Genomic DNA, 57,671 nt, shown 5'->3' with positions numbered 1-57,671 from the left:
AGTTTGCCATGAAACATGCATCCCAACACAAACGGTGTAAGCGAAGAATGCGTTAATACCAAGAGCAGGAGCTTCACCAATTGGGTAGTTAGCAACAATACCCATGATTGCAGTACCAAGCGCACTGGCTAAAGCAGTAGCAGTAAAGACAGCACCTGTGTTCATGCCACTGGCACCTAAAACGCTAGGGTTAACAAACAAAATGTATGACATACTAATGAAAGTAGTCAAACCAGCAATAAATTCGACTTTAATGCTGGTATTGTATTTATCTAGTTGAAAATATTTCCTAATAAAATTCATAAAACTCTCTCCAAATAATTGTTCGTGTTTTTACTTTTTTAAAGCAACTATTATACTTTAGCATTCATGATTAAATTTGTAAACACGAATTATTATCAATAGATTATACTGATTTATTATAATTTGCTGTACAGAGATAGACTTTAAGCACCAAATTACTTTCATTATCAGTTTTTTAGCATTATTCTTAATTACATAGATTAAAGAGATTAAGGGTGAGCAAATGTCCGCAAAACTTATTTTTTCAGATATTGATGGCACGTTAATTAATGATGAATTGAAGGTAACGCCAAAAACGCGTGATGCAATCCGCCAACAGATTATTAAAGGAAATGTTTTTATTCCAGCTTCTGCGCGCCTTCCTAAGGGAATTACCACTGCAGTAGGGCAGATTCTGAAGGTTTTCCCGATGATTGCCTATAACGGTGCCTTAGCCTTGGATGAAACGGGGAGAGCCTTAATTACGCGCTTCTTTGATGCAAAAAAAGCTGCCGCAATCTGTCGTTATGTAGATGAGCAAAATAATGGCTCGGCTTGGAATATCTATAGCGGCTATGTGTGGTATTGCGCTAAAGAAAAGAGTCCGCTGGTTGAACATGAAGAGAAAATTGTCGATGTTAAGGCCACTCCGGTTACTGTTGATCAAATTGAGCAATTGCAGGGCGTACACAAGGCTTTGATCATGGGCAAACCAGAAGAACTTGATCGTATGCAAAAAGAATTGATTAAAAAATTCCCAGATTTGAGCTTTGTCAGATCCTCAAAAACACTACTAGAAGTCGTACTAAAAGGCGTAAGCAAGGCCAGTGCAGTAGCAATTTTAGCGAAAGAATACAGGATACCACTAAAAGATTGCATTGCTTTAGGTGATAACTATAATGATGAAGAAATGCTGGAAGAAGTAGGTCATCCAATTTTAATGGGTAATGCACCCGCAGAATTAAAAGAGAAGATTGGCTTAGATCATGTGACGCTCGATAATAATCATGATGGAATTGCTGAAGCGTTGGCAAAATTTGAATAAAGAAAAACCGCATAGAATTTCTATGCGGTTTATTATTTCCTAGGAAATTATGCTTCGATTTGGATATCTGTTGGCTTTTTCCAATCTTCAGGAAGCTTTCCCATTTCTTTTAATTTGTCTGTGATTTGATCCAAGACTACTTGCTTGTCGGCTGGATTAGCCATGAAATCTAGTTTATCGCCATCGATTTCCATCTTTGGTGAGTAATCGTAATTCTCATACCAAGGCTTGTAATAGCGAAGCAGACGCTTATAGTAGTCTTCTAGAGTTGAGTCATAACTCAATTGTTCATATGGACGACCACGCTTTTTAATCCGTTTAATCATGGTGTCATATGAAACATTAATATGAACAAGCAAATCTGGATTCTTCTTAGGCATTCTTTCAAGCTCGTTCATCATATTGTGCAGAAGTTCATAGTAAGTATCCACTTCTTCTGAGGTTGCACGACCAATGTCAGCGTTCATTTGGAAGAAGAGCGCATCTTCGTAGATAGAACGATCGAGTACATTATTATCTTCAGTAAGAGCATCTTTAATGCTGTGAAAACGCGTGTTTAAGAAGTATACCTGCAATAAGAAAGCATATTTCTTAGGATCAGCATAAAAGAGTGGCAGAACTGGATTGTCGTCAACACTTTCATAAAATGGCTTAGTACCTAAATATTTGGATAAAATACCTGTTAAACTGGATTTCCCGGCTCCAATTGGCCCGCTTAAAACAATAACTGTCATCACGTTCCTTCTTTTTATTCAGTCTTATAAGTTACCGATTTCGTGCAACTTCTCATCAATTTCCTTCAATACTTCTCTTTGGGCATCCATGCTAGAAACAAAATCAAGTTTGTCACCATTAATAGCCATCTTAGGAGAAGCATCATATTGTTCATACCAAGGCTCATAGTATCTGAGCAATCTAGCGTAGTAATCCTTCAAGCCTGGATCTGTGCTGATTTGTTCAAATGAACGACCACGCTTTTTAATGCGCTTAAGCATGGTATCAAGTGAAACATGGATGTAGATAAGCAAATCGGGCTTCTTGCTTGGGTTGCCTGGCGTATCTTCCATCATGTTTTCAAGCAAGTCATCATAGATCTTAAATTCTGTAGGATCTGCGACCTTGCTGTCAGCGTTCATCTTGAAGAAAAGCGCATCTTCATAGATAGAACGATCGGATACGCTGTTCTTATCTTTAATAGCTTGATTGATTTGAGCTAAACGGTGGTTAAGCAAATAAGTGTTAAGTAAAAAAGTGTAACGCTTCATATCCTTATAATAAAGCGGCAAAACAGGGTTACTATCAACGCCTTCGTAAAATGCTTGTGTACCTAGGTGCTCTGCTAAAATACTGGTTAAACTGGATTTCCCGGCTCCAATTGGCCCGCTTAAAACAATAACTTGAATCACATTCTTTCTTAAATACCAGATATTGTACAATTAATAAGTTTAATACGAGATATTGTGGCACACAAGCTCTTTTTTAATTCTGTTTCACACGAAAAAGTCAAGGGTAGAAATGAAAAATCGGATAGGAATGAAACATAATTCAATTAGAGCAGAGAAATTATAAAAAATGAATTATACTTCAATATTTAGAGCAAAAATGCGATTTAGTGAAGTATAATTCACAAAAATAGCTAGGTCTTCTACGATTGTAGAAAGCCTAGCTTTTCATTTTTAGGGATAAATTGTTATTTAGTTCTTGTATTTGTCGTCTAGTTCTTGAGCTGCAGCCTTATCAACGATGATAGTTACATCAGGATGTTTTTGTAAAATTGATGCAGGCACTTGTTCAGTAACTGGTCCTTCAATCATTTCTTTGATTGCTTGTGCTTTCTTTTCACCGAAGGCCATTAATACTACTTTTTTGGCTTGCATAATGTTGGCATTACCCATACAAATTGCACTCTTAGGTACTTCATCTTCGTTGTCGAAGAAACGTGAGTTAGCTTTGATTGTATTTTCAGTCAACTTAACTTCGTGAGTACCAATGTCAAATGGAGTGCCAGGTTCATTAAAGGCAATGTGACCGTTACGGCCGATACCTAATAGTTGCACGTCAATTGGATTATCTTTGATAATTTGATCGTATTCTTTGCAAGTAGCAGCAACATCTTTAGTCATGCCGTCTGGAACGTAAGATTTCTTGAAAGGCTTTTTGTCGAATAAGTGCTTGCGCATGAAGTAGTGGTAACTTTGAGGATTATCAGGTGTTAAGCCAACATATTCATCAAGGTTAATGCTAATTAAGTTTGAACAGTTAAGATCACTGTTAGTAAAGTTTTGATAAAGAGTTTCAGGGGTAGAACCGGTAGCTAAACCTAAAACTTTAGCACCATTTTTGATTTCATTTTCAAAAATCTCGAATGCTTTTGCTCCACCTTGAATTTTGTTTTCAGTAACAATAATTTTCATTTTAAAGCCCTCCTTTACTGGTCTAGTCCATTATAAAATGGAATAGACCATTTTGTCAATTGGTAAAATGAAAATCGCAGAACTATGTTAAAATTTGAGTAAAGGAAGTGAATACGGATGGATTTTGAAAAGTTAACAGGCTTAGGTATAGGTACTTGGGGGATTGGTGAAGATCCCAAAAATAAAAAAGATGAAATTGCGGCCATTCGCTATGGTTTAGATAATGGCTTGAACATTATCGATACAGCAGAAATGTATGGTGATGGCAAAAGTGAAGAGCTGATAGGCGAGGCAATTAAAGATTACGATCGTGATAAATTGTTTTTAATTTCAAAATTCTATCCCTATCATGCGACTCCTGAGCTAGAGAGAAAGAGTCTGGAAGCTAGCTTAGAGAGATTAGGTACTGATTATTTAGATTTATATTTATTGCATTGGCGCGGTAATCATCGTTTATCAGACACGATTCGCGGTTTGCAAGCTTTGCAAAAAGAAGGATTAATTCGTCACTGGGGCGTTTCTAACTTTGATACGTCTGATATGAAAGAATTATTTAGTGTGCCTGGTGGAACAAAATGTTTTGCTAACGAAGATCTCTATAATATTAAGGAACGAGGCACAGAGTTTGATTTGCAAGACTGGCAAACAGAGCATGGCGTCAGCTTTATTGGTTATTCTCCGTTTAATTCTGGAGCAGGAGACACGATTAGAATTACGCAGAATTTGAAGATCGTGGCTCGTGATCATGGTGTAACACCGCATCAAATTATGCTTGCTTGGACTTTGCGCAATGGCAATGTGTTGGCCATTCCAAAAAGCAGCAGTATTAAACACATGAAGGAAAATATTGCTGCTCAAGAAATAAAGTTAACTGATGACGAGTTAAGGTTAATTAATAGTGATTTTCCAATTCCAACGGAGAAAACTCCTTTAGCGGTAATTTAAGTAAAAAATAAAAGACTTGTTTCATGTGAAACAGGCCTTTTTTGCTGAGAAAAAATTCTGACTATGGTTTAATTAGTAGTATCTTTTTAATGAATTGGGGATAAAAATGAGACGAGAAGAAACGAGACGCATGACCATTACTGCAGTTTTTGCAGCTATTTTGATCATGCAAACTTTCGTACCGAATATTGGTTATGTGCGAATCATTCCGGCCTTGCCTGCAATTACCACGATTCCGATGACAATTGCGATTTATGGTACTTTGATGGGCCCTAAGGCAGGTTTAGGATTTGGATTATTTTGGGGAATTACCAGATTAATCGTTGCATATACGCAACCTGGAGATATGGTCAGCTTGATGCTGTTCCAAAATCCAGTAATTTCTGTTGTGCCTAGTGTTTTAGCAGGCTTTTTTCCAGGCGTAATTTCCAGAGCAATGGGCAAAACCAATTATGCCAAGTTAGGCTACATTTTGAGTGGAGCAGTAACTTCATTGACCAACACGATCATGGTAATTTTACTGACAAGTATTTTCTTTATGCATGATCCAGCTAGTCTGCTCCATTATTTAGGCAACTATAATTCTAGCACGCCGCTGATTCTGATTTTGATTACAGCGCTAGGTGCAAATGGTGTGATTGAAGCAATCTTCACTGCATTAGTAGTGCCGGTGATTGTTACACCACTTAATTTAGTGTTGAAAAGAGCGTAAAAAACAGCGTTAGTAATTCTAACGCTGTTTTTCTTATTCGCTTCTAAGCGCGATAGCCGCGTCCTTTTTAGCTGCCATTCTAGCAGGGATGTGACCACCAATTAAAGTTAATACGGTTGAAATAGTAATTAAAATCAACGCAGCTTTTGGATCAAGCTGAGCAACATTAGCTAAATCGGTAATCTTATAAATCACGCTGTTGATTGGAAATGTTAATAGGTAAGCGATGAAGACACCGAGCACACCAGAGAAGACACCTAAGATGAAGGTTTCGGCGTCAAAGACGCGAGTGATATCTTTCTTGCGAGCACCTAAAGCCTTCAAGACACCAATTTCCTTGGTTCTTTCGAGAACTGAAGTGTAGGTTAAGATACCGATCATGATCATTGAAGTGATCAATGAAATTGCGGCAAAGGCAACTAGGATAGTCGTAATACCGCCAAGCAAACCACCAGTCATAGTCGTTACGGCACTAGACATATCGGTGTAGATGATCTTGTCGGCCTTCTTTTTGCCCTTGTTCCACTTATCAAGGTAATCAAGAACCTTGTCCTTGTCATCAAAGTTGTTAGGGTAGATCATGATGCCAGTAGGGATGCTTGAACCGCCTAAGGTTTGCATGATCATCTTCTTTTCATTAGCCTTCATGCTTTGTCCAGTTAAAACACTGCGGTTAGACTTCTTTTGAGCCTTCACGATGGCAGAATTCTTGTTGTCGTTGATGACATCTTGAGAAAGCTTGTCGCTATATGCGATTCCCGTTGATAAAAGAGCCATCGAATCTTCATTCTTAGGTCTAATTACCCCAGTTAGCTTCAGCTTGGTACCGCCGTTGTACATTGCTGAATTAGCTTTCTTAGGAACAAACATCCCCGTAGGTAATTCTTGGTAGTAGTCATTATTATCAACGATACTGAATTCTTTACCGATTAGCTTACTAAATTTAACACGTTCTTTGTTGTCGACATCAAAGCCAAGGTTCTTCAAAGAATTAATGTTAATGGTATTTTTATTGTCGGTTACTAAAACGAGGTCAGTAGTTTTGCTTGGCCAATGACCAGAGAGCAACTGATAATTTTGCTTCAAGAATGAGCTCTTATTTTTATTTAAAGCGGTAGGAAAAACAGAGGAACCAATTCCCATCGAACTCATTGCCTGTGAGCGCAGTGCTGATATCGACGCACTTTGATCAGGATCTGCATTTGAGAATTGAACGCGCTCTACCTTGCCATTGACTTTAGAAAGCAGGTTTAAATTAACTGCTCTTTGATAGGAAACATTGTTGGCATAGTTAGGATTGATCTTTTTAATGTAATCAACGTACTTTTCAGTGATCTTGTTAGTATGCTGCGCTTCCTCACTAGGATCCTTTTTCGCCGTGACATAGCCCCGATTTTTAACATTTTTATCTGAATCTTCGTGGTTATTCATCGAAGTCATATCAGTAGCCGTCTGCGAGATTGCAATCGGGTACTTGGCTAAAGCCTTACTCATGGTTGTATTAATTTGCTTTTGAAAACCGTTAGAGATCGAAAGCACGACAGCAATAGAAATAATGCCGATACTGGAGGCAAAAGCAGTTAAAATAGTTCGACCTTTCTTGGTCATAATGTTGGTAAAACTAAGCTTAATTGCGTTCCAGTAAGACATCTTGGTCCGCTTTAGATTGAAAGTATCTTTTTCATCCTCTGGCTTAAAGGGTTCGGAATCATGTTGAATCTTGCCATCTTGGAAATTGACGATTCGAGTAGCGTATTTTTCAGCTAATTCCGGGTTGTGCGTAACCATGATGATTAAACGATCCTTAGAAAGCTTCTTGATCAATTCCATGATTTGTACAGAAGTTTCCGTATCAAGCGCACCAGTTGGTTCGTCACAAAGCAAGATATCGGGATCATTGGCAATCGCACGGGCAATGGCAACACGCTGCATCTGACCACCAGATAGTTGGTTAGGGCGCTTGTTGATATGCTCTTTTAATCCAACTTCAGTCAATGCGGCAATGGCTTTTTCATGCCGTTCCTTTTTACCAACACCGGATAAATTCATCCCCAATTCAACGTTAGCAATGATTGATAGGTGGGGAATCAAATTATAATTTTGAAAAATAAAGCCGACGCTGTTGTTGCGGTAGGCATCCCAATCGGTTTCCTTAAAATTCTTGGTTGATTTGCCGTTAATGATCAAATCACCTTTGTCATAACGGTCAAGTCCGCCAATCACGTTCAACATTGTCGTCTTACCAGAACCACTTGGTCCTAAGATGGCGACAAATTCCTGATCTCTAAACGAGATCGTTACATCATCTAGGGCATGAGTGATATTGTCTCCAACCTTGTATGATTTAAAAATGTGTTTTAGTTGTAGCATTCAGTCCCTCTCTTCTAAATAGTTTTAGATCACACTAAACTTAATATTACCTGTCGCAACTAAGATAGCTTGTAAGATAAAGAATAAAACTATTACTCCCATGATAACGAAATGACGGCGTTTATGCATGACAAACACTCCGGCAAATTCGCGAATGATAGCGTTAGGCAGATAGTAAAAACGAGTAAAAGCACCGACACCGTTGGCTTTTAGGCCCACTTCTTTAGCTAAAAGCGCCGCTCTAAAAATATGGTAGTTGTTACTAAAAAATTTGGCTTTAAAATTACTACCGCCAAAGTCTTTAGTAGCTAATCTCTTAGAAAAAAGCATATTTTGGTAGGTGTTTTTGGATTTATCTTCAATTAGTAAGTGGTTAGTCTTAATACCCCGTTTTCGGGCAAATTTTGCCATTGCTACGGCTTCGGGTATCTTTTCATCAGGTCCTTGACCGCCTGACATGATGATAATAGGGCGCTTCCTGCCTTTTTGATATTGGCGGTTAGAGTATTGGATAGCCCGGTTGATGCGAGCTGCAAGGAGCTTAGAAACGCGATCACCGTTAATTAATCCAGCACCTAGTACTATTAAATAATCTTGCTTGTAACGGCGTGGGTAGATTTGATATAAGAGCAGATTGACCAAGAAATTGTATAAAACTAAGCCTAGGTAAATAGCGATAGCTGGAATTGAGGCAAGTAAGACGCTGAGCCAGCGCGGTAAGTATTGTCCTGGGCCGAATAAAAATATCAGACTCAGAATTAAAGCAACGAATCCGAAAATTAATGTTAAAAGGTTAGGCAACGTATGACTCTCATATTTCCAAACAAAGTAGGCGTTCCAAAATAGAAAAAGCCAAGCGAAGATTAATAGAGCAGTAATTAAGAAAAATGCCGCTAAGACTAATAAATCATAGGCTCGTTGCAAACCGTGACTCGTGCTTTTATGCACCATAACGGTGATCCAAATTACTACTGAAGCAAGAAAAATGGTAAAGAACACGCCATTAATTAAACGACGTGGTTCAACTAGCCATGAGATTAAAAAGACAAAGAACATGACTAGCATGAAAACTGAGATGTAGAAAAATTCGCCTCGTCTCCCAAAAAAGGCGATGATTTCATTCAACATGATGCCCCCTCCTTAGTCATTTTGAGTTATTTCTATTATAATGGAAACAATAGTTAAAAGATGAAAGAATCAAGGTGTTGATAAGAAAATGGCGAAATTTTGGCATTACCTGGGAAATATTGCGGGAGCTATTTTGTCGCTCGCTTTATATATCGAATTGCAAGTATTTTATTTTTACCCACAAAGAATTAGATTAGATCATATGCGTGCGTTAGTGACCGCGCTGGTAACGGTGATCGTACTCTTCGTAATTTTCAATCTGTATAAGCGGCAATTGAAGGAGCACAATGATTGGGGTTTTAATCAGGCGCCACACTGGGATATGCGAAGAATCGCCATTGCAATAATTGGTTTTGTTCTGATTCTTATTGTCTCAATGGTGATGTTAAGCTTGGTTGGCCGAGGCGTTTCGAATAATCAACAAGCATTGAATAAGATTGAGCTGCATAGTAAGGGCTTGTTTGAAATTATGGTAGTCTTTATTGCGCCGTTTTGTGAGGAAGTCGTCTTTAGAGGGATGTTTTTCAATATTTTCTTCACGAAGAAAAAGATTACGAATAAGTGGCTCGGCATCATTTTTAGTGGCTACTTGTTCGCTTATATGCATGATCCGATGCTTAGCAAGTTTATCTTTGTATATTGGGGCTTAGGTATGGTGCTAGCTTGGGTCTACATGCAGACGAAGGACTTACGTTACTCGATGCTGGTGCATATGTGTTATAACGCTCTGGGCTTTATTTGATAGAGTGAAAATTAGAGTATATAAAAATCCCGTTACATCAAACGTAACGGGATTTTTGATTGCTAGTAAAATTTACTTCTTCATTGCAGCGGCTTGTGCTTCTTCTGGAGTGTTAGATGGGGTTAACTTAATACTATTTTCAACCAATTGAACATCACTTGTTTTGACGTATGCTCCCTTATCATAAATGGTTGTATTGGCACCTATTTCATATGATGCATATTGTATATAGTCTATTTCGTAGCCTTTAGTAAACGGTGAGAGGTGGTAAAATTCTTCTATTTTATTTTCACTTGGAATCCAAATGTAAACTAGCTTATCTACTTTCCACCACTCATAGTTCTTCTTCATTTTTGCATTCAATGATACACCATTACCATTGTACAGGTCGGCAGCTTTAGGGAATTTAACAAGTGAGTAGTTTTCTAAATCATAGTTATGAGCGGTTATCTTAGATGCCGGCGTAACTCCCATTGAATATAACCAATTATTGGTTCCCTTAATCCGATAAATTGCCTGATCTCCACCAAATTGTCCAATATAACTAGCTACTTTATCAGCACGACTGCCTTTTTCTAGATAATCAACAGTAAACTTCTCTCCTGGAGTCGCTGTTCTAACTTCAATTACTTTACCAGAATTATCAAAAGTAATAATTGGAGTACTGTAATTTGCATCTACAGTTACGGTAGTTTCTTCATTACTTGTTTTAGTATTATTAAAGTTAAAATCGGATATCCTACTAAGCTGCCAGAGGTCTACGATCAAATTACTCTCGGTAATAATTTGTACGATAGCATTCGTAAGATTAGACAAACTAAGCAAGCATTTAACATTACAAAATTGAACCAAAAATTTGATCGTCAACTTTGGGCTGAAGATATGCCTGCGATGATCATTAACGCTGGGTATGCACTTACTAATAATGACATTACTTTCCCTGCTGCCATTTTTCAAGCACCATTTTACAGTTCTGAGAATACCAGTAGTGAAAACTATGGTGGTATCGGTGCTGTAATTGCTCATGAAATTAGTCATGCTTTTGATCCGAATGGTTCTAAATTTGATGAAAAAGGTAATTTACGTGATTGGTGGTCAAAAGAAGATTTCGAAAAATTTGCTGAATTAGCACAAGCTGAAGTAAAGCTATTTGATGGAATCCAGATTGGAAGAACCAAAGTCAATGGTCATCAAACCGTGGGAGAAAATGTCGCAGATCTCGGTGGATTGACTGCTGCCGTTAAGGCATGTGCCGAAGAAAAAGGTAATTTGACCGAATTGTTTGAAAATTGGGCACGTATCTGGCGTAGAAAGATGAGACCTGAGGTTAGACAGACCTTGGCAGAACTTGATCCACATGCTCCTGGAGAGATGAGAGCTAACGTTGCGGCTCAATGTTTGGATGAATTTTATGAAGCATTCAATGTCAGTGAAAACGATGGTATGTGGCTAGATCCAGAGCAACGAGTAAGAATCTGGTAAAATTATTGAAATAATGTTTGACTCCATAGTAAAAGGCTCCAATTGGAGCCTTTTTAGTTATTCAATTTTGTCATTGATTAATTCAGATTTAGATATTTTCTTGAACTTATAAAGCTTCCATAACAGACAAACAATATCAATTACAATGTAGAATAATCCAATCTTAATGCCAGTTTGTAGCCATGACCAGGGAATTAAATTGATAAACTTAAGACCGATTAATAGAATTACACCACCGATGATACTGCCTAATAGATCTTCTTTAATTTTCTTCATCCTATCCCTCAATCATAAAGTATTTTTTAGAAGTATATAATGAGCCAAAATCTAACATTAGTTGCAACGCGTCTGATACAGACACGAGGCGTCTCCTTTCTATTAGGATGTTGGCATGAGTCAAAAATCACTCATAAGCACCATCTCCTTCAAGGATAGCCACCGCTTCAGCTTTTCTACAGATAAAATTATACTAAATCCAAATATACGTTCACAAGCGAACACGAAAAATCGTTCTCACGTTAGTGGGAACGATTTTCTTTTCCATAGCTCCAAATGCCAGGATGAAAACCACTAACTAATGGAATAAAGCCAATAATAGCAACAAATTGATCATGGATAGCAGGTAGGTGTGGATCTTGCATCCAGCCGTAAATTTTGACTGCCATGAAAATAATAGTTATGACCCAGGCAATAATTGAAATGATTGCGGAAATCTTTTTAGCTAAGCGTATTTTCTCTGTAGAATTCATTCATCGTCCTCCCAAATTTGTTTAACATCCTTGAAGGCTTCTAATAATTGTTGTGCATGTTGTGAGCAGTTTAATTGTATCAAATTATTGAATATTGCTAGAACGGGCTGTTCATCTCCAGTATGACAATAGTCGATGACCCGTTGTAAAAAGGTTAAGGAGAGATCAAAGAACATGAAATGAGGCGGAAGTTCAACCTTACGCAATTCATCTAATAGCTGTTGTGCATAGTCTAGTTTCTTTTTAAAGATAAAAGCAATAACAGTGTCCGAGAGACCGCCCATAAAGGTTGTGAGATTATCCCTCAAATCGTTCACTTGGTCAAAGTTATGAACGATTCGCATAGCGATCTTGAAACCAATTTCGGAATTCAACAAGAAAGGTGAATTGGCAAACAAGATAATATTATATTTTGACCAAACTGTTGTGTGCAGTAAGTAAGAACGAATTCTTTGAATATCAGCAGTGGTCAAGTAATTCTTCCCCTCAATTAAAAGCAGTTGGTTACAGACTAGCATAATATTCTTTAATTCAAGGATGTTTTTGCTAGCGTGATATTTAGCTAAATGAGCCTGCACGTATTTACGTAATACGGGAACGTCTTCATCCTTGATTGCCGCAATTATTTCATCAGGCAGTTCAAATTCCGCTTCGATATTTGCACGTTCGGTGAATTCATCTAGCGTAATGTTAATGCGCTTAAGTAACGCAATTGCCGTACTGAATTCTACTTCTACCTGGTTGTTTTCCCAGCGAGAAAGTTTAGAAATTGAACAAATTCCGTGGCACGCCTCAGTTTGCGTGATTTCTTGTTCTTTGCGTAAATCTTTATAAACTGAACCATATTTAAACATGTCATACCTCGATTTGCAGATCTGCAAATTCCTTACATTTTCATTCATTATCCTGCGATACTAAGAACAATTCAAGTAGCGAGGGATAGAAATGAAAATGTTAATTTTGGCTATTGTAATTATGTTAGTTATCTTAGGAATTTTAAAGGTGCAGGATATGAATAAAGCTAGTTCAGAACAAGTAGTACAAAAAGTTTTAACCAACCGCAAATTTAATCAAGTAAAAGTTGATACCAGTAATGCCAATATTAAAGTCAAACAAGGCAATCATTACCGTGTTCTTTTTGAGGGAAGACATAAGTTGCTTCCAAAATTTGAAGTCAAGAATAAGCAATTAATTGTTGAAGATAAAGATGGTATTAAGGTAGTTAATAGAAATCTCTTTGACTTATTCAAAAAACATTCTGTAGTAACGCAAATTACGATTGAACTGCCAGATGAAAAGTTGAAAAATATTGAAATCGATGATTCTAACGGTAGCGTTACGGTTCAAGGCATTGCTGTTAGTCAAGGTGAAATTGATCTTTCAAATGGTAATATTATGGTCGGTCATAGTACAGCCGACGGTTATGATCTGGATACGTCGAATGGACACGTTGAGATAAATGGTTCAAATAAAGGCGACTCTTACAGCAAAAATGACAAGGCGCGAAGAGTATTAAGTATTGATAATTCAAATGGTGACATAACGGTAAGTTACGGGGGATAGAAATATGATTTACAAATACTCTTCACATTCTAAATTCATCAGCATGATTATCTTCGGCTTAATTGCCAGTATGCAACAGATTATCGTGGCTTATATGGTGCAGGCATTGACTAATATTGCTACGCAAAGAAGCTTTAATGACTTACCGCAAATTTTGCTAATTGCTGTTAGCGGCTTATTGATTACCTTTTTAGCTTCACTTATTTTCAATCGCTTAAAAACAGGTGCGATTCAGGAAGCAAATACTACTTTACGGCTTGGCATCTTAAAAGGGATGCTTAAACAATCTAGTGATGAAAATACTACTAGCTTAGCTTATCTAACTACAGATTTTAAGCTCTTAGAAACTAATCGCTTTGATGCAGAAATTGAAATTATGATGCAAGCGTACATGATTATTTTTGCATTAGGCTATGCATTGTCGGTTAACTGGTTAGTAACCTTGCTTTTTCTAATAGGTTCATGCTTACCGATGATTGTATCCAGCCTTTTTCAAAAGAAAATTCAAACTGCTTCCGAAAATTGGACCAACGCCAATGATAAGTATGTTAGTCATATCAAGAATTTTTTAGCTGGTAGTTCAACATTCAAGTTGTATGGCAAGCAAGATAATGCTGTTAAGAAGAGTAGGGTATTTGTTAACCAATTAGAAGCAGCACTGTGCAAGATGAATTTACTGAACTTGGACACAGTTTCATGGGTCAGCTTGATTGCTAACTTGTTTACCTTTACAGTGCCATTCTTAGTAGGGATTTACATGGTAGTTAATGGACAAACTACATTGGGTGCATTATTTGCAATTGTGCAGTTGTCGAATTCTTTTGTTAATCCAATTTTGACAATTTTAGAAGGTCGCAATAAGTTATCAACTACTAAAAAGATTGTTGCTAAAGCTGAAAAGTATATTGCCGAAGGCAAGAAAACTGAAGACGTTTCTGAAAATGATTTTAGTGAATTGGAAGTGGATGATTTAACTTTAATTAGAAAAGATCAGGAGTTGGCTAGACGTCTTAATTTAAAGATTAAGGCTGAACAAAAAGTAGCAGTTATTGGGCCATCGGGTACCGGGAAATCAACGCTTTTGCAATATTTAATAACAGGAGAATTCGGTCAGGCTAAAGATATTATTTTGAATAATAGCCAAGCTAAGGCTGGAGAATTTGCTAATATCTTTTCATACGCTAGTCAAAGTCCAGTGATTTTTGCAGATACCTTGTGGTTTAATTTGACACTAGGCGCAGATATTTCCCGGGAAATGGTAATGGAAGTCTGCACCAAGTTGGGACTAGACACCATCGTGAAAGAGAAGGGATGGGATTATTCTTTAGGGGATAATGCGGATCAATTATCAGGCGGGCAGCTGGCAAGAATTGAATTAGCTCGGGCCATTTTAATGAAGCGGCCAGTGTTGCTACTTGATGAAATTAATGCATCCCTTGATAAAAAGACCTCAGATCAGATTCATGATTACTTGTTAGAGTCTGATTTGACCTTTGTGGAAGTAATTCACCATTATGAACCAGAAGAGTTACAGAGATATGATCAAGTAATCGATTTAGAACAGTTTGTTTAAGAATATGAAAAAATCCCCGACGTTTTTGTCGAGGATTTTCTATTTAGAATAGTGATATTTTAGTTGCCATATTTGAAGTTCTGTTGCCGTAACTGAATAAACCATACGATCTTTGTGATTAATTTGTCGAGACCATGCACCGCTTAAATTTGCCTTTAAAGTTTCGGGTTTTCCTTTTCCAGTGAATGGATGGCGTTGACAATCTTTAATGAGGCTATCAATTTTCTTGGAAGTTTTTTTATCTTCTTTCTTCCACTCTAGATATTCATCCCAGGCATTATAGTTAAAATTTACGTTAAGCTTCATCATCTTTAGTTAGAGCCTCGAATTCTTCTGGAGTTAAGATTTTGTTTCGGGTGTCTTTATTTTCAAACGATTCTTTAGCTTCCGCTAATGCATCACGATTTGCCTTAGTCCCTAGAAGATATGAGGTCTCTTGCCATGAATCATATTCTTTTTGTGAAATAATTACGACGTTTTTGTCTTTAGGACGAGCAACGATAACTGTAGTATCATAGTCATTAATGTCATCAGCAATTTTTTTAAAGTTATTACGTAAGTCACGAGCAGTAACTGCTTTAATATTATTTGGTGTTTGTAACATGTTCCATCATCTCCTAACAGTATTATATTATGTAGGCTAAATTGTGTCTACGTTTTATAATTAAAAAATCTAGTATTCGTTCATAAGCGAACATGAAAAAATCCCCGACGTTTTTGTCGAGGATTTTCTTTTACATAAATTCTTTACTATCTTTTTGTTTCTTAATGAAATAATTCAAAATAAATGGTGAAAGTACCGTTGTAACGATGATTACCAAAATCAAGCTTGAGTAAATATCTTCAGGGAAGAGGTGATGGGTAATCCCGATCTGTGCCACGATTAAGGCAACTTCACCACGAGAAATCATACCGGCACCTACAATGTTACCCTCATTCTTAGTAAAGCCGAAGACTTCACTTGAGTATTTACCAGCCCAGAATTTAGATAAGAGAGCTAAGATTGTCATTACGATAATGAACCAAATATCCTTGAAGAAGCTCTCAAAGGTCATTGAAAGACCTATGTCGGCAAAGAATACCGGAATAAAGATCGCATAACCGATTGCGGAAACTGAAGAGTGAACTTCTTTATATTGTGGCGTCTGTCTAATAGCCAAGCCACCAAAGAATGCACCTACAACGGCAGATAATCCAACAAAGTCGGCAGCCCAAGCCATAGTTAAAGCTAAGACAAGCGAACCGATAACTACAGAGTAGTCAACATCGATTTTTTCGGAAGCCTTCATAAAGTATGGGGCAACGAACTTAAAGATGACCCAAACAACTACAAAGTAGACAATTTCAATCAAAATATTGATAAAGAAGTTGTTAGTTAAACCGCTCTTACCGCCTTCGTGACTGAAAGTAGTGAACAAACTTAAAACAACAACGGCTAAGATATCATCAACTACAGCCGCACCTAAAATTGCCGTACCAGCACGGGTATGGAGTTGTCGTGCTTCTTGCAATACTACAACCGAAATTGAAACACTGGTTGCCGCAAAGACAATTCCGATAAAGAGTGCCTCAAGTGGCTTCATACCGAAGAAGTAGCTGGCAATTCCCATGAAGACAACTGGTAAGATAACCCCGACACTAGCGACGGTGAAACTTAATTTGAAGTATTTCTTTAGTAAATCGAGGTCACTTTCCAGGCCTGCTAAGAACATTAACAGGATAACCCCGAATTCTGAGAATAGACTGACAATATCGTTTGGCGTTACCCAATTTAGGATAGCTGGTCCAAGTAAGATTCCTGACAATAATTGTCCGATAACTGCAGGCATATTAAAGCGAGCAAAGAGCTGACCTAATAAGACTGTAGTTAATAGGATTAAGATTAATTCCCCTAAAAAATGCATGTATTCCCTTTCTATAAAAAAGCAAAAAGCCTTCAAGGTGCCTCTTGACCCAAAGAAGCAAATCTTGAAAGCTTTTATTCTGATAAAAACCCAACCACTAAATGAAATATTCAGTTGAGTTTAATTTTAATATTTTCCTAAACTAGATGCAAATTAGGTTGCAATTAAATCAATCTTCGCGATAACTTTTTTCTTTGCCAAACGGTTCTTCTTTAATATAAACTGTCCATTTTTCGTTTGATTTTAGGGCACTGATTGAATATTTATAAGGCGTTTCTAGATCATCATGTTTGCCTATCTTATATCCAACTTTGTTGAAGAGTTGTCTATTCTTATTCAATGTTTTTTGATTAGAAAATGAACTTTTATATTCATAAATGTGAAAGAATTTTATTCGAGCTTTTACGGGCTCAAGACTAATTGCATTATAGCCATGTTTGTCTACAGCTTGTTGCATTTTACTGTATGCAATATTTTCTTGATGATTAACGTATAACTCGTAACTAGAATTAAGTACACAGAAAAGAATAGGTGGGACGATGAGTATTAAAAGTATTATTGATATTATTTTAGTTTTCATCTTCAGATATGGTACTCCTTGGTGATGTTTAGAAATTATGCTAAGAGAATTACTTATAATGATGTGGTCTCTTTCTTTAAGATTATAATATGATACCTTTAGAGTTAAACAATTTAACAAAATAAAAAGCTCTAGAATCATCTCGATTCTAGAGCTTTTTATTTTGTTAATATCTAATTTTTACTTACTCTTCCAAACCAAATTGCTTATTGCTTGGCTTAGTCTTAGCAAGAAGTCCCGAACTGATAGTGATCATGTCGACAACTTCCTGTAAGATAGCACCCCAAAAGGCAGGAATGACACCGGTGAAGGCGATCAATTCGATGATGATAACCACACCAATAGCAGTTAAAACATCGATGTTGGCAACCTTCATTGTATGTTTAGAAATAGCAACCGCATCATTAACCTTAGATAAATCGTTAACCATGATAACGGCATCGGCACTTTCACTGGCAGCTGTTGCGCCTTTAGCACCCATAGCGATACCGACATCAGCGGCAGTTAAACTTGGAGCATCGTTAACACCGTCACCAGTCATAACGACAGGACGCAAGTCTTTTGGTACTTCCTTGATAGCCTTAATCTTTTCAGCTGGTAAAAGATCGGCACGAATATCAGTAATGCCAGCTTTTTTACCAACCTTTTCAGCAACTTGCTTGTGGTCACCAGTAAGCATCATGATGTCTTCTGCACCTTGGCGCTTCAACTTCGCAATTGTATCAGCCGTTTCTGGACGAATTTCATCCATCATAGTAATGTAACCGGCAAACTTGCCATCGACTGAAACGAAGACAGCAGTTGAAGTTATGTCAATCTTTTCATGATTAGGATCTACGAAGCTTAATTTACCCACCTTAACATGCTTGCCATTGACGTCACCTTCAACACCTTGAGCGGTAGTTTCCTTTAAGTTGGTAACTGGCTTGATTAACTTGCTGTCAGTAGCCTTAACCAAAGAACTGGCAATAACGTGGCTAGATTGTTGTTCAACACTAGCAGCTAAGCTTTGTAATTCTTCTTTTGAAAGAGCATCGCCTTCAGGGATGATATGGTCAACCACCAATTGATTTTCAGTTAAAGTACCAGTCTTATCAAAGGCAAAAGTCTTAGCACGAGCTAACTTTTCAAGAGTTGGACCTGACTTAACAATAATGTGGTGAGCTGACATTGAACTCATACCACTGACTAAAGCAACAGGAGCTGCGATCAAAAGTGGACATGGAGAAGCAACAACCATAACTTCTGCAAATCTTGTAGCATCCCCAGACACTGCCCATGCAACACCACCAATAATCAATGAGATGATGGTAAATGGAACGGCGTAACGGTCGGCCATCTTAACGAACTTAGCTGGTTGAGCTTGTGATGACTTAACCAAAGCGACAATTGACTGATATTCTGAGTCCTTAGCAGCCTTAGTAACCTTCATCTGGACGGCAGCATCACCGTTAACGGAACCAGACATCAAGTCATCGCCTGGCTTTTTAGCAACAGGAACAGATTCACCGGTCAATGATGATTGGTCAAAGTTTGATTCACCTTTAACAATTTCACCATCAACTGGAACTTGTTGACCTGGTTTAATTAAAACAATGTTACCGATTTTCAAATCATCAACATTGACTTCGGTAATCTTGCCGTTGATTAACTTGTTGGCGATTCTAGGAGTATTGTTCAAAAGGGAACGCAATTCCTTGCTGGCTTGACCTGTAGCGTAGTCCTCCAGAGTTTCACCACCAGTAGACATTACCAAGATCATCCATTCAGCCCAATAATTGTTGATTAAAATAGTAGAAACAATCGCAATTACGGCTAAAATATCGACACCGTAACGGCCGGATTTCCAGTCATTGAATATTTCCATTAACAAAAGAACGGAAATCCAAATACCCAAAATGTCGATGATAATTGCTTGGGGATTCATTTGCAATTTAAGAATTGGCGTTACAAATAGAGTAGAAGCATGTAAACCAAATTCAAAAATTAAACTTATTACCCCGGCAATTAAAACGACAATAAATTTCCATTGACGTTTCATATGTATAGCCTCCAAAAAAGTAAATATATCACTCTACTCAAAACATTCTAACATTCTTTTACCATAATAATACGTAAATAGAATTCTATTTTTCTTCATTAAAAAAGGCAGCCCATAATAGACTGCCCGTGGGTTATTTTATTTTGATTGATTTGTAGTGCTTATCATATGTATGGGTAACATAGTTAAAGGCTTTGATCCACTCACGTCTAGTAAGTAATCCTTGGAAAACGCCGCGGTCATCGACGACCGGTAAAAAGGCGTTGTTAATCAATAAATGAAGCTGCGCCTCTAGCGTAGTTTCGACAAAATTTATTTTATCGAACTTGGTTTGCATGACATCTTTAACCTTTAATTGATCTAAAGGTGCGGTAGAAATTTCCTCATTCGTTAGCATCTTGTCTGTAATCATCGCTAAACTAAGCAGACCAACCACTTTTTTATCTTTATCTAAAACTGGAATTTTAGAATATTTAACTTTAGTAAGGATTAAAAAGGCATGATATAAAGGATTGTCATCTTGAACAAAGGCAATCCGACTAGCTGGAATTAAAAACGAACCTGATTTTTCTTGAATTAAATGTTTAATCGATGGTGAAAACATATTTGCGCCTCTTTTCTATCTTAAGTATACAGGAAAAAAGGAAAAGGTCCGCAAGATTTTGCGGACCTTATTAGTTTCATCTACTTTGGAGGAGTAAGAATGAATGAAATAAAAAAGTGGGAGTATGTAACAAGTTTCTACCGCCTTGTTACATTTTTTATAATACAGGCTAAATGTGAATTAAAAATGTTCAAATTCTTATGAAAAGGTAAAGATTTGCTTGTGAAGTATTTAAGAAATTGATTTTGGACATAAGAAAAGCCCACGCAACGCACGTGAGCCGAAAGGGATAGATATGAAATTGACTAATTGGAGTAAGTCAATTCTTTTTATTTTCATTATTTACTTGGAGGAGTATGAATGAAAAACAAAAAAGTTGAGTTGTAATAAGAAAGATTGTTTTCTTCCTCACTACATTAAGTAGTATAACCTTAAATTGTGAAAAAAGTGTGACGAAATAAACTTTATTTTCGAAAAATCTATATTTTTAATGAAAATTCGTGGCAGATTAGTAAAAGTATAATGAATGTGGCTATAATGTTAGGCATGTCAAAAAGGTAAAGAAAGGAACAGTTCGGTGAAAAAATTTGGAAAGTTTGTTTTGCAATTGATAATAACTGTTCTCATCTTAGTAGGTGTCGGAACAGGCGGCTATTTTGGCTATCAATGGTTGCAGAAACAAGAGATGCTGCGAGAGCGTCCTAAAGTAGTAAAAGCTAATGATGGAACAAATACGAGTGCAGCTTGGCATAATTTCAAAAACTATCAAAAAGCTTTACGTGAAAACTATCCTTTTATTAATAAAGTATCTACTTATGTTCCGCCGAGGACATGGGACGGAAAAGATTTTATTATTCCAGGACTGATTTCAACTAAGGCCTACAATTTTAAAACTAAAAAATACGATGTAGCAACTGCAATGACGCCTCAAGGAATCGCGGTAGCGAGCCAGTACATTTTAATTACTGCCTATGACGGGGATCATGTTCATGCTTCCGTTATCTATGTTTTAGATAAAAAGACGGGTAAATATATTAAGACAATTCAAGTCCCAGGTAGGCCGCATTTAGGCGGTATTGCATATGATCCCGTTGCTAAAAATATTTGGATTACAGGTTCATTAGGTAAGTCCTCAGCTTTAGCCGCATTTTCATTAAAAGAAATGAAAGAATATAAGCCAGGAAGCAGAATTCCAATTAAATATGATCACCAGATTGCAATTCCAGCAGTTGAAAAAGCATCTGCAGTTACCTATTATGACAGTCAATTATTTGTTGGATTCTTCAATATGTATGGACGCGGCAAAGTTGCGGCATATCGAATTGCTCGTAGCGGCAAAAACAAAGGTTCGATTACTAATAATGAAGTGAAATCTGTTACGGGTACGCTGCAGTGGTCAGATCCAACTGGCGAAACTAGCATGGATAAGCAGATTCAAGGGATTGCAATTTATCAAAATAAGATCTTCTTGAGTCAGTCATACGGTAGCGGTAGTTCTAATCTGTACGTTTTCCCAACTTCTGCCTTAAATGCATTAGATGAAAAGAATGCGGAGTTAGAACTAGAAATGCCGCCATATTTGGAGCAGATTACAGCTTATAAAGGGCAACTACTTTGTCTATTTGAATCCGCGTCGCAGCAATATGCTAAGCCGAATGTTGTAGTAATGGATCGGATTTTATCCATCAATATTAATGCGTTGTTTGGCAATTAGGATGAAAGGAAACAAGCGATGAATCTCAATTACCGTCAAAAGGAAATCTTTTGGTTGCGTTTTGCGGGCTGGTTTTGCCTGCTGCCTGCAACAACGTATCTGTATTTGTATCAAAATCTACACTCATGGTTTTGTTTAGGTGAATTAATCATTATCGTATTGTTTGCAGCGTATATTTTGGCCACGGCAAAAAGCGATCGTTGGACTGATCCTAAAAATATGATGCGACTATTGATCTTTGCTTTAATTTTTGTTGCGGTAATTATAGCCATTCCGCTGTACTTCGCATACCGCAATTGCAAAAAAATACAATAATAAAACGCTTTCCGTATATTTTATGCAGCCTTAATTTAAGAAAAAGTTTAAATTTGTTAAAATGTATAGCGATGATGTGCTGATTGTTGCTATTTGTAGTAATATAAGACAAAGTAATAAAATGTTACAAAAATATTACTTGAGGGAGAAACAATGGATAAGAAGTCGAAAATTGATTCTCGAGGCAAACGCGTCGGTATGTTTGTCTTGAAAACGATTGTTTATTTTGGAATCCTGATGGCCCTTATTTATTTGTATGAATATAGTGGACTTACTTCAGTTCATTTCATTTATAACGAATTTTAAGGTAGGTGTTGTCACATGATTCAAGATGTTATTAAGAGAATAGATGAGATAGCTGAACAAGAACCAGATCGTGTTGTTTACGACTATCTTGGTAAAACCAATACATATGGCGAACTTAAGCAGCGTTCCAATGCGTGGGCACACAAGATTGCTGCGATGGATATTCCAGATCATGCTCCAATCATGATCTGGGGTGGTCAAACTTTTGAAATGGTTGCTAGTTTCCTTGGCTGTGTTAAGTCAGGGCACGCATATATTCCAATTGCTAGTTACTCAAACGCTGAACGTTTGACCATGATTCAAGATGTTTCAAAATCACCATTGGTTTTGGAAATTGACCCATTGCCAGACGTTAACTTAGACAACGTTAAGGTACTTAAGGCTAGTGAAGTTGAAGATGGCGACTTCACTGTTGACGAAAGCAAATTTGTTGAAGGCGATGAAAACTACTACATCATCTTCACTTCAGGTACTACTGGTAAGCCTAAGGGTGTACAAATCAGTCACGATAACTTACTCAGCTTTGTAAACTGGGAGTTATCAGACTTTAATTTGCCAGAACACCCAAGTTTCTTGGCCCAAGCTCCATACTCATTCGACTTGTCAGTAATGAGTCTTTACCCTGCACTTGTTTCAGCAGGTAAGCTTGTTGTATTGCCACACGATGTAACGCAAAACTTTGGTCAATTGTTCCAAACTTTGCCAAAGATGCAATTTAATGTTTGGGTATCAACCCCATCATTTGCACAAATGTGTTTCTTGGATAAGACTTTTGATTCTGAACATCATCCAGACCTTAGTCACTTCTTATTCTGTGGTGAAGAATTACCACACAGCGAAGCAGACATGCTTAAGAAGAGATTCCCAGAAAGCCATATCTTCAACACTTACGGTCCAACCGAAACAACTGTTGCCGTAACGCAAGTTGAAATTACTGACGACATTCTTAAGAAGTATGACCGTTTACCAATCGGTAAGGTTAAGGAAGACACCAAGATCACTATTGATACTTCAAAGGGTGATAAGCCTGGCGAAGGTGAAATTATCATTAGCGGTCCTAGCGTTTCAAAGGGTTACATGAACAACCCTGAAAAAACTGAAGCTGCCTTCTTCCAAAAGGATGACGACAAGTACTGTAGCTACCGCAGTGGGGATGCTGGATTCTTTGATGACGGCGACATGCTCTTCTATCGCGGTAGAATTGACTTCCAAATCAAGTTCAATGGTTACAGAATCGAACTTGAAGAAATCAACTTCTACTTAACTAAGAATAAATACGTTCGTTATGGCGTTGCGGCACCTAAATACAATAAGGACCACACTGTTAAGCAAATCGTTGCAGAAATCGAATTAAAGGAAGGCGTAGCGCGTCAGCACTCAGAAGCTGCTTTAACTAAGGAAATTCGTGAAGATTTAGCTAAGAACGTTATGCCTTACATGATTCCACAACGTTTTGTTTACCAAGATAAATTGCCAATTTCTCAAAATGGCAAGGTAGATATCAAAGCGGTTATTAAGGAGGTTAATAAGTAGTGAATTTTAATTTCATTAACTTACAACCTTATTCAAATCCGCAATATTTCATTTATTTGATGATTGCTTTAATCCCAATCATTTTGGGGTTATACTTCGGTCATCGTTTCAAGACATATGAAGCAATTTTCTCAATTGTTTTCTTATTCTTGATTTTTGATGGTAGTCACTGGCAACAAGGGGTTAACTTATTAATCTGGCTGGTTTATGAGTTTATTTTGACCTTTGCTTATCAGTATTATCGTCATCACGGTAAAAATAAGACTTGGGTATTTAGCTTAGCAGTAATTCTGGCAATTATTCCATTAGCTGCAGTTAAATATTTAACTGCTTTTCCTGATAATTCCATCGGCTTTGTAATTGGGTTCTTAGGTATTTCATATGTAACCTTTAAGACCGTTCAAGTTATTATGGAAATGCGTGATGGTGCGATTAAGAAGGTAGATCCTGTAACTTATGCAAGATTCTTGCTCTTCTTCCCAACCATTTCATCAGGTCCTATTGATCGTTACCGTAGATTTAAGAAGGATTATGAAAAGGTTCCTACAAGGGATGCATATATTACTGATTTGCAATATGCAGTAAGATATTTATTCCAAGGCTTTTTATATAAGTTTGTTATTGGTTGGTTCTTTGGTACTTATTGGTTACCAAAGATCACTGCCTCTGCATTAGTAGTCGGCAATGCAAATGGTGGTTTGAAGCTTTCATGGTGGGTACTTGCTTACATGTATTGTTACAGCATGTACTTGTTCTTTGACTTTGCAGGTTATTCATTATTTGCCGTATCAATTTCATACTTCATGGGTATTCATACCCCAATGAACTTCAATAAGCCATTTATTTCTAAGAACATTAAAGATTTCTGGAATCGTTGGCATATGACTTTGTCATTCTGGTTCCGTGACTACATCTATATGCGATTCTCTTTCTTTGCAATGAAGAAAAAATTGTTTAAGAATCGAATTAGATTGTCACAAGTTTCTTACTTCCTGTTGTTCTTAATCCAGGGTTTCTGGCACGGCTTAACGTGGTATTATATTGTTTATGGTATCTTCCACGCTTCAGCTATTTGTATCAACGATATGTGGCTTAGATTTAAGGGAAAGCATAAGAAGCAAATTCCATCTAACAAGTTTACTGAATGGTTCGCCATTTTCTTAACCTTTAACGTAGTTTGCTTCAGTTTCTTGATTTTCTCAGGATTTCTTAGTCAACTATGGTTCGGTTGGAAATAAGCTTATATAATATGGAATGATATTAATTAAGTATTTGTGTTGAATAGAGGTATTAATTATGGACACTAAACAAGGCGTATTAGACATTTTAAACGATTTAACTGGTGAAGATTTATCAGATCAAATGGATGAAAACATCTTTGACAATGGTTTGATGGACTCAATGGCAAGTGTACAAATGCTTTTGAGCTTACAAGAAAAGTTTGATATTGATGTTCCCGTTTCAGAATTCAAGCGTGCTGAATGGGATACTCCAAATAAGATTGTTGCAAAGGTGGAAAGCTTAGAAAATGAGTAATAAACGCCGGCTGTGGCAAATTTTTGGCCCAGTTATTTGCGCTTTTATCCTTTTATTAGTTGTATTCCTTATTCCCTGGGAAAGAACTTTTTCTAAGCAAACAATCTATGAAGCTGCTGCTTCACAAAATACTACTGTCTTTAAGGGCAGTACAATGAAGCAAGAAGCTTTTGATGACGGCTATGTACCTTTCTATGGTTCAAGTGAATTATCAAGATTTGATCCATTGCACCCTAGTGTAATTGCGGAAAAGTATCATAGAAATTACCGTCCATTCTTGCTTGGTGGTCCAGGTAGTCAATCTTTGGCTCAGTTTTTAGGGATGCAAGGCACAGCTAAGCAACTTAAGAATAAAAAGGCTGTTGTGATTATTTCACCACAATGGTTTACCAAAAAGGGTCAAGATCCTAATGCCTTTGCTTTGTATTATTCACCACTTCAAGCATGTAATTTCTTGTTAAGTGCTAAGAATAATAAGACTGATCGTTACGCTGCTAAGCGTTTGCTTGAAATGCCAGACGTTAAGGGCGAAATTAAGAATAGTCTTCAGCAAATTGCGGAAGGTAAGAAACTAACCACTTTCCAAAAGTTTTACTTAAACAATCGTCGTAGAATGCTCAGTAATGAAGATAACTTCTTCAGTGCATTCCAATTGCGCGATCGTGTAAATAAGATTCAAAAGAAAGCTAAAGTTTTACCAAGTGCATACTCTGTTAAGGCTTTGAATAAGGTCGCTGCAGAACAAGCTGCAATGCATACTAATTCAAATAACTTAGGAATTGACAATACTTTCTATAGAACTCGTTTGCCTAAGAAGGTATTGAAGCGTTTGAAGGGTAGTCAACGTAATTTCGACTATGTTCACTCAGTTGAATATGGTGACTTCCAATTAATGCTGGAACAATTTGCTAAGCAACATACTAATGTATTGTTCATTATTCCTCCAATTAACGGAAAATGGATGAAGTACACTGGTTTATCAGAAAAGATGTACCAGGAATCTGTTGCTAAGATTGAACACCAACTTGTTAACCAAGGTTTTGAAAATGTAGTAGATCTTTCAAAACGTGGTAATGAAAAGTACTTCATGGAAGATACTATTCACTTAGGTTGGAAAGGATGGGTTGCAGTTGATCAAGCTGTTAAGCCATTCATGGAATTACCAAATAGACGTTACAACTACTACATGTCTAACTACTACTACTCCAAGAAGTGGCAGAATAAAGACGATGTTAAGAGCGTCGATTTGACTAATAAGAACAGTTTAAAAGCAAAGTAGTGCGCCAGGCTATTGATCGTTTAGGCATTAAAGGATCTGTCTTGGTAACAAGCAACAGAAAACCTTTACTTGAGTACGCTACAAATAATAGTACTGACACTAGTTATTTGATTAATTCAGTGCAAAAATCAATGACTGCTGCGATGGTCATGCGTGAGGTACAAAAGGGAAGGCTGAGTTTAGATGATCCACTTTCTAAGTTTTACCCTAACGTAGATGGTGCAGATAATGTCAAGATTAGCAACTTATTAACCATGACTTCTGGATTAGATCTAGAAACTGATCAACAATTGGGGACACCGGAATTTATTTCAGATGAAGCCAATATTGCTCACGATGCAAAATACACTGTGTTTGATGGTAGAAAGTTAGGCAAGTGGCATTATACAGCTGTAAACTACATTTACCTTTGTGGTATCTTGTCTAAGCTTGAACATAAGTCTTATGAAAAGCTATTCCGTGAGACTTACATCAAGCCGCTTAAGTTAAAGCAAACCGAATTTTTATGGTCAAGCATGACTAAGTTGAAATCTGCAGGCTGGGTTCCAGGCTACGAAAGAAGTTCTGGTCAATTCGTGAGAGTTGATCATGATCAGGCTGTGAAGGATGCACATAATGAATTAGGTGCAGGCTCTATTGTGATGTCTAATGCTGATTTAGCAAAAACGATTGAGTATATCCTACATGGTAAATTACTGACTAAAGAAAGCAGAAAAGTGCTTTTCAAGGGTAAGGCACCGTCATACTACAATGGTGGTTTTTATAACTTGAAGAAGTACAAGGCAGCTAATGGTGCTGGTGAAGGTTATTACACCTTCTTGCGTACTACCAAAGGTGCTAAGGACATGATTATTATTCAGGATAATCACACTACTCATGGCGAATTTGGTAAGATTAAAAAGAAAGTAAACCGCATTATGTCGATAATGCTGCACTTTAATTAAAGAGAAAGGACGAGGCGTTGAGCCTCGTCTTTTTTGCGTATGTAAGTGAATTTGTTTAATATATAGCTAATACTATTTTAAATTATAAATATATAGAATAAAAAACAGCTTATGGTCTATAATTTAAGTGAATCATAAAAGCGATTTAATTGGAAAGCGCGAATATTATGGCAACTTTAGTTACATATGGTGTATTTGTTTTTATTGCAATAATGGGTATTGTTCAAATTTTAATTAGTAATTCTGTTATGAAGCAAACTGCTGGTAATAAAGGATATAATGCTGCCAACGTTGGACGCAATAGTAGAAGAATCGGTTATGCTTTAATTATCATAGGCATTGGGCTAATCATCTTATGGTCTGCTGGCAATGCCAATAATGGTGCTATCTATAAGTGGACTGCAATTGTTGCAGGAATTTTTGTAACAATTATCGGAATTTATAACGCTTGGCAAATTCACAAATCTATTAATGCTGAGCATCCCCTCAAAGAAGGTAAAAACGCAGGTCATCTTGCAATAGCAGTATTACAAATTATCTTTGGTATTATCGCAATTATTTGTGGATTATAACTATCAAAATAACAATCTGTATCAATCCGTGTCATTTTGCTTGTTTTTTATATTTTTGAATGCTAGAATTTTCATGTACCGCCGCTAGTAGTAGTCATTTTCTCCGGTAGCGAAAATGTTATCTTCTATATGTGGTCAGAGACGGCGGTCAACACTGTGTGAGCCTAGTTCCGTGTTGGTGGAATTAGGCTTTTTTTGATGCCATTTTTTATCGACTATAATCTACGTTTAGGCGACACTAATTATGTAACTGATATAGAAAGAGTGGGAAAATGGCTGTTACAAGAAAAGAATTAAAAGACAATGCCAAGCAATCCTTACTTGGAAATTGGGGCTGGGCAATAATTGTCTTCTTGATTACCGCAATTATCTTTGGCATTTTTACTGGCGCTGGTCACTGGTTAGATGAAACTTACATAAATTATGACGGAACCAATATTTTTTACCAATTTGCTAGTCCAATTGGATCAATTCTCCTTTGGATCGGTAGTTTCATTGGTTTGAGTAGAAACATTGCATTTCTAGAATTAAGAGACGATCAAAAAGAAGAAAAACCATATATGGCTGCATTTTCAGTCTTTACTGAGAATCGCTTTGGTCCAGAATTGATTAATTTCGTGCTGGTTTCTATTTTTACATTCTTATGGACTTGACTTTTGATTATCCCAGGTATTATCAAGGCTTATTCTTATTCCATGACACCGTATATCGTGAAGGACATGGTAGCCAGCGGTAAGCAAGTCAGTGCAACTTACGGAATTAATGCCAGCAAAGAGCTCATGAAGGGCCACAAGATGGCTTTGTTTATCTTTGACTTAAGTTTCCTAGGCTGGAACATTTTGGCCGCCATAACCTGCGGAATTGGCTATTTATGGGTTACTCCATATTACCAAACTGCTAAAGCAAACTTTTACCGTCACATTGCAGGCGATAAGTTCTTAAAGTAAAAAAAGCAAAATAAAATGCATCAGGTAAGTTTTTACCTAGTGCATTTTTTGATAGCTAATTATTTTTTAGTAAAGGTTAGCAGCCTTGATGTATTTGTTTTTGCCAATCTTGTAGTACTTTTTACCATGAATGGTCTTCTTACCGTGAACAGTAACAGAATGGTTCTTCTTCAAGGCCTTGTGCTTCTTACGCTTGCCGTTCTTATCGTAAACATAAGCGTTGTGCTTCAATACACGAGCCTTACCGGTATTCTTCTTAGGAGCTTGAGAAACTGCATTACCTGATGATGAAAGTGGCAAAACGTTGATGTTACCGTCTACGTTAAGGCCACGCCAGTTATCAGTAAATTGCCAAATTGAAACACCGTTCATTGATGGGAAGTAGTTAAAGTTAGGATTGTCGATACGACCTGAAATAGCGTATGAAGCAACCCATAAACTGTTAGGAAATGCATTAACTACTTTGTTAGTGTTAATGTTGTTTCTCAATACAGATGAACTAGCGTAAAGAAGTGGCTTGTAACCAGCATCCTTAACTTTCTTCATGAAAGCAATAATTGCGTTAGCAGTAGGGTTCTTACCCATGTTGATGTTGTTACCATCGCCTGATTCATAATCACAAGCAAGGTATGAACCTGGGTTAAGACCTACAGCCTTGGCTGATGCAATAGCATAATTTGCTTCACGCTTAGCAGCTGAAGTGCTTGCACTGAAAGTAGCGAAGTGGTAGCCCATTGGCATCATGTTTTGACGACGTGCGCTAGCAACTTGACCACTAGCCTTAGGGTTTCTGTAGCCTGTACCTTCACTAACCTTAACTACAGCAAACTTAGCGCCAGATCTAGCGTGAGCAGACAAGTCAGCACTTTGGTAACTAGCAACGTCAATCCCAAGTGAACGTGCAGCTACGGAAGTAGTTGAAGCTTGCACAGTTTGTGGAGCTTGAGCCTTTACTGCAGCGATACCTATAGTTGAAAAAATAGCAACGCATGCTAATTTAGTAATAAATCTCTTCTTAAAAAACAACGTAAATCCCCCATGATTTTTTTATTAATAGAATTATAAATAATCAGTAACTTTCACATAGAAACATTTCAATCATAATGATTATTCTGAGGCGGGTCAAGCCTCCTAACGATAAATTAAACTATAGGTAATAATATGGTAACTAATGTAACCAATTTGTATTATTTCTCGACTAAATTTCTCTAAAAAGAAGCCCCTTTGTTCCCAAAAATGAAAAAATCCACGTATAATTAATGAGGCACAATGAGATAACGTAGATTTGAGGTTTTACTGTTGAATAAAAAGATCCTATCGGGTTCGTTTTGGCTATCGTTTGGTAGTATCGTATCGAGAATTCTAGGAGTTGTATATTTAATTCCTTGGTTGATTATGTTGGGGAGCTATCACAACCAATTGAATGCGCAAGCTCTGTTTAATTCTTCGTACACGCCTTATGCATTATTTTTATCTGTCGGAACCGCGGGACTTCCTTCAGTTATTGCCCGGGAAGTATCACAATTAAATTCGCAAAATAGATATAAAGATAGTTTGTATATTACCAAGCTGGGACTCATTATCATGTTAGTAATGGGGCTAGCCTGCGGAATTTTGCTATATGTAACTGCACCAATCATTGCTAAAAACAGTCCGGTTGATTCTGTAGCTAGTGCAACGATTTCAATTCGTGTTTTAGTTCCAGCCGTAATTATTTTGCCATCAATGAGTATGGTAAGAGGATGGTTCCAAGGAAATAATGATATGAAGCCATACGGAATTTCCCAATTATGGGAACAATTTGCGCGAATTCTCTTTATTTTGTTGGCAACTCTTTTAGTTATTGAGGTTTTTCATCATAATTACGTAATCGCAGTTTATTTTAGCGTTTTCGGTGCTTGTGTTGGCGCTATTGCTAGTTATTTGTACCTCTTTGCGTATTTACGCAAGCAGTGGGGTCATTATAAGCAGCTTCTTGAAAATAGCGAAGAGCGTGCTTTAAACAACGTAACACGAAGCTTGCTTAATCTGTGGTATGCTTCTATACCTTTTGTTTTATTAGGTTCTTTTATTACCGTTACTCAATTAGTAGATCAATTATTGTTCAAGCAGGTATTAATTAATTTTAATCATCTCAGCAGCACTTACGTTAGCTACATTTATACGATTTTTTCAGCTAATCCTAGTAAGATTACTACGGTAATTATTTCTTTAGCGACGGCTGTATCTGAAACAAGTTTGCCATTATTAGCCGGACTTAAGTTTAAGAGTAAGGATCGACAAGAAAGCATTAAAAAATTATTGTTAGAAAACTACCGTTTACTTTTATTTGTATTATTACCAGTAGTAGCATTAGGTGCATTTGCGGCATCACCAATTTATACGGTGCTGTTTTCTCATGATAGTCTCGGCGCATATTATCTAGTTGAAAATATTGTCCAGAGTTTGTTAGCTGGACTAGTAATGAATTCGTTGACTCTACTGCTTGCTTTGAATATGAATAAACTAGCCGTGATTTACATGGTTTGGGGCGTTGTGTTTAAAGTGATTTTGCAAGTCCCAATGACTATGTTTATGAATGCGGACGGTGCAATTTTATCTACGGACATTTCATTTTTGATTGTAATTTGGCTTAGCTATCATAAACTTAACAAGACCTATGGCATTCGTCTTACTAGCTTATTGCCAATTGTGGTTACTAATGAGATTTATATAGTTATCTTGTTTATTTATCAATTGCTGATAGGAAATCACTTTAATCATTTAGGACGAGTGGGGAGTTTTATTTACTTAGCAATTTTTGGTTTAATCTTTTTAGGATTATACGTATTAATTTCGAACTTAATGGGTATTTCCCAAGAAATTTTTGGTAAAAAAATCGGCTATCGTTATTACCGTTATAAACATTATCATTAAAAAAGGCAGCAGGTTTTCCTGCCGCCTTTTTTAGTAGTTTTAATAGTTACGATTGATGTCGCCCATGCTGGAACGCATTGCTTCATCAACGTATCTTGACGTTTCAACATCAGCTTCTTTCAAAGCCTCTTGAACGTCTTTATAGCTCATTTGGTTAACGAGATAGAATCTCAATGCTGTATTAACTAAGTCATTAAAGTCAGTATCGTTAATTTCGTTATATTTGTCGATTAATTTAGCAATATCGCTATTTAATTCAAAGTGTTTTCTTGGCATAATTGTTCCCACCCTTTTCTATAAAGGCATTATAGCATAATGCTTGCTAATAAATTGATGATAAAGCATCTAGCATATTGATCTTTTTAATCTTGTGGTGAACTACAACTGCTAAGGCAGCAGTAATGATTTCTGGAATCAATGCGGAGAATACAAAGTTAAATGGATACATATTTGGATCAAACATTGCGGCATCTGGCGGCAAGCTGGTGATAATGAAGTGGTGCAGCCACCAACCGAAACCAAAGCCAACAATAATTCCTAATGCAGAGAGAATAATAGTCTCCCGATAGATATACATGGTAGCTTCATTGTCATAAAATCCCAACACCTTGATAGTAGCCAGCTCCCGAATTCTTTCTGCAACGTTGATGTTGGTCAAATTGTAGATAACGACAATGGCGAGAATCCCTGAAATCAAAATCAAGATAAAGATAACTTCGTTCAGACTACCGGTGTAGCTGCCTAATATTTTTCTATTCGAAGAATTGGAAATCACTGTTTCAATTGCGGCCGTTTTGACTAACTTCCTGCTAATACGATTAACTTCTTGCAGCTCATGCCTTCTCATAGTAACGAGATAGGCATTCGCAGCGTATTTTTGACCAGTAGCGCGGGCGTATTCTTTTTGATTCATAAAGACGTAATGCCCCAAATACATTTCACAAATTCCTTTAACTTTAAAGCGGTAAGTTTTTCCAGCGCTGTTTTTTAGAGAAATACTTGAGCCTTTCCTGGCGTTTAACAAGGTAGCTAATTTTTCAGAAATAATTACGCCATCGTCAGGCAAAGTGAGTTTCTTTTTACTTTGCCTTTCTCTTAAATTGATTTATTTCCTAAAATTAGCGGCTGATTCTGGTGTAATCATCATGATGTTTTCAGTTGAACCGCTTTGATTAAGATGCTTGGTTAATTGCTGATACTGCACGGCATTTGTTTGTGTAATATCTTTTTCTTTAAAAATGCTATCTAATTCATGCTGCTCTTTTTTAGTAACATGTTTGCTCTTTAAAGCAATGATGTCATTTTTTTGGACAGCGGAATATTGAATATTGCCAATTCCCTGAAGAGAATCACGAATGCCGAATCCCATACCTAGCAAGCCTGTACAACCTGCTACGCCAAAAATGGTCATTAACATTCTACTCTTGTAGCGGAAGATGTTTCGTGCAGTAACTTTGGCAGAAAAACTCATGTGTTTCCATAACCAGGGGATGTGTTCCAGTAAAATACGAGAACCATTTTTAGGTGGTTTAGGTAAAAGCAATGCTGCTGGCTTTTCTTTTAGAGTTTGATAAAGCGTCAACATAGAAACAGCAGTAGTAGCAAGTAGTGCGATAATTAACGAAATAAGCAATGGCCACCAAGCAAAGTTAAGCTGGTAATCACTTCCCAATGTGGAACTAGCTAGGTAAGCCTTGATAATCATGTTAGGCAAGAAAGTATAACCTAAGCTAGCACCTAAGATCACGCCTAAAATTGCCGCAGAAGTGCTGTAAAGCAAGAACTTGAACGCAATGCTAGCGTTGCTATAACCGAGTGCCTTAAATGTTCCAATATTAGTACGTTCTTCTTCTACGAAGCGCATCATGGTAGTCAAACTGACCAATGCAGCAACGGCAAACAAAAAGACAGGGAAGACGTTGGCTAAAACTTCGACTCGCTCAGAATCAGCACGATAGGATGAATACCCTTGGCTTTCCTCACGACTGTTAATGGTATAGCTAGGATAATCGATTTGGATTTTATTTTTAGGTACCTCAATTTGCTCAGGCGTAATAGGGATGCCTTTTTTGATTAATTGCTCAGCGGCCTTCTTTTGATATTGTTTTTGATATAGCTGAACGTATTTATCGTATTTGTCTTGTCTATTCTTGTTTAAAGCCTTCTGCAATTTGTTTTGATCATGGTAAACGCGATTGCGATAAGTGACACTAAATGGGCTCAGATTAGCGATGTTTTTAAAAGTTACACGTGAAACTTGATACACAGGTGAAGCGAACGCATTATGCGTTGTTACAGCGAATCCAATTAGTCGACCATTGCCGATATTGGTCTGACCGAATTGTGTTTTATCCAAAAATTCGCTTGATTTAACAAAGCCGACAATTTTATATGTTTTATTCTTTAGGATTCCCGGTTTGACGAAACTGATTTTTTCTCCGATGTGATACTTATTTTTTAGCAAATAAGAAAGAGCAATTTCTTTATTGTTTTCTGGGAAATGGCCCTTAATTCATAGCTTGAGAGATTATTTGATTGAGAGAATACCCGCAAGACATCTTGCTTATTTTTGACTTTTACATCTTGCAGATAGCCAAAGGTAGCCTGCTTAATTTCAGGGAGATTTTGAATGGTTGCTCGATCAGTTGAATTAATTCCGTAGTTGGAACTAACGGTGACATCGGCTAAATTGTGCTTAGTAAAAAAGTCCGCACCTGTTGCACGCATATCGGGGCCGGCTATTTTTAGTCCTACGAAGGCAAAAGTACCTAAACCAATTAGTAAGATAATTGCGATATAACGACCAAGCGAATGCGTTATGGCTTGGAAAGCGTCCTTCCATAAAATTGATTTGTGCATTATCAACACCTACCATTCAATGCTGCTGATATCCGCAGGCTGATCATTAGTTTGCCGTCACGAATACGAATTACTTTATCCGCAATTGGTGCAATAGCGGCGTTATGGGTAACGATGAGCACAGTGGAGCCATTTTTTCGGCTCATATCTTGTAGGATTTTTAAAATCTGTTTACCGGTTTTGTAATCGAGTGCTCCTGTTGGCTCATCACACAATAATAGCTCTGGCTTTTTCGCAATAGCACGAGCAATAGCGACACGTTGTTGTTCACCACCAGATAATTGAGCGGGAAAATTTTGCTCTCTATCAGATAAGTCTACTTCTCTTAAAGCCTCATCTGGATTCATTGCATCAGGCACGATTTGCGCAGCCAGTTCTACGTTTTCTTTTGCAGTTAGATTGGGGATTAAATTATAGAATTGAAAGACAAATCCCACATAATTTCTGCGGTAAGTTGTTAATTGTTTGGCGTTATAAGATGCAATGTTTTTGCCTGCGACGATCACATCACCGCTTGTATTAGGTTCCATTCCGCCTAGAATATTGAGCAGTGTGGATTTGCCGGCTCCTGAAGAGCCTAAGATAACTACTAATTCTCCCTTATTAATAGAAAAAGTAATATCTTTATTGGCGTAAATAGTTGTATCCCCAGATTGATAAATTTTAGTATTATTTTTTAATTCTATATAGGCCATAATTATCAACTTCCTAGCATCATTGTATAATGTGATTAATATAAACTCATTCAATCATATTTATTGAAGATAGGTAAAGGGAAAAGCTATGGGAGAGAGAATAACCAACTTTATTCTTATCATAAGAAGATTACCAATATTTAGAATTTTTCAGCGAACTTTGGGGATGCTGATGCCAATTGCAATTATTGGTTCTTATTTTAAGTTGCTACGTGATGCTGTTTTTTCACCAGACAGTTTTATTTATAATATCCTGAATTTTGATTTAACTATGTCCGACAAAATATGGTATGCCGGTTCCTTTATTTGTAACGGCTTTGTGCGGGTAACTTTTGGATTATTTGGTTTATATGCGGCATATTTTGCGGCACGTTATACAGCACGTTTATATCATAAAGATTCTACGTTAGCCGGTATGACTGCAGTAATGATAATTATGTTTTGTGCGTATGCAAGTAATGTGGGAAATAAGCTTAGTAATAAGTCAATGTTTTCATCTAGTGTATTGCAAATTAATGCTTTGTTACTTGCGTTACTAGTGGGATATGCAGTTGGTGAAATTTTCCATTGGTTAGGTAAAAATCACCAGCCTGTAGAATTTGAACATGTTCATCGAGTTAGAACTCGGGCCTGGAATGCGCTTTTGCCTGCATCTGTATCTATTATTGCGGGGATGATTTTGGGGATTATTATTTATGAATTGCAAATCAAGATATTGAGCTCCAGTACTTTTAAAGAATTGGTTATTCAAATCCAAAATTCCAACAATATATTTGAAATTATTGCATTGGCGTTTGTCGTTATGCTGCTTAGTTGGATTGGGATTGGCTATCCTTTAGCTTCTTTATCTACGGCTGCAGCACTTACAAGCGGGGCAGCTACTGTTAACCTCAATTATGCATTAAAACATGGCGGTTCATGGAATGTTCCTTATAAGTTTTTAGGTAGTTCGCTTGTTTATCCTTACGGTGCAATGGGCGGTGCTAGCGTTGTTTTAGCATTAATAGTAATCATTTTATTGTCACATCAAAATAAAGAGACAGAGAATATTGCCAAGGCTAATTTATTGCCTGCAGCATTTAACTCTACGTGGGGGTTCATGATAGGGTTGCCAATTATTTTAAACCCCGTGCTCTTTTTACCTATGGTATTGATCCCTGTAATTAATATCATGATTGCTTCATTAGCAATTTTTCTTCATATTATTACACCATGTGTTTATCCAGTATTAAAAGGGACCCCAGGAATTCTTATTTCGTTTTTCGGTTCTAACGGCAACTGGAGTAATTTAGTCTTTTCTATTTGTTTATTTATTTTAGATATTTTGATGTTAATACCTATTTCGTTATTGGGACAGAGGATAGAAAGGAAACTTAAAGCTTATGAATATGAAAAAGGCCAACAAACTGCTTAAAAATCCTAATTTAAAATGGATTGCCCTTGTTTTATTAGTAGTTATGGTTTTCGCTATTCCTGGTTATAAATGGATGGAAAGAGATAACCAAGCTCGTGCACAAAGAATGAAATCTGCCTTGTCACCGGTAATCATGGTGCCTGGATCCAGTGCGAGTACTGAACGTTTTAATGAGTTGGTTAAATTATTAAATCAAAACACTCCAACTAAACATAGCGTGTTGAAAATCAACGTTTCAACTAATGGTAATCTGTCGTATTCGGGCTCAATTAATAAAAATGATAATGAACCATTTATTATTATTGGCTTTAAAAACAATAAGGACGGTTATAGCAATATCAAAAAACAAGCAGGATGGTTAGATGAAGCCTTTGAAGCTATTTCACAGGATTATAAATTTAATAATTTTAAGGCCTTTGGTCATTCTAATGGTGGTCTAATTTGGACATACTGGCTAGAACATTATTATTCAACTTATTCGGATGAAATTACCATGAAGCGTTTAATGACAGTAGGAACGCCGTATAATTTTAGCGAAAAGAATATCAACCATAAAACGCAAATGTTGGAAGATTTTATTAAGTGCAAAAATAGACTCCCTAAGAACTTAGTGGTGTATTCTGTATCTGGAGGCAAAAATTATGAGTCAGATGGGATCGTCCCAGAAGCTAGTGTTGCAGCAGGAAAGTATATTTTTCAAAAGCAAGTAAAGAGTTATACTGCGATGACAATCACTGGTGATAAGGCTGATCACTCTGATTTGCCTCAAAATCAACAAGTAGTCCAGGTTATTCAACAATATTTATTAGAACCAATTAAGAATAAGAATAATCAAGTAATATCGCGACAAGGAAAAAAGTCAGATAACGATAAAAATGGACAAAATGAGCAGGATTAATATTCATCCTGTGGAAAACTTTTACACCCAATAATCCTTAAAGCGTATAATTTCATCCTTCTTAATAAAATCTTTATATATTGTGAAGTAATATAAACGCTTATATATCAACGATTTTATTACTTTTTTAGATTAACATCACAAATTAAAAGAAAAATGTGGAAAACTTTTAAATCTATGCTTGCAATCTGTGGATAACCTGCTATACTTATAAATGTAATGAATTAGCACTTAAATGCTTTGAGTGCTAAAAATCAAGTTTATGATGGGAGTGTTTGCAGATATGGCATACTTTGACAATGATTTTGACAACTTATTTAACGAATTGAACAGCTCATTCTTTAATGACGACTTTGGCAGAAGAAGTGGCAACGGTAATTCAGGTTCAATTCCTATTAATTACTCAAGCAATATGAGTTCAGCTCCTCAAACCATTCAACAAACCCCACAACAACCAAATGAAAAACCAATTGGCGTAGATTTAGTTGAAGAAGCAAAGAAGAATAATTTTGACCCGGTTATTGGTCGTGACGAACAAATTGATAACGTTATTGAAATTTTATCAAGACGTAAGAAGAATAATCCTGTATTAATCGGACCTGCTGGTGTTGGTAAGACTTCTATTGTAGAAGGTTTAGCTGAAAGAATTGCTTCAGGCAATGTGCCAGCTAAGATGGCTAACATGCATATTATTTCAGTAAACATCAATGACATGGTTGCTGGTTCAAGTCTTCGTGGTAGCTTTGAAGAAAGATTAAAGAAGGTTATCGACAAGGCTAAGAGCGATCCTAACATTGTTTTATTCATCGACGAATTACACAACATTGTAGGTGCTGGTTCAACTGATTCAGAAAACAACAACGGTGACGCTGCTAACATCTTGAAGCCAGCTCTTGCAAGCGGTGACTTGAAGTTAATCGGTGCTACTACTACAAGCGAATTCCAAAGAATTGAAAAAGACCCAGCATTATCACGTAGATTCCAAGCTGTACAAGTTCCTGAACCAACTACAGATGTAGCTATCAAGATTTTGGAAGGCTTAAAGAAGAAGTACGAAGATTACCACCACGTAAAATACAGTGATGACAGTCTTAAACTAGCTGTTGAATTATCAGAAAGATACATTCAAGGTCGTTACTTACCAGACAAGGCCATTGACTTGATGGATGAAGCTGGTGCTAAGAAGGCTTTGCTTGTACAACCAACTGATGAAAAGAGCTTGAAGAATCAAATCAATGCTCTTGAAGCTAAGAAGTCAGAAGCTGCTAAGGCTGAAGACTACGACAAGGCTTCAGAAATTAAGAACAAGATTGCTGACCTTGAAAAGCAACTTAAGAACGTAGACACTAAGAATACTCCAGAAGTAACTGAGAAAGACATCTACGAAATTATTGAGCAAAAGACTAAGATTCCTATGAGCGAACTCCACGCTGACGAAGCTCAAAAGAACTTAGACCTTGCTAAGAAGTTAAAGCAAAACGTTATTGACCAAGACAGAGCAATTGATGTAATTACTGACGCTATTGCTCGTAAGCAAATCTTTAAAGACAGCGATCGTCCTACTGGTTCATTCTTACTTACTGGTCCTACTGGTGTTGGTAAGACTGAACTTGCTAAGCAATTAGCTATCCAATTATTTGGTAACAAAGATCACTTGATCCGTTTGGACATGAGTGAATACCAAGACGAAATGGCTGTTAACAAGTTAATCGGTTCAGCTCCTGGTTACGTTGGCTACGGTGAAGGTGGTCAATTAACTGAAAAAGTTCGTCACCAACCATACTCATTGATTTTGTTCGATGAAATTGAAAAGGCTAACCCACAAGTCTTCAACGCACTTCTCCAAATTATGGATGACGGTCGTTTGACTGACGCTCAAGGTAGAACTGTTTCATTCAAGGATACTATCTTGATTATGACTTCAAACGCAGGTTTCTCAGACAAATTGCTTGAAGACGGTAAGGTTGATCAAGACAAGTTAATCTCAGCTCTTGAAAACTACTTCAGACCTGAATTCTTGAACCGTTTGGACGCAATCGTTCCATTCAACTCACTTACTGAACAAGACATGGGCAAGATTATCAACATTTACTTGAAGAAGATGTCCCACGTACTTGCTAAGAAGGGTGTAACTGTTGAAGTTTCAGACAAAGCTAAGGCATTCTTGGCAGAAAAGGGTTACGACAAGAAGTTCGGTGCTCGTCCACTTAGAAGAGTTGTTGAACAAAACCTTGAAACTCCAGCTGCTAAGTTGATCTTAAGAGAACCTGACACTAAGAAGATTGAATTCACCGCTGATGACAAGCACTTGTACTTGAACGGCAAAGCAATCTTCGACATTTCTCCAAAGGTAGAAGAAAAGGTTAAGGAAGACGAAGCTAAGGCTGAAGACAAAAAGGAAGACTAAGATTAGTTAGTTAAATTAAAAGGATATTCCCGAGGGAATATCCTTTTTTTGTGCATGATGTATAATATAAAATGTTTAAAAAAGCATTATTATGAATGAGGTTTATTAATGGCGGATAAAGCAAATAAAAAAGAAAATAATGAATCATGGGGGAAGTTCTTCCTTGATATTTTAATTATTTGGGCAGTCTTGATGGGAGTCTTTTTCTTACTCTTTCGCTTCGTATTGAGTAATGATACAGTTTCAGGTCCATCAATGCAGCCTACTTTTCAAAACGGTGATCGTTTAATCTCCGTTCGTCATGCACAAATTAAGCGTGGGGAAGTAGTAATCGTGAAGGCTCCGGATGAACCGGGGGCTTTATACATTAAGCGTGTGATCGGTTTGCCTGGCGAAAAGATTGTCAGCAAGGATAATCAGATCTATATTAATGGCAAAAAGCTTGCTCAACCTTGGTTAACTAAGGGAAAAGATATGATTGATAATGGTACTGATACTTTTTACTCAGCTACCCAAAACTTCACTATGAAATCTCTTGCTAGATCACGTCAATATCAACAGTTCTACACTAAGTCCCAATTGAATTATATTAATAAAACAAATCGAATCCCTAAGGGTACTTACTTTGTAATGGGTGACCACCGCAGCGTGTCAAAAGATAGTCGTTACATTGGTACGATTAAACGCAAAAATATTGTGGGCGTAGTGAAGTTGAGATATTGGCCATTGAATCAATTTAAAGTTTATTAACAATGAGGATATTTCCGAGGAAATATCCTTTTTTGTTTAATTTCTATCTTTTTGTATAATGAAAAGTAATACGATTCGAGTAAGGGATAGGAATATGAGTAGAAGAACATTCGATTTAATTGTTAAAGTCGTTTTAACGCTGTTAGCATTAGCTGGGGGAATCATGGCTTTTGTTTTACAAATGCCAGGACGTTCTGTGGTATTGTCCTCAATTTATGGCGTTTTATATTTCGTTGCGGCGATCAGTTTTTGGTTTGAAGATAGGAAATCATGGATTCAAATTGTGATGATTGCCCCTTTGGTGATTACGCTGGTATTGACTATCGCCCAATCTATTGCTGGGATACCATTAGGAGTATTTCAAGGAAGTGGAATTCTTTTTTCGTGGATGATGGTTCTATTAGTGTCACCAGGCGTATTAGGGTTAATTTACTTTAATTTGAATATCCATCATGATAACTGGGATTTATTATTTGTTTTCATGAAAATCATCCTTAGCTTTGAAGTAGGGATTGTAGCATTCATGCTTATTATCATGCTGGAAGTTTCCGGTGCCATGATTTGGTCATTGCCGCAGTGGGGTCAATATCTATTTGTTTACGGCATCATGTTGTTGGCTATTTTAGATATCATCTATGCCATTATTAATTGGTTGAATTTTTATCGTGGTAAAGTGACTTGGATTACTACCACTTTATTTGTAATTGAAATAATTGCATGTTTACCTTTGTTCGGGATGCCTACAGTATCTGTAATAATTTTTGTGATCATTATGTTGGCGATTGTAATCTTTACTGCTTATCTTAATAATCGCATTAAAAGCAAAAAACAATTGCACAAAAAATAAGTAGGCTATATAATTCAAAACAAAGATAATTTTAATGGAGCGTCTGTTTCATTGTATAGAAATAGACGCTCTATTTCTTTATTCATAAGGAAGGTAGGGATAACTGTGAATGAAAAACCGAAATTAAAGCGGGGATTGAAAAGTCGTCACGTAACAATGATTGCAATAGGTGGTGCAATCGGTACAGGTCTTTTCTTGGGTTCCGGTTCAGCCATTCGTAGCGCCGGCCCTTCAATTATTTTGTCCTATTTAATTGTAGGTATTATTACGTTTTTTATGATGAGAGCTTTAGGAGAATTGATTTTAGCTGACCCTGAAAGCCACTCATTTTTGGAATCAATTAAAAAATATTTAGGTAAGCGAGCTGAATTTGTTGCAGGATGGGTTTATTGGGCTTGTTGGCTTACCTTAGCAATGGCGGACTTAACAGCTACGGGAATTTATTTGCGTTATTGGTTCCCATGGTTACCACAATGGGTTGGACCATTGGTAATCGTTGTCTTATTAATGTTAATTAACATGGTAAATGTAGGGTTATTTGGAGAACTTGAAAGTTGGTTCTCTATGATTAAGGTAATTGCTATTATTGCTTTAATTGTCACAGGTGTCATAATGATAGTGTTGCAGACACATGTTAAAGGTGGAACAGTATCATTAGTCAACTTGGTAAATCATGGGGGCTTTTTCCCTACTGGACCATGGGGCTTTTTACTTTCATTTCAGATGGTAGTGTTTGCCTTCGTTGGGGTAGAAATTGTTGGACAAACTGTTAGTGAAACGGCAAATCCGCAAGAAGATATTCCCAAGGCAATCAATACTTTGCCAGTTAGAATTGGACTTTTCTATGTGGGCTCAATGATCGCCATCATGTCAGTTTACCCATGGAATGAAATTACAACAGCGTCTAGTCCATTCGTTCAAGTATTTAGCGGTATCGGTGTAACGGCTGCAGCTGGTGTACTTAACTTTGTTGTTTTAACAGCCGCAATGTCTGCGACTAATAGTGCGATCTTTTCTACTAGCCGTTCAATGTATTCATTAGCACGCAACGGCCACGCACCAGAAAGATTAGGCAAACTTAATAAAAAAGCTATTCCGATGAATGCTTTAACTACATCATCACTTATTTTGTTTGTTGTAGTAATCTTGAATTACATCATACCAGCTCAAATTTTTGATGTGGTTTCAACAGTGTCAACAATCTGTTTTGTAATCGTTTGGATTATGATTATGTTTGCACACATTGTTTATCGTAAAAAGAATAAAGACAACTTGGGCAAATTTAGAATGCCAGGTTATCCTTTAACTAGCTGGTTAACAATTGTATTTTACTTTGCCATTTTAGTTTTGTTGTTCTTTATTCCTACGACACAATTAGCTTTGATCATTTCAATTTTGTTTGTATTGATCTTAGCAATTAGCTATAGCTTTATCTCAAAGAATAAATAATAAATATTTCCTAGGTAATATTTGCAGATGCTAAAAAGGGGAGTTGAATATGGCGAAAAAAGCACCTGAATTAAAGCGGTCAATGACGGCTGGTCAAATGGAAATGATTTCGCTTGGGGGAGCAATTGGGGTTGGACTTTTTATGGGTTCCGCTTCAACTATTAAATGGACAGGGCCCTCAGTTTTATTAGCCTATATGTTTGTAGGACTAATTTTATATATTGTTATGCGAGCATTGGGCGAAATGCTCTACGTGGATCCGGGTACTGGATCGTTTGCGGATTACGCTGCCGAACATGTTCATCCGATCGCGGGATATTTAGCTGAATGGGCTAATGTCTTCCAGTATGTGGTTGTAGGTATTTCTGAAGTGGTTGCCACGACTGAATACTTGCGCTTTTGGTGGAAAGGTACTTCTGATTGGGTAGCTGGTTTAATCATCATTGCCTTTTTATTGTTAGCCAATCTGGTTAGTGCCAAGGCTTATGCCACCCTAGAATTTTGGTTCGCAATGATTAAGGTTGTAACCATTATTTTAATGATTATTCTTGGCTTCATGGTCATTTTATTTGGCTTTGGTAATGGCGGTCACCCGGTAGGATTTTCTAATTTATGGAGTCATGGCGGCTTCTTCACTGGCGGAATAAAAGGATTCTTGTTCTCAATGGCAATCATTGTGGGGTCATATCAAGGAATCGAATTGATTGGTATTTCAGCTGGTGAGGTTGCTAACCCACAGGAAGCAATTGTTAAGAGTGTTAAGTCGGTTTTATGGCGAATCTTAATCTTCTACGTGGGTGCGATCTTCGTAATTGTAACGATTTATCCATGGGATGAATTGGGTAATATTGGTTCTCCATTTGTAACTACTTTTGCTAAAGTTGGGATTACCGCTGCGGCTTCTGTTATTAACTTTGTAGTTTTAACAGCTGCTTTGTCTGGGGCTAACTCAGGTATTTATTCTTCAAGTAGAATGCTTTATAAGATGGCACATGAAGAATATGCGCCTAAGACCTTTGGTTATGTCTCAAAGCATATTGTTCCTAGTCATGCAATTATTGGTATTACTTCAGGTATTTTCATTGGCTTTATGATGAATGTTTTGTTGCAATTCTTTAGTAAGTCATTAGAAAATGTCTTCGTAGTAGTTTATAGTTCATCAGTTTTACCGGGAATGGTAGCCTGGTTTGTAATTTTGTTAGCGGAATTACGCTTTAGACGAAAAAATAAGGAGCTAATGAAGAAGCATCCCTTTAAGTTACCACTTTATCCATATTCAAATTATTTTGCTTTATTCATGTTGGTACTGATCGTAGTTTTCATGTTTATTAATCCTGAGACTCGTATTTCAGTAGCAGTTGGTGCAGTAGTATTAATCGTAGCTGCACTAGCATACGTGATAAAGTATGGTAAGAAAAATTAAAATTGAAGCAGTAAAGCACATCGTTTCACTGCTTTTTTTATATTTTAAGATACACAAAGATACATAAAAGCAATTTAAGATACACAAAGATACATAAAGATACACAAAAAATGATAGAATAAAGTAAGCGTATTGTAGTAGGTAGGTGAGCAAATGAATAATCCATTTAATCCTAGTTTTGGTAGAATACCAACAATTTTTTTAAATCGTGGTCAACTAATAGATGAAGTGGTAGAAGAGCTTGATAATCCTAATAGTCCCTATAAAGTTTCTATTGTTTACGGGATGCGTGGAGTGGGAAAAACCACTTTTTTAACTGAAGTTGGCAGAAAGGTAGAACAAGAGCCAAATTGGCTGGTTGTTGATTTGGCAATGGGATCAAACTTGATGGCTACCTTAGTAGATAATCTTTATATGAAAGCTAACTCAGATTTGCAAAAAACATTTGAATCGATTCGTGGTCTTAGTTTCTCTGCATTTGGATTGCAATTGAGTGCAGATATAAGCAAACCTACACTTTCCACTTATCAAGGAATCTTAACAAATATGTTTGCTAAGTTGAGAAAAAAGGGGATTAAGGTTTTAATCACCTTAGATGAAGTTAAATCGAATTCTGAATTAAAGAACTTTGCGGCATATTATCAGATTTTAAACAGGGAAGATTATCCAGTTGCACTGATGATGACAGGCTTGCCAGAGAATATCTCTGAATTACAAAATGAAGACGTAATGACGTTCTTATTACGCGGAAAAAGAATACCGTTGTCATCATTAAATCTATCACAAATCGAATTGAGCTATAGTAAAGTGTTTAATCAGTCTGGATATAAAGTTAATGCAGATACTTTGAATAAGATGGTTGTGATGACTATGGGCTATTCATATGCATTTCAATTGCTAGGATATTTAGTTTGGAATGCAGCTAAGGAGAGTAAGATAATTAATCAAGCATTACTTGATCAGGTTAAAATTGAATATTTAATTGAACTAGATCAAAATGCTTATACTAAAATTTTTAGTAGTCTATCCAAACAAGATAAAAAATTTGTCTTAGCAATGGCTCAAAGCAAAAACAATCGCGTCTTGATCAAAGAAATTCGAGAAAAATTAGGACGTCCAAGCAATTTTGTGGCTAATTACCGCAGACGATTGCTGGATGATCAGATCATTAAGTCAACTAATTATGGTGAGGTCGCATTTACTCTGCCTTATTTTAAAGAATATGTTTTACAACAATATCGTTTTGAACAAGGCTTAGAATAAAAATTAAAAAATAATAAAATCCACTACTTGTATATGTAATAGATTTTTTATATAATATTACATACTAAAAGTAAGTGAGGAGGAGCATAAATGACAAGACCAATTATTGGTATTTCAGGTTCAGTAATTATTGATGATGGAGGGATTTTCCCCGGTTATCACCGCAGCTATGTAAATGAGGATTACGTAGATTCTGTAGTTCAAAATGGTGGTGTGCCTTACATTATTCCATTTACTGAAAATGATGAAGTAGTTAAAGCACAGCTCGATAATGTGCAGGGTTTGATTCTTTCAGGTGGTCATGATGTTGATCCACATCAATATGGGGAAGAACCTCTGCAAAAAATAGGTGCTACTTGGCCTGCACGTGATCATTTTGATATGCGTCTGCTCAAGTTAGCAGAAGAAAATGGAATTCCGGTGCTTGGTATTTGTCGTGGCGCTCAAATTATTAATGTTGCCCATGGCGGAACATTATATCAAGATTTGTCTTACCGTAAGGAATTGACTTTAAAGCATATGCAAGGTCATACACCAGATTTGCCAACTCATGGGATGAAGGCTAAGGCTGACAGCAAGCTAGCTCAAATTTTAGGGAAGACAGAGTTTAAAGTTAATTCATTCCACCACCAATTAATTAAGGATGTTGCACCAGATTTGATTGCTTCTGCAAAGGCTCCAGATGGTGTGGTTGAAGGTTTGGAAAATAAAGCGGGTAACGTCATTGCAGTTCAATGGCACCCCGAAATGTTACATCGTAATCCAGATGTCGCATTTATGAATAACTTATTCAAATTCGTAATTGATAATGCAAAATAGGGGAGAAAAATATTGAACGAGAAAACGGGAGATAAGCTAGGCTTTTGGTCGATAGTCCTGCTAGCTATTAATGCCATTATTGGTTCAGGTATCTTTTTGACACCTGGTAGTGTGGTACAACAAGCAGGCTCAAAAGCTTTAGTTGTTTACTTTATTGCTGCGATTTTTGCGGCAATTTTAGCCATTTCATTTGCGGCTGCATCAAAGTACGTTACTAAGTCAGGGGCCGCTTATGCTTATTCAAAGGCAGCTTTTGGCGATAAGATTGGTTTTTATATGGGTGTATTGCGTTACTTTTCAGCTAGTGTTGCTTGGGGTGTAATGGCTGTTGGGGTTATTAAGTCGACTATTTCTATTTTTGGCGGCGATCCTAATAAGGCACTCAGCGTAACGGTTGGTTTCTTAGTTTTGATGGCGATCATTACGATCATCAATCTCTTTGGTCAACGCGTTTTAAAGTGGGTGATGAACCTTGCCACTATTGGTAAGTTGGCCGCTTTGATTTTAATTATTGTAGCGGGTGTTGTGTTGTTGATTACGACCGGTGCATCAAGTCACTTGTCTGAGGTTGATCAAATTACGCAAAACGGTCAAAAGATTGTACCTACTTTGACTACTACCACCTTCGTTATGGCCATCGTTTCAGCGTTTTATGCATTTACTGGATTTGAATCAGTTGCCTCTGGTTCAGAAGATATGAAGAATCCGGAAAAGAATTTGCCACGTGCGATTCCACTTGCAATCTTTATTATCGCAGTAGTTTATATCGGCGTTGTAGCGGTAGCGATGGTGATGAATCCTAAGGCTTTGATGACTACTAAGCAAGTAGTAGCTGTAGCTGCGATCTTTAATAATGAGATTTTACGGGATGTCATCTTAGTTGGTGCGCTGGTTTCTATGTTTGGGATCAACGTTGCGTCTAGTTTTAACGCACCGCGTATTTTGGAAGCAATGGCACGTGAAGGCCAAATGTCTAAGGCTTTGACTAAGAGAACTAAGAATAATTTTCCAATTAGAACATTCTTTATCTCAGTCGCATTAGCTGTTTTAATTCCAATGGCGTTTGAATATAACATGGTTAACTTGATTACATTGAGTGCGATGGTTAGATTCTTAGGCTTCATCGTTGTACCAATTGCCGTTATTCAGTTCTATCGCGGCAAGGCTAAGGAAGGTGTTCTTAACGCTGATAAGAATGTTTTAACTGATGTAGTTGTACCAATTTTATCAATTGTGATTGTGATCTTCTTGCTGATCGAATATAACTGGAAGGCACAGTTCGGTGTTGCTAATAGCGCTGGTCAAATCGTTGGCGTTAACTGGTATGCCATTGCGATGATGATCTTCGGTTTCGTGATTTTGCCTTTAATCATGGCATGGATTTCAAGAAGTGAACGGAAGAATTAATAGTAAATAGTAATGTAAAAGGGATGCAAGATAATTGCATCCCTTTTGTGTAGTAGAAAAATTTTACAATAATTCAATATGATCTTCTTCACACTTTTTAACCATGTCTTCTGGCCAAATACTTGCTTGAACTTCACCGATATGAGCCTTACCAAGTAAAAGCATGCATAGACGTGATTGACCGATACCACCACCGATTGAGTATGGCAATGCGCCTTGCAAAAGCATTTGGTGGAATGGCAACTTAGCACGTTCTTCACAATGTGCCTTCTTCAGTTGTTCCTTCAAGCTTTCTTCGCTGACGCGGATACCCATTGATGAAATTTCAATCTTACTTTGAAGAGGTTCATACCAGAAAATCAAATCACCGTTTAATTGCCAGTCATCGTAGTCAGGTGCACGACCATCATGAGGCTTACCGCTACGCTTCAACTTGTCACCAATCTTCATGATAAAGACGGCCTTTTCTTCCTTGGCAATCATGTTTTCACGTTCATCTGGTGAAAGCTCAGGCCAGCGGTCTTCAAGCTCTTGGGTAGTAATGAATGAAACGTGATCAGCCAAGCGATAAGTAGAACCAGGGTAGCGCGCAGATACTAATTTTTCAGTTTCCTTAATAGCTCTAAAAATTTTGTTAACAGTGATTTCCAAAGTATCGGTGTTACGTTCTTCCTTGCGGATAACTTTTTCCCAGTCCCATTGGTCAACGTAAATGGAGTGGAAGTTGTCTAAATCTTCATCGCGGCGAATGGCGTTCATGTTAGTGTAAAGACCTTCGTGCATCCCAAAACCATACTTCTTAAGGGCGAGTCGCTTCCACTTAGCAAGAGAGTGGACTACTTCAATGGTGTCGTCCTTAGGCATTGACTTCATATCAAAAGCAACAGGACGTTCAACCCCGTTTAAGTTGTCGTTTAAACCAGTCTTTTGTTCAACAAACATTGGGGCAGACATTCTTTGTACGCCGAGAATAGAAGCGAGCTTATCTTGGAAAGTTTCACGGATGAAAACAATTGCTGCTTCAGTATCACGAACTGTCAATGTTGGACGGTAATCTTTAGGTAAAATAAGTGTCATAATAAATCCTCTTTCTCGAAAATATTTGAGAGTAAAGAAAAAGCCCTTCGCTCCCTGTAATCTAGGGACGAAAGGCTTTTTTCCGCGGTACCACCCACATTGTCTAATTATATAGACCTCTTAATGAAGCACCATCATGCTCCACCGGTGTGGTAACGTGCCGGAGACGTCTCAACCTACTTTAAGAATTGTTATTTCGGTGAGCTGCTAAAAGTGTTTTTCAATAATCCAGGGTCTATTAGTTTCGCACTAACACTAATTCACTGGAGAGAAATAGATTATTTACTCGTCTTTATCATAGCTTTTTAATTTATTTGATATATATTTAACAGTATTTCCCTAAAAAAAGCAAGCCAAAAATGTGATATGATAATTTAGAAAGCGGTTTACTTATAGACATAAAAGAAAATAATATTACTTTAGAGGATTAAAATGTTAGGTTTTTCTGTTTATCTCGGACATGATTTAACAGCCGAGAATTATAATTATTTATTGATGATGCGCAATAGTGGTTTTATGTGCGTATTCACCCAACTGGAAGTTCCTGATACAGAAAATGATATTGTATTAAAGCGGCTAGCTAATTTAGTTAATTGGTGCCAAAAATTAGACTTAAAAATTGTGGCAGATGTATCAGAAGAAGTTTTGCATAAGCTAAGTATTAATGGCATAGATCAAATTAAAAGCTTAAATTTAACAGGCTTGCGGATGGATGATGGCTTTAGTATGGAAACCATTGCCAAATTATCTAAGGAAATGCCCATCGTTCTGAATGCCAGCACGATTACGCAAGATGATATTGATAATTTGAAATATAGCAATGCTAACTTTGATAATTTGACAGCGGGGCATAATTTTTATCCGCGTCCTGAAACGGGACTTGATGCACATTGGATGCAAGAAAAGAATAAATGGCTCCATAAATATAATTTGAAAACGTCAGCCTTTATTTCGGGAAATGGTAAGTTGCGTGGACCGATCTTTGCGGGCTTGCCTACACTTGAAAAACAAAGAAATGAAAATCCACTTGCAGCAATTTTAGAATTACAAAAACTAGATTGTGATGATATTTTTGTAGGTGATCCGCAATTGACTAAGGATACAATTGAATCGATTACCAATTACCAAAAAGAAAAAGCTATTACATTGCATTTGGATACTGAAATTCCAGAATTATTTGAAGATGACTGGCATAATCGTCCTGATGTGGCAAGAGATGTAGTACGGCTAAAGGAAAGTAGAGAAAAGCAATTATTGTCGACAGAGCCACAAGACAATATTTATGCTCGGCCTAAAGGCAGCGTAACAGTTGATAATGATTTATATCAGCGATATAAGGGTGAAATTGAAGTAACTAAGTGTGATTTGCCGCGAAATGAAAAGGTTAATGTGCTGGCACAAGTAAAAGACTATGATTTGCCATTGCTTGATTATATTGGTGCTGATATGCGGGTCATTTTCAGAAAAGCGAATGCAAATAGTATTTAGTGAAGAAGTATTTCTTAGGAAATACTTCTTTTTTGTACAAAAAAAGAGATGAATCAAAGATTCATCTCAAAAAGTAGATATTATCGGGAAAACAGGATTCGAACCTGCGACCCCCTGGTCCCAAACCAGGTGCTCTACCAAACTGAGCCATTTCCCGTTTTTAAGTGCGCCCTGAAGGATTTGAACCTTCAACCTTCTGATTCGTAGTCAGACACTCTATCCAGTTGCGCTAAGGGCGCGTCTATCAACTCAATTAGTATAACATAAATATAAACGATGTCCAATATTTTTTTGCAAGAAAAAAAGCCTAGTTACTGTCTACCCTCCAGTAACTAGACCTATACTATTCTATCGAAAAAATGATAATAAAACTATCTTATTACAAAATAATTAACAAAAAATAATCAAAATGCAAATATTTTGTACTAAAAATGTCTAATTATCTATCCCCATCGAAGATATTGTCTTTGACGATGACGTAATCAACGAGTTTGATGGAGTTCAAATTGCGTCCGCCCGCATATGAAATTGATGATTGTAGATCTTCTTTCATTTCACGCAAAGTATCTTTAATTGATCCGCGATAGGGCACAAGCATTTGTTTACCCTCTACATTCTTGTAGGCACCTTTTTGTACTGCAGAGGCTGAGCCCCAATATTGCTTATAAGTTTTGCCATTAATTTTGATAACATTGCCGGGAGATTCTTCGTGACCAGCAAAAAGTGAACCGATCATCACCATAGTTGCTCCAAAGCGAACGGACTTCGCAATATCACCGTTATGACGAATACCACCGTCTGCGATTAATGGTTTTGAAGCCACCTTACTACACATACGAAGTGCGGCCAGTTGCCATCCACCTGTACCAAAGCCCGTCTTGAGTTTGGTGATGCAGGCACGACCAGGACCAACACCAACTTTAGTGGCATCAGCGCCGGCATTTTCAAGTTCACGTACGGCTTCTGGTGTAGCAATGTTACCAGCAGTCAAAAATGAATCAGGCAATTTTTCCTTAATGTACTTGATCATCTTAATTACATAAACTGAATGACCATGGGCTACATCGATTGTGATGTATTCAGGCTTAAGGTTTTGCTTAACCAATTCGTCGATAAAATCATATTCACTATCTTTAATACCGACTGAAATAGAAGCAAAGAGGCCCTTTTCGTGCATCATCTTGATAAAAGGAATTCTCTTCTCTGGTTCAAAACGGTGCATTACATAGTAATAACCGTTTTCTGCTAACCAAACGGCCAAGTCATCATTAATGACGCTTTCCATATTAGCTGGGACAACCGGTATTTTAAATGTTCGGCTTCCGAACTTTACGCTAGTATCCGCGTCACAACGGCTTTTGATGATTCCTTTATTAGGAATAAGTTGGATATCATCATAATCAAAGGCTTCCATACTAAAATAATTACTCAATTTGATTTGCTCCTTATGTAGTGCTTTACCAAACGAAAACTACTATATGGGATAAAATTTAATTTGTCAATATAGAAATCGAACTATGAAAGAAAATAAAAATAAAATAATTCGGATTTTGCATTGACTAATAATTTACAAATTGCTAGACTAGCTTACGTAATATTTATAGAAATTTTTTATGAGGTGAATTTCAAATGACAGCAGTTGCAGTCGTAGGTAGTCAATGGGGCGATGAAGGGAAAGGAAAGATTACTGACTTTTTGAGTAAAGAAGCCGCAATGGCAGTTCGCTCAAATGGTGGTAACAACGCAGGCCACACAATTGATATTGATGGCAAAGAGTTCAAGATGCGTTTGATTCCTTCCGGTATTTTTGCCGCATCTAAGGGTGCAGTAATTGGTAACGGTGTAGTTATCAACCCAGAAGTTATGTTTGGTGAACTTGATAACTTGGAAAAGAACGGAATCGACACCAGCAAGTTAAGAATTTCTAACCGTGCTAACATCATCATGCCTTACGACATTAAGCAAGATGAATACCAAGAAGAAGCTAAGGGTGCTAACAAGATTGGTACTACTAAGAATGGTATTGGACCAACTTACATGGACAAGGCTTCAAGAATCGGTATTCGCGTTTGTGATTTACTTGAAAAAGATACTTTTGAAGAAAAATTACGCCTTAACTTGAAACTTAAGAACGAATTATTTACTAAGGTTTATGGTAAGCCAGCTCTTAAGTTTGAAGACATTTTTGACAAGTACTATGAATACGGCCAAAAGATGAAGAAGTACGTTACTGATACTTCAGTTTTGGTTAACGATGCACTTGATAACGGCGAAAAGGTCCTCTTTGAAGGTGCACAAGGTACTATGCTTGATATTGACGAAGGTACTTACCCATACGTAACTTCATCAAACACTATCTCAGGCGGTATCTGCTCAGGTATTGGTATGGGTGCTAACCGTTTGAACACTGTAATCGGTGTCTGCAAGGCTTACACCACTCGTGTTGGTGAAGGTCCATTCCCAACTGAACTTCTTGATGAAGTTGGTGACAGAATTCGTGACACTGCTCATGAATACGGTACTGTTACCGGTCGTCCACGTCGTGTTGGTTGGTTCGACTCCGTTGCCCTTCGTCACGCTAAGCGTGTGTCAGGCATTAACGGCTTAAGCTTGAACTTGCTTGATGTCTTCTCAGGCTTTGACAAGATTAAGATTGCTACTGCTTACGAACTTGATGGTAAGAAGATTGATTACTACCCAGCAAGTTTGAAGGAACTTTACCGTTGTAAACCTGTTTATGAAGAACTTCCAGCATGGGATGAAGATATTACTCAAGTTAAGACATGGGATGCTCTTCCAGAAAATGCTAAGAAGTTCTTGAATCGTGTTTCAGAATTGGTCGGTGTACCACTTGTTACTGTTTCAGTTGGTCCTGACCGTGAACAAACTATCGTATTGAAGAATCCGTGGGAAATGTAATTTATGATTAATCGTTATACTCGTCCCGAAATGAGCAAAATTTGGACTGATGAAAATAGATACGCAGCTTGGCTTAAAGTAGAAATTGCTGCTACTAGAGCATGGGCTGAACAAGGCGAAGTGCCAAAAGAAGATGCAGAAAAGATTGCTAAGAATGCATCATTTACTGCAGAACGTGTGGCAGAACTTGAGCAAGTAACGCACCACGACGTTGTTGCCTTTACTCGTACAGTTTCTGAAAGCCTTGGACCTGAAAAGAAGTGGGTTCACTTTGGTCTTACTTCTACTGACGTTGTTGATACTGCTCAGGGACTTTTACTTAAGCAAGCCGATGAAATCATTCGTAAAGATTTGCATGAATTAAAAGAAACAATTGCAGAAAAAGCTAGAAAATATAAGTACACTGTTGAAATGGGTCGTACTCACGGTGTGCAAGCTGAACCTACTACTTTTGGTTTGAAGCTCGCTCGCTGGTATGCCGAAATCAACCGTGATATTGAACGTTTCGAACACGCAGCCAAAGGGGTAGAATCAGGTAAAATTTCTGGTGCTGTTGGTACTTTTGCTAACGTTCCACCTGAGATCGAAACCAGTGTTATGAAGCAACTCGGTTTAACGCAACAACCAATCACCAGCCAAGTATTGCCACGTGATTTGCACGCAGAATACATCGCAATGCTTGCTTTGATTGCAACCAGTATTGAAAACTGGGCTACTGAAATTCGTGGACTTCAAAGAAGTGAAATTCATGAAGTTGAAGAACACTTCCGTGCAGGTCAAAAGGGTTCTTCTGCAATGCCACACAAGCGTAACCCTATTGGCTCAGAAAACCTTTGTGGTATGGCCCGGGTATTGCGTGGTCATGTCGTTACAGCTTATGAAGATGTTGCCCTTTGGCACGAACGTGATATTTCTCACTCAAGTGCTGAACGTGTAATTTTGCCTGATACCACAATCGGTATCGACTACATGTTGCACCGCTTCAACCGTATTTTGAGCAACTTGGATGTCTTCCCAGAAACTATGCTCAAGAACATGGATCGTACCTACGGTTTAATTTACTCACAACGTGTGCTTCTTAAGTTGATTGACGAAGCAGGACTTTCTCGTGAAAAGGCCTATGATATGGTTCAAAAGTTGACTGCTAAGTCATGGAACGAGCAAAAACAGTTTAAACCTCTAGTAGAAAATAGCGAAATTATGAACTACCTTTCTAAAGAAGACGTTGATGATGCCTTTGATTATCACTATCACTTGCGTCATGTGGACGAAATCTTCAAGAAGTGTGGTTTAGACTAATTAATAAAATACCTAATAAAGAAGCGTTTGGAGAAATTCCAAGCGCTTTTTTGGTACAATGGGAACATGTTAGAGGGGACATATTTATGAAAAAATTTGGTTCATTTGTTGTTAGATTAATCGTATTGCTTGCTGGTATTGCCCTAGCGGGTTTTCTTGTTTGGCAATTATTCACTGATGCCACTTTACTTGACGTAGATGTTCAAACTAAGGGTCCAGTTATTGTCGTAATCTACAGTTTGATTGCATTAATTTCATTAGGTGCTGGAGCTAGTTTCTTTACAGATAAAAATTTAGGCTCAACTATTTTCTTGGGAGCAGTTTTAACAGTAATTGCTCTAATTCTCTGGGTGCAAAATCAAGATTTAGCTAATATTTATCGTTGGTACTTTATTTATGGATTGCTAGTTTCAGTATTGAGTCCATTTTTTAGAAAAGAAGACTAAAAAAACAAATTCCGAAAAAATTTCGCACCTTTTTTGCGTAATAAATAGTAGAGAGTAAAAACTCTACTACTTTTTTTGGAATGAGGTTTTGATATGTTAAACAACGAACTGTCGGCAGAGATGGTGGACCATTTAACCGCTGGAATTTTGAAGAAGTATAATGATAAATTACTTTCTGCGGTGCAGCGATTGTTTCCAGAGCTTGATATCAAAGAAGTGCAATCGCTTGATGACGTGAACAGAAATGCTTTGGGAGAACGAGCAGTGGTTCATGTAATCGCACGGGATGCAAAACGCAGCAAGTATGGTTTGATCATCCAAGTAGGTTCACAACGAGCAGGTGAAAACATTCTTGAAGTGGCTAATGGCTATCAGGAAGAAATTATCTTCGGTAGATTGGATTGCCCTGAAGAAGAATTCAAGGCAGCTTATGTTGTGTTTTTATGCCGTGAAGATCCATTTGGTAAAGGAAAATTTCGTTATGAATACTTTGGTGGCAAGTATGATAAGCGAACTGGAAAGACTATACCAGCACCTAATGTAATTTTCTTCAATTTAGATAATAAAGATGAAGAAATTTTTTAGAAAATATAGCTATGTATACGCGTGGTGCTAGTTAAATCGTTCTAGACAATAAGCCAAATTATAAGCTAAAATTGCAATTTCCAACCGGCTTTGAAAGCCTATCAGACTACGTGCTCGATTGTTCTCGGCATTGTAATAGGTCAGAAGCGAAAAGTCGCTTTCAATTGTTCTGCGAATAGCCATCAATTGATGATCATTGTGCTTTTTAGCTCCTGTCATATTTTTAGGATATGGTGTCCAAAGTTCGTAACCCATTTGTTTTAGCTGTTGATGCAGTTCTTTGCCTTAAATTTTCTTGGTGGGCTTATAACCAATGTCAACAAAGGTTGTTAACTAGTGCTGAGAAGAGCTCGGAGTTGCAAAATAAAGTTGATAAGATTGAATGCATCACTTTGGCAAAGGATTACGAGGAAATTTGACTAAAAATAATAAAAATATTAATTTGGTGTTGATTTTTATTAAAAAAGAATTATAATAATTTTAATAAAAATTCCAGGAGGTAATCTTATGAAAAAAGTGTTTTTGTCTTTACTCGTGTTGGCATCTGTTGGTGCAGGTCTTTTTGCTGGGACTCAGACAAAGGCTTCTGCTGCAACTTATAGAGTAAATCGTTTCATTCATACACTTCCTGGTGGTGATTGTGGTCAACATAATGTGCAAAATTAATAATAGAAATGGACATAATTTTAATTTAATTATGTCCATTTTTATATAAGGAGGTGAACTGGGTGAATAAAACTAAAAAATTTATTCGATCAAGACGAATTTCTGCCATTCTTCCTTGGATAGGAATGTTGGGTATGTTGTATTTGGTCTTTTCGCTGATTATGCATGGATTATTAGCATTTATAATTAATTTGGGATTTATAGCAAATTTTTATTACATAATTGATGAGTATAATTGGTTGATTGAAAGAATATCATTTGATTCTCAAAGGCTGATAGCAAATAAAAGAATGGGTATTAATCGTTTAGTTATGATAGTAAGTATAGTGGTAGCTGTACTTAATACAATTATTTTAATATTGTTAAAGAGACAAGATTTTATTAGTTTTTGTGTTGGGCTCTGCTTTATTAGTGAAATTTACTTCGTAAGTCGTTTAATTGAAAACTTTCAAGTAATATTGCATATTGCATTTGATAGTTGGAAGAAATTTTATATTTTGGTTGTAATAGGTACTACAGTTTCATCCAGTATATATCTACTTTTATTGTGTTTTAGTATAATAGCTTGTTTTATATATTTTGCAATTATTGGCATCATGTACGTGATAACATATTATATTTTAATAGAAATTCATGATAGGGTCGAAAATGATCTAGGTGGGCATAAATACTTTATAGATTTACCTGACAATCGATTTGGAAAAAGGTTTTAGTTCGTGAGATTTACAATTTTACGAACTAAAAAAGATATTAATCATAATACA

Annotated in this window: 57 protein-coding genes, 2 tRNA genes, 3 pseudogenes and 2 other annotated features (1 of these 64 running past the window's edge); of the genes and pseudogenes, 35 read left to right on the top strand and 27 right to left on the bottom strand. The window is 37.0% G+C overall.

Annotation, left to right across the window (positions count from 1 at the left end):
- Positions 1-303 carry the 5' portion of an NCS2 family permease gene (locus tag FC37_RS07995; RefSeq protein ID WP_025006210.1) on the bottom strand. The gene continues 1,005 nt to the left of window position 1, outside the view, so only the first 303 of its 1,308 coding nucleotides appear in the window; it begins with the start codon at positions 301-303; its stop codon lies off the left edge, out of view.
- Between the two features lie 223 nt (positions 304-526).
- Between FC37_RS07995 and FC37_RS07990 the strand changes: the two genes are divergently transcribed.
- The gene (locus tag FC37_RS07990; RefSeq protein WP_025006211.1) at positions 527-1,327 is read left to right on the top strand and encodes a Cof-type HAD-IIB family hydrolase; all 801 of its coding nucleotides are present in this window, start codon (positions 527-529) and stop codon (positions 1,325-1,327) included.
- A 47-nt stretch (positions 1,328-1,374) separates the two neighbouring features.
- On the opposite strand, the gene FC37_RS07985 is transcribed toward FC37_RS07990, so the two are convergent.
- The 3 genes from FC37_RS07985 to nagB form a co-directional block, all read right to left on the bottom strand.
- Complete coding sequence (locus FC37_RS07985) at positions 1,375-2,061, bottom strand: deoxynucleoside kinase (protein WP_025006212.1); 687 nt, start codon at positions 2,059-2,061, stop codon at positions 1,375-1,377.
- A gap of 24 nt (positions 2,062-2,085) precedes the next feature.
- Entirely contained in the window at positions 2,086-2,733 is a 648-nt protein-coding gene (locus FC37_RS07980) for a deoxynucleoside kinase (RefSeq protein ID WP_025006213.1), read from the bottom strand.
- Positions 2,734-3,021: 288 nt separating this feature from the next.
- Positions 3,022-3,741, bottom strand: a complete 720-nt coding sequence (gene nagB, locus FC37_RS07975; protein WP_025006214.1) for a glucosamine-6-phosphate deaminase — start codon at positions 3,739-3,741, stop codon at positions 3,022-3,024.
- 117 nt (positions 3,742-3,858) lie between these two features.
- Here nagB and FC37_RS07970 point away from each other — a divergent pair, with 117 nt between their 5' ends.
- A complete protein-coding gene (locus FC37_RS07970; protein WP_025006215.1) occupies positions 3,859-4,686 on the top strand; it encodes an aldo/keto reductase in 828 nt (275 codons plus the stop codon).
- A gap of 106 nt (positions 4,687-4,792) precedes the next feature.
- A complete protein-coding gene (locus FC37_RS07965) occupies positions 4,793-5,398 on the top strand; it encodes an ECF transporter S component (RefSeq protein WP_025006216.1) in 606 nt (201 codons plus the stop codon).
- 33 nt (positions 5,399-5,431) lie between these two features.
- Here FC37_RS07965 and FC37_RS07960 read toward each other — a convergent pair whose 3' ends face one another.
- A complete protein-coding gene (locus FC37_RS07960) occupies positions 5,432-7,768 on the bottom strand; it encodes an ABC transporter ATP-binding protein/permease (protein WP_025006217.1) in 2,337 nt (778 codons plus the stop codon).
- A gap of 24 nt (positions 7,769-7,792) precedes the next feature.
- The gene (locus FC37_RS07955; protein ID WP_056945593.1) at positions 7,793-8,896 is read right to left on the bottom strand and encodes a YdcF family protein; all 1,104 of its coding nucleotides are present in this window, start codon (positions 8,894-8,896) and stop codon (positions 7,793-7,795) included.
- 88 nt (positions 8,897-8,984) lie between these two features.
- On the opposite strand from FC37_RS07955, the gene FC37_RS07950 reads away from it, so the two are divergent.
- Complete coding sequence (locus FC37_RS07950; RefSeq protein WP_025006218.1) at positions 8,985-9,638, top strand: CPBP family intramembrane glutamic endopeptidase; 654 nt, start codon at positions 8,985-8,987, stop codon at positions 9,636-9,638.
- Between the two features lie 72 nt (positions 9,639-9,710).
- Here FC37_RS07950 and FC37_RS07945 read toward each other — a convergent pair whose 3' ends face one another.
- Positions 9,711-10,454 carry a hypothetical protein gene (locus FC37_RS07945; protein WP_025005998.1) on the bottom strand — a complete coding sequence of 248 codons (744 nt, stop codon included), beginning with the start codon at positions 10,452-10,454 and terminating at the stop codon, positions 9,711-9,713.
- On the opposite strand from FC37_RS07945, the gene FC37_RS07940 reads away from it, so the two are divergent.
- On the top strand, positions 10,425-11,120 hold the full coding sequence (locus tag FC37_RS07940) for a M13-type metalloendopeptidase (protein WP_025005997.1): 696 nt from the start codon (positions 10,425-10,427) through the stop codon (positions 11,118-11,120). The two genes, FC37_RS07945 and FC37_RS07940, sit on opposite strands and share 30 nt — an antisense overlap.
- A gap of 57 nt (positions 11,121-11,177) precedes the next feature.
- Here FC37_RS07940 and FC37_RS07935 read toward each other — a convergent pair whose 3' ends face one another.
- The 3 genes from FC37_RS07935 to FC37_RS07925 form a co-directional block, all read right to left on the bottom strand.
- Positions 11,178-11,396, bottom strand: coding sequence for a hypothetical protein (locus tag FC37_RS07935; RefSeq protein ID WP_025005996.1), 219 nt, complete (start codon positions 11,394-11,396; stop codon positions 11,178-11,180).
- A 242-nt stretch (positions 11,397-11,638) separates the two neighbouring features.
- Positions 11,639-11,869 carry a hypothetical protein gene (locus FC37_RS07930; protein WP_025005995.1) on the bottom strand — a complete coding sequence of 77 codons (231 nt, stop codon included), beginning with the start codon at positions 11,867-11,869 and terminating at the stop codon, positions 11,639-11,641.
- On the bottom strand, positions 11,866-12,771 hold the full coding sequence (locus FC37_RS07925) for an Rgg family transcriptional regulator (RefSeq protein ID WP_236697308.1): 906 nt from the start codon (positions 12,769-12,771) through the stop codon (positions 11,866-11,868). The genes FC37_RS07930 and FC37_RS07925 overlap by 4 nt, the downstream gene beginning before the upstream one ends.
- Positions 12,772-12,814: 43 nt before the next feature.
- Between FC37_RS07925 and FC37_RS07920 the strand changes: the two genes are divergently transcribed.
- On the top strand, positions 12,815-13,432 hold the full coding sequence (locus FC37_RS07920; protein ID WP_025005993.1) for a DUF4097 family beta strand repeat-containing protein: 618 nt from the start codon (positions 12,815-12,817) through the stop codon (positions 13,430-13,432).
- A 4-nt stretch (positions 13,433-13,436) separates the two neighbouring features.
- Positions 13,437-15,005: an ATP-binding cassette domain-containing protein gene (locus FC37_RS07915; RefSeq protein WP_025005992.1), complete on the top strand. Its 1,569-nt coding sequence runs from the start codon at positions 13,437-13,439 to the stop codon at positions 15,003-15,005.
- Between the two features lie 39 nt (positions 15,006-15,044).
- Here the strand turns inward: FC37_RS07915 and FC37_RS07910 are convergent, their stop codons facing one another.
- The 6 genes from FC37_RS07910 to cbpB form a co-directional block, all read right to left on the bottom strand.
- Positions 15,045-15,314, bottom strand: a complete 270-nt coding sequence (locus FC37_RS07910; protein WP_025005991.1) for a Txe/YoeB family addiction module toxin — start codon at positions 15,312-15,314, stop codon at positions 15,045-15,047.
- The gene (locus FC37_RS07905; RefSeq protein ID WP_003625002.1) at positions 15,301-15,609 is read right to left on the bottom strand and encodes a type II toxin-antitoxin system Phd/YefM family antitoxin; all 309 of its coding nucleotides are present in this window, start codon (positions 15,607-15,609) and stop codon (positions 15,301-15,303) included. The genes FC37_RS07910 and FC37_RS07905 overlap by 14 nt, the downstream gene beginning before the upstream one ends.
- Positions 15,610-15,739: 130 nt before the next feature.
- Positions 15,740-16,909 carry a cation:proton antiporter gene (locus FC37_RS07900; protein ID WP_025005990.1) on the bottom strand — a complete coding sequence of 390 codons (1,170 nt, stop codon included), beginning with the start codon at positions 16,907-16,909 and terminating at the stop codon, positions 15,740-15,742.
- A gap of 39 nt (positions 16,910-16,948) precedes the next feature.
- Positions 16,949-17,005 (bottom strand) — a sequence feature (sodium ion sensor (DUF1646 type); this cis-regulatory element may regulate processes involved in with the transportation of sodium ions).
- 73 nt (positions 17,006-17,078) lie between these two features.
- Complete coding sequence (locus tag FC37_RS07895; protein WP_156400667.1) at positions 17,079-17,489, bottom strand: hypothetical protein; 411 nt, start codon at positions 17,487-17,489, stop codon at positions 17,079-17,081.
- Between the two features lie 184 nt (positions 17,490-17,673).
- Positions 17,674-19,530 carry a heavy metal translocating P-type ATPase gene (locus FC37_RS07890; RefSeq protein WP_056945592.1) on the bottom strand — a complete coding sequence of 619 codons (1,857 nt, stop codon included), beginning with the start codon at positions 19,528-19,530 and terminating at the stop codon, positions 17,674-17,676.
- A 133-nt stretch (positions 19,531-19,663) separates the two neighbouring features.
- Entirely contained in the window at positions 19,664-20,134 is a 471-nt protein-coding gene (cbpB, locus tag FC37_RS07885) for a cyclic-di-AMP-binding protein CbpB (protein WP_025005988.1), read from the bottom strand.
- A 577-nt stretch (positions 20,135-20,711) separates the two neighbouring features.
- On the opposite strand from cbpB, the gene FC37_RS07880 reads away from it, so the two are divergent.
- The 10 genes and pseudogenes from FC37_RS07880 (at position 20,712) to FC37_RS07835 (ending at position 29,280) form a co-directional block, all read left to right on the top strand.
- Complete coding sequence (locus FC37_RS07880) at positions 20,712-21,848, top strand: YncE family protein (protein ID WP_025005987.1); 1,137 nt, start codon at positions 20,712-20,714, stop codon at positions 21,846-21,848.
- An 18-nt stretch (positions 21,849-21,866) separates the two neighbouring features.
- The gene (locus FC37_RS07875; RefSeq protein WP_025005986.1) at positions 21,867-22,163 is read left to right on the top strand and encodes a hypothetical protein; all 297 of its coding nucleotides are present in this window, start codon (positions 21,867-21,869) and stop codon (positions 22,161-22,163) included.
- Between the two features lie 153 nt (positions 22,164-22,316).
- Positions 22,317-22,469: a teichoic acid D-Ala incorporation-associated protein DltX gene (locus FC37_RS07870; RefSeq protein ID WP_025005985.1), complete on the top strand. Its 153-nt coding sequence runs from the start codon at positions 22,317-22,319 to the stop codon at positions 22,467-22,469.
- 15 nt (positions 22,470-22,484) lie between these two features.
- Complete coding sequence (dltA, locus tag FC37_RS07865) at positions 22,485-24,002, top strand: D-alanine--poly(phosphoribitol) ligase subunit DltA (protein ID WP_025005984.1); 1,518 nt, start codon at positions 22,485-22,487, stop codon at positions 24,000-24,002.
- Complete coding sequence (gene dltB / locus FC37_RS07860; RefSeq protein ID WP_025005983.1) at positions 24,002-25,240, top strand: D-alanyl-lipoteichoic acid biosynthesis protein DltB; 1,239 nt, start codon at positions 24,002-24,004, stop codon at positions 25,238-25,240. The genes dltA and dltB overlap by 1 nt, the downstream gene beginning before the upstream one ends.
- A 58-nt stretch (positions 25,241-25,298) precedes the next feature.
- On the top strand, positions 25,299-25,538 hold the full coding sequence (dltC, locus tag FC37_RS07855; protein ID WP_013438765.1) for a D-alanine--poly(phosphoribitol) ligase subunit DltC: 240 nt from the start codon (positions 25,299-25,301) through the stop codon (positions 25,536-25,538).
- The gene (gene dltD / locus FC37_RS07850) at positions 25,531-26,817 is read left to right on the top strand and encodes a D-alanyl-lipoteichoic acid biosynthesis protein DltD (protein ID WP_025005982.1); all 1,287 of its coding nucleotides are present in this window, start codon (positions 25,531-25,533) and stop codon (positions 26,815-26,817) included. The genes dltC and dltD overlap by 8 nt, the downstream gene beginning before the upstream one ends.
- Positions 26,817-27,761: a serine hydrolase domain-containing protein gene (locus tag FC37_RS07845; RefSeq protein WP_025005981.1), complete on the top strand. Its 945-nt coding sequence runs from the start codon at positions 26,817-26,819 to the stop codon at positions 27,759-27,761. Before dltD ends, FC37_RS07845 begins: the two co-directional genes overlap by 1 nt.
- Before the next feature lie 167 nt (positions 27,762-27,928).
- Positions 27,929-28,333, top strand: coding sequence for a hypothetical protein (locus FC37_RS07840; protein WP_025005980.1), 405 nt, complete (start codon positions 27,929-27,931; stop codon positions 28,331-28,333).
- 272 nt (positions 28,334-28,605) lie between these two features.
- Positions 28,606-29,280 (top strand): annotated as a pseudogene (locus FC37_RS07835) (DUF975 family protein).
- Between the two features lie 66 nt (positions 29,281-29,346).
- Here FC37_RS07835 and FC37_RS07830 read toward each other — a convergent pair.
- A complete protein-coding gene (locus FC37_RS07830; RefSeq protein WP_056945591.1) occupies positions 29,347-30,306 on the bottom strand; it encodes a GH25 family lysozyme in 960 nt (319 codons plus the stop codon).
- 273 nt (positions 30,307-30,579) lie between these two features.
- Between FC37_RS07830 and FC37_RS07825 the strand changes: the two genes are divergently transcribed.
- Complete coding sequence (locus FC37_RS07825) at positions 30,580-32,196, top strand: putative polysaccharide biosynthesis protein (RefSeq protein WP_025005977.1); 1,617 nt, start codon at positions 30,580-30,582, stop codon at positions 32,194-32,196.
- A gap of 39 nt (positions 32,197-32,235) precedes the next feature.
- Here the strand turns inward: FC37_RS07825 and FC37_RS07820 are convergent, their stop codons facing one another.
- The 5 genes and pseudogenes from FC37_RS07820 to FC37_RS07810 all read right to left on the bottom strand — a co-directional run bounded on the left by FC37_RS07820 (position 32,236) and on the right by FC37_RS07810 (position 35,750).
- The gene (locus tag FC37_RS07820) at positions 32,236-32,472 is read right to left on the bottom strand and encodes a hypothetical protein (protein ID WP_025005976.1); all 237 of its coding nucleotides are present in this window, start codon (positions 32,470-32,472) and stop codon (positions 32,236-32,238) included.
- Positions 32,473-32,518: 46 nt separating this feature from the next.
- Positions 32,519-33,262, bottom strand: a complete 744-nt coding sequence (locus tag FC37_RS11050) for an ABC transporter permease (protein ID WP_478211974.1) — start codon at positions 33,260-33,262, stop codon at positions 32,519-32,521.
- A 39-nt stretch (positions 33,263-33,301) separates the two neighbouring features.
- A complete protein-coding gene (locus FC37_RS11045) occupies positions 33,302-34,552 on the bottom strand; it encodes an ABC transporter permease (protein WP_478211973.1) in 1,251 nt (416 codons plus the stop codon).
- 101 nt (positions 34,553-34,653) lie between these two features.
- Entirely contained in the window at positions 34,654-35,055 is a 402-nt protein-coding gene (locus tag FC37_RS11040) for a hypothetical protein (RefSeq protein ID WP_239442286.1), read from the bottom strand.
- Between the two features lie 9 nt (positions 35,056-35,064).
- Positions 35,065-35,750 (bottom strand): annotated as a pseudogene (locus FC37_RS07810) (ABC transporter ATP-binding protein).
- Between the two features lie 88 nt (positions 35,751-35,838).
- Between FC37_RS07810 and FC37_RS07805 the strand changes: the two are divergent.
- The 10 genes from FC37_RS07805 to FC37_RS07760 all read left to right on the top strand — a co-directional run bounded on the left by FC37_RS07805 (position 35,839) and on the right by FC37_RS07760 (position 48,427).
- Positions 35,839-37,164: a PTS transporter subunit EIIC gene (locus FC37_RS07805; protein ID WP_025005975.1), complete on the top strand. Its 1,326-nt coding sequence runs from the start codon at positions 35,839-35,841 to the stop codon at positions 37,162-37,164.
- Positions 37,133-38,062, top strand: a complete 930-nt coding sequence (locus FC37_RS07800; RefSeq protein ID WP_025005974.1) for an alpha/beta hydrolase — start codon at positions 37,133-37,135, stop codon at positions 38,060-38,062. The genes FC37_RS07805 and FC37_RS07800 overlap by 32 nt, the downstream gene beginning before the upstream one ends.
- Before the next feature lie 283 nt (positions 38,063-38,345).
- The gene (locus FC37_RS07795; RefSeq protein WP_056945590.1) at positions 38,346-40,469 is read left to right on the top strand and encodes an ATP-dependent Clp protease ATP-binding subunit; all 2,124 of its coding nucleotides are present in this window, start codon (positions 38,346-38,348) and stop codon (positions 40,467-40,469) included.
- Positions 40,470-40,577: 108 nt separating this feature from the next.
- On the top strand, positions 40,578-41,219 hold the full coding sequence (gene lepB / locus FC37_RS07790; protein ID WP_025005973.1) for a signal peptidase I: 642 nt from the start codon (positions 40,578-40,580) through the stop codon (positions 41,217-41,219).
- A gap of 94 nt (positions 41,220-41,313) precedes the next feature.
- Positions 41,314-42,066, top strand: a complete 753-nt coding sequence (locus FC37_RS07785; protein ID WP_025005972.1) for a hypothetical protein — start codon at positions 41,314-41,316, stop codon at positions 42,064-42,066.
- A gap of 105 nt (positions 42,067-42,171) precedes the next feature.
- Entirely contained in the window at positions 42,172-43,515 is a 1,344-nt protein-coding gene (locus FC37_RS07780) for an amino acid permease (protein WP_025005971.1), read from the top strand.
- A 49-nt stretch (positions 43,516-43,564) separates the two neighbouring features.
- Positions 43,565-44,938 carry an amino acid permease gene (locus FC37_RS07775; protein WP_025005970.1) on the top strand — a complete coding sequence of 458 codons (1,374 nt, stop codon included), beginning with the start codon at positions 43,565-43,567 and terminating at the stop codon, positions 44,936-44,938.
- A 153-nt stretch (positions 44,939-45,091) separates the two neighbouring features.
- Positions 45,092-46,201 carry an NB-ARC domain-containing protein gene (locus FC37_RS07770; protein WP_025005969.1) on the top strand — a complete coding sequence of 370 codons (1,110 nt, stop codon included), beginning with the start codon at positions 45,092-45,094 and terminating at the stop codon, positions 46,199-46,201.
- Positions 46,202-46,291: 90 nt separating this feature from the next.
- On the top strand, positions 46,292-47,020 hold the full coding sequence (locus tag FC37_RS07765; RefSeq protein ID WP_025005968.1) for a gamma-glutamyl-gamma-aminobutyrate hydrolase family protein: 729 nt from the start codon (positions 46,292-46,294) through the stop codon (positions 47,018-47,020).
- Between the two features lie 12 nt (positions 47,021-47,032).
- Positions 47,033-48,427 carry an APC family permease gene (locus FC37_RS07760; RefSeq protein ID WP_025005967.1) on the top strand — a complete coding sequence of 465 codons (1,395 nt, stop codon included), beginning with the start codon at positions 47,033-47,035 and terminating at the stop codon, positions 48,425-48,427.
- Between the two features lie 63 nt (positions 48,428-48,490).
- Here FC37_RS07760 and asnA read toward each other — a convergent pair whose 3' ends face one another.
- A complete protein-coding gene (gene asnA / locus FC37_RS07755) occupies positions 48,491-49,504 on the bottom strand; it encodes an aspartate--ammonia ligase (RefSeq protein ID WP_025005966.1) in 1,014 nt (337 codons plus the stop codon).
- Between the two features lie 60 nt (positions 49,505-49,564).
- Positions 49,565-49,812, bottom strand: a binding site (T-box leader).
- A 124-nt stretch (positions 49,813-49,936) separates the two neighbouring features.
- Between asnA and FC37_RS07750 the strand changes: the two genes are divergently transcribed.
- Positions 49,937-50,992: a DUF871 domain-containing protein gene (locus FC37_RS07750; protein ID WP_025005965.1), complete on the top strand. Its 1,056-nt coding sequence runs from the start codon at positions 49,937-49,939 to the stop codon at positions 50,990-50,992.
- 83 nt (positions 50,993-51,075) lie between these two features.
- On the opposite strand, the gene FC37_RS07745 is transcribed toward FC37_RS07750, so the two are convergent.
- The 3 genes from FC37_RS07745 to FC37_RS07735 all read right to left on the bottom strand — a co-directional run bounded on the left by FC37_RS07745 (position 51,076) and on the right by FC37_RS07735 (position 52,424).
- Positions 51,076-51,149: transfer RNA gene (locus FC37_RS07745), tRNA-Pro, on the bottom strand.
- A gap of 8 nt (positions 51,150-51,157) precedes the next feature.
- A tRNA-Arg gene (locus tag FC37_RS07740) sits at positions 51,158-51,231 on the bottom strand.
- A gap of 200 nt (positions 51,232-51,431) precedes the next feature.
- Complete coding sequence (locus tag FC37_RS07735; RefSeq protein ID WP_025005964.1) at positions 51,432-52,424, bottom strand: GMP reductase; 993 nt, start codon at positions 52,422-52,424, stop codon at positions 51,432-51,434.
- Positions 52,425-52,621: 197 nt separating this feature from the next.
- Between FC37_RS07735 and FC37_RS07730 the strand changes: the two genes are divergently transcribed.
- The 4 genes from FC37_RS07730 (at position 52,622) to FC37_RS07715 (ending at position 56,241) form a co-directional block, all read left to right on the top strand.
- Positions 52,622-53,911 (top strand): adenylosuccinate synthase, encoded by a 1,290-nt coding sequence (locus FC37_RS07730; RefSeq protein WP_013438736.1) that lies wholly within the window; start codon positions 52,622-52,624, stop codon positions 53,909-53,911.
- Between the two features lie 3 nt (positions 53,912-53,914).
- Entirely contained in the window at positions 53,915-55,210 is a 1,296-nt protein-coding gene (purB, locus tag FC37_RS07725; protein ID WP_025005963.1) for an adenylosuccinate lyase, read from the top strand.
- Positions 55,211-55,296: 86 nt separating this feature from the next.
- Positions 55,297-55,656 carry a hypothetical protein gene (locus FC37_RS07720; RefSeq protein WP_013438734.1) on the top strand — a complete coding sequence of 120 codons (360 nt, stop codon included), beginning with the start codon at positions 55,297-55,299 and terminating at the stop codon, positions 55,654-55,656.
- 93 nt (positions 55,657-55,749) lie between these two features.
- Entirely contained in the window at positions 55,750-56,241 is a 492-nt protein-coding gene (locus FC37_RS07715; protein ID WP_025005962.1) for a hypothetical protein, read from the top strand.
- Positions 56,242-56,268: 27 nt separating this feature from the next.
- Here the strand turns inward: FC37_RS07715 and FC37_RS07710 are convergent.
- Positions 56,269-56,526 (bottom strand): annotated as a pseudogene (locus FC37_RS07710) (transposase); the annotation flags it as partial.
- A gap of 222 nt (positions 56,527-56,748) precedes the next feature.
- Here FC37_RS07710 and FC37_RS10500 point away from each other — a divergent pair.
- Together FC37_RS10500 and FC37_RS07705 are read left to right on the top strand one after the other, a co-directional pair.
- A complete protein-coding gene (locus FC37_RS10500; RefSeq protein ID WP_164477384.1) occupies positions 56,749-56,907 on the top strand; it encodes a hypothetical protein in 159 nt (52 codons plus the stop codon).
- A gap of 62 nt (positions 56,908-56,969) precedes the next feature.
- On the top strand, positions 56,970-57,620 hold the full coding sequence (locus tag FC37_RS07705) for a hypothetical protein (RefSeq protein WP_025005961.1): 651 nt from the start codon (positions 56,970-56,972) through the stop codon (positions 57,618-57,620).
- Positions 57,621-57,671 lie beyond the last annotated feature (51 nt).

The organism is Lactobacillus gallinarum DSM 10532 = JCM 2011 (genome assembly GCF_001434975.1).
In the GTDB taxonomy this organism is placed as follows: domain Bacteria; phylum Bacillota; class Bacilli; order Lactobacillales; family Lactobacillaceae; genus Lactobacillus; species Lactobacillus gallinarum.
This window is presented reverse-complemented; position numbering and strand designations above follow the sequence as displayed.

Bases quoted from the DNA above. Each gene is read 5' to 3' on its own strand.
- FC37_RS07950 (WP_025006218.1), top strand. From the start codon at position 8,985: ATGGCGAAATTTTGGCATTACCTGGGAAATATTGCGGGAGCTATTTTG.
- dltD (WP_025005982.1), top strand. From the start codon at position 25,531: ATGAGTAATAAACGCCGGCTGTGGCAAATTTTTGGCCCAGTTATTTGC.
- FC37_RS07895 (WP_156400667.1), bottom strand. From the start codon at position 17,489: ATGAAAACTAAAATAATATCAATAATACTTTTAATACTCATCGTCCCA.
- FC37_RS07935 (WP_025005996.1), bottom strand. From the start codon at position 11,396: ATGAAGAAAATTAAAGAAGATCTATTAGGCAGTATCATCGGTGGTGTA.
- cbpB (WP_025005988.1), bottom strand. From the start codon at position 20,134: ATGTTTTCACCATCGATTAAACATTTAATTCAAGAAAAATCAGGTTCG.
- FC37_RS07820 (WP_025005976.1), bottom strand. From the start codon at position 32,472: ATGCCAAGAAAACACTTTGAATTAAATAGCGATATTGCTAAATTAATC.
- FC37_RS07910 (WP_025005991.1), bottom strand. From the start codon at position 15,314: ATGATGAAGCTTAACGTAAATTTTAACTATAATGCCTGGGATGAATAT.
- FC37_RS07765 (WP_025005968.1), top strand. From the start codon at position 46,292: ATGACAAGACCAATTATTGGTATTTCAGGTTCAGTAATTATTGATGAT.
- FC37_RS07890 (WP_056945592.1), bottom strand. From the start codon at position 19,530: ATGAAACGTCAATGGAAATTTATTGTCGTTTTAATTGCCGGGGTAATA.
- FC37_RS07970 (WP_025006215.1), top strand. From the start codon at position 3,859: ATGGATTTTGAAAAGTTAACAGGCTTAGGTATAGGTACTTGGGGGATT.
- FC37_RS07985 (WP_025006212.1), bottom strand. From the start codon at position 2,061: ATGACAGTTATTGTTTTAAGCGGGCCAATTGGAGCCGGGAAATCCAGT.
- FC37_RS07930 (WP_025005995.1), bottom strand. From the start codon at position 11,869: ATGAATTCTACAGAGAAAATACGCTTAGCTAAAAAGATTTCCGCAATC.
- FC37_RS07715 (WP_025005962.1), top strand. From the start codon at position 55,750: ATGTTAAACAACGAACTGTCGGCAGAGATGGTGGACCATTTAACCGCT.
- FC37_RS10500 (WP_164477384.1), top strand. From the start codon at position 56,749: ATGAAAAAAGTGTTTTTGTCTTTACTCGTGTTGGCATCTGTTGGTGCA.
- FC37_RS07905 (WP_003625002.1), bottom strand. From the start codon at position 15,609: ATGTTACAAACACCAAATAATATTAAAGCAGTTACTGCTCGTGACTTA.
- lepB (WP_025005973.1), top strand. From the start codon at position 40,578: ATGGCGGATAAAGCAAATAAAAAAGAAAATAATGAATCATGGGGGAAG.
- FC37_RS07750 (WP_025005965.1), top strand. From the start codon at position 49,937: ATGTTAGGTTTTTCTGTTTATCTCGGACATGATTTAACAGCCGAGAAT.
- nagB (WP_025006214.1), bottom strand. From the start codon at position 3,741: ATGAAAATTATTGTTACTGAAAACAAAATTCAAGGTGGAGCAAAAGCA.
- FC37_RS07955 (WP_056945593.1), bottom strand. From the start codon at position 8,896: ATGTTGAATGAAATCATCGCCTTTTTTGGGAGACGAGGCGAATTTTTC.
- FC37_RS07775 (WP_025005970.1), top strand. From the start codon at position 43,565: ATGGCGAAAAAAGCACCTGAATTAAAGCGGTCAATGACGGCTGGTCAA.
- FC37_RS07785 (WP_025005972.1), top strand. From the start codon at position 41,314: ATGAGTAGAAGAACATTCGATTTAATTGTTAAAGTCGTTTTAACGCTG.
- asnA (WP_025005966.1), bottom strand. From the start codon at position 49,504: ATGACACTTATTTTACCTAAAGATTACCGTCCAACATTGACAGTTCGT.
- FC37_RS07960 (WP_025006217.1), bottom strand. From the start codon at position 7,768: ATGCTACAACTAAAACACATTTTTAAATCATACAAGGTTGGAGACAAT.
- FC37_RS07965 (WP_025006216.1), top strand. From the start codon at position 4,793: ATGAGACGAGAAGAAACGAGACGCATGACCATTACTGCAGTTTTTGCA.
- FC37_RS07900 (WP_025005990.1), bottom strand. From the start codon at position 16,909: ATGCATTTTTTAGGGGAATTAATCTTAATCCTATTAACTACAGTCTTA.
- FC37_RS07840 (WP_025005980.1), top strand. From the start codon at position 27,929: ATGGCAACTTTAGTTACATATGGTGTATTTGTTTTTATTGCAATAATG.
- FC37_RS07795 (WP_056945590.1), top strand. From the start codon at position 38,346: ATGGCATACTTTGACAATGATTTTGACAACTTATTTAACGAATTGAAC.
- FC37_RS07770 (WP_025005969.1), top strand. From the start codon at position 45,092: ATGAATAATCCATTTAATCCTAGTTTTGGTAGAATACCAACAATTTTT.
- FC37_RS07805 (WP_025005975.1), top strand. From the start codon at position 35,839: ATGGGAGAGAGAATAACCAACTTTATTCTTATCATAAGAAGATTACCA.
- FC37_RS07925 (WP_236697308.1), bottom strand. From the start codon at position 12,771: ATGAATGAAAATGTAAGGAATTTGCAGATCTGCAAATCGAGGTATGAC.
- FC37_RS07920 (WP_025005993.1), top strand. From the start codon at position 12,815: ATGAAAATGTTAATTTTGGCTATTGTAATTATGTTAGTTATCTTAGGA.
- FC37_RS07915 (WP_025005992.1), top strand. From the start codon at position 13,437: ATGATTTACAAATACTCTTCACATTCTAAATTCATCAGCATGATTATC.
- FC37_RS07870 (WP_025005985.1), top strand. From the start codon at position 22,317: ATGGATAAGAAGTCGAAAATTGATTCTCGAGGCAAACGCGTCGGTATG.
- FC37_RS07730 (WP_013438736.1), top strand. From the start codon at position 52,622: ATGACAGCAGTTGCAGTCGTAGGTAGTCAATGGGGCGATGAAGGGAAA.
- dltC (WP_013438765.1), top strand. From the start codon at position 25,299: ATGGACACTAAACAAGGCGTATTAGACATTTTAAACGATTTAACTGGT.
- dltA (WP_025005984.1), top strand. From the start codon at position 22,485: ATGATTCAAGATGTTATTAAGAGAATAGATGAGATAGCTGAACAAGAA.
- FC37_RS07720 (WP_013438734.1), top strand. From the start codon at position 55,297: ATGAAAAAATTTGGTTCATTTGTTGTTAGATTAATCGTATTGCTTGCT.
- FC37_RS07990 (WP_025006211.1), top strand. From the start codon at position 527: ATGTCCGCAAAACTTATTTTTTCAGATATTGATGGCACGTTAATTAAT.
- FC37_RS07800 (WP_025005974.1), top strand. From the start codon at position 37,133: ATGAATATGAAAAAGGCCAACAAACTGCTTAAAAATCCTAATTTAAAA.
- FC37_RS11040 (WP_239442286.1), bottom strand. From the start codon at position 35,055: ATGCACAAATCAATTTTATGGAAGGACGCTTTCCAAGCCATAACGCAT.
- FC37_RS07875 (WP_025005986.1), top strand. From the start codon at position 21,867: ATGAATCTCAATTACCGTCAAAAGGAAATCTTTTGGTTGCGTTTTGCG.
- purB (WP_025005963.1), top strand. From the start codon at position 53,915: ATGATTAATCGTTATACTCGTCCCGAAATGAGCAAAATTTGGACTGAT.